The organism is Actinoallomurus soli, from assembly GCF_024055715.1.
In the GTDB taxonomy this organism is placed as follows: Bacteria; Actinomycetota; Actinomycetes; order Streptosporangiales; family Streptosporangiaceae; genus Actinoallomurus; species Actinoallomurus soli.
In genome coordinates this window covers 1-56,451 of the sequence record NZ_JAMXMV010000033.1, presented here as the reverse complement: position 1 = coordinate 56,451, position 56,451 = coordinate 1, and the positions used below count along the sequence as shown (strand labels likewise).

Below are 56,451 nucleotides of genomic sequence, written 5' to 3'. Positions count from 1 at the left end.
TCATGGTGCCCACGGGCAGCCGGGCGTCGATCCGGGCCGCGATGTCCCGTGCCTCCAGGTGGACGGGCAGACCGTTCAGCGTGTCGTCGATGGCGGTGAGCGCCTCGTCCGGTTCGAGGAAGAAGTCGCCGCTGACCCGGGTGTTCCGCAACCGCCCGTCCTCGACGTCGAAGTCGACGACCACGAGCTTGCCGCCCGGCACCTTGTACTCACCGTGCATCTTGGCCCACCCTGCCCATCCTGACCGGCGCCTCCGGACCGCGACTCGCGCGGTCTGTCGCAGATCGTCAACCGCGCCGGCCCGCCGCGGATTCCTCCGGCGGCTCCGTGCGTCCGGCGCGGAGGCCGTCGAGGACGATCCGGAGGTTGCGCCGCCACTGCTCGTCGCCGGCGGGCAGACCCAGGGTGCGGTCGGCGGTGGTCACCGAGGCGAGCAGGAAGGCGACGTCCTCCCAGGTGACGTCCTCGCGCAGCACCCCGGCCTCCTTGGCGTGCCCGACGAGCAGCCGGATGTGCTCGCGGACCCGCGCGAGTTGCGGGTCGAGGGCGAGCCCGCACTCGCCGCCGAGCGCGGCGTTCAGCCCGCAGCTCGCCGCGCGCAGCCGTGCGTACGCGGTGGCGAAGCCGGTGAAGCCACGCCAGGGGTCGGGGTCGTCGACGGCCCGGCGGGCGATGACGAGCATCTCGTCGAGGAGCTCCGCGAGCACGGCCGCCAGCAGCGCCTCGCGGGACGGCACCCGGCGGTAGAACGTGCCGATGCCGACCCCGGCCCGGCGCGCGATCTCGTGCGCCGTGACGTCGACCCCCACCTCCGCGACCGCACCGCGGGCGGCCGCCACCAGCCGCTCGACGTTGCGCCGCGCGTCGGCCCGCGGCGCGCGCCCCGTCTCACTCGTCAGCAACCGGTCCACCGCGTCCACCAGGCCATCCTAGCGATAAGTGGACGCCGATGGTCCGCTTATCGTACGCTCACGAGCCCTAAGCGGACGAGCGACGTCCGGTTATAACCGGAGGAGAGTGGACATGGACCGGATTCGCGTCGGCATCGTCGGAGCGAGCCCCGAGCGCGGCTGGGCCGCGGACGCGCACATTCCCGCGCTGCGCGCGCTACCGGAGTACGAGCTGACCGCGGTCGGGACGAGCCGCCCGGACAGCGCGCGCGAGGCCGCCCGCGCGTTCGGCGCCGCGCACGCGTTCACCGACGCCCGCCGGCTCGCCGAGCATCCCGAGGTCGACCTGGTGGCCGTCACCGTCAAGGTGGCCGCTCACGCCGAGCTGGTCGGCGCGGCGCTGGAGGCCGGCAAGCACGTCTACTGCGAGTGGCCGCTCGGCCTCACCACCGGCGAGGCGGAACGCCTGGCGGCGGCGGCGCGCGCGGCCGGGGTGCACGACGCGGTCGGCCTGCAGGCGCGGTACGCACCGGCGATCACCTACGCCCGCGAGCTCCTCGCGGGCGGGCGGCTCGGCCCCGTCACGGCGGTGAACGTGCACGTCGCGCGGAGCAAGGGCGCGGACGGGCGAATCCCCGCCTGGGCCGCCTACACCCTCGACGAGACCCAGCGCGCGGGTCTCCTGGAGGTCGTGGGCGGGCACACCCTGGACGTCCTGGAGTACCTGGCCGGCGACCTCACCGGGCTCTCGGCCGCCCTGTCGGTCTCCCGCCCGCGGTACACCGTCGCCGAGACCGGCGAGACGGTCACCGCCACCGCCCCGGACCAGGTCGCGCTGCACGGCGGGCTCGCCGGCGGGGCGATCGTCTCGGTCCACCTGCAGGACGCCAAGGTGGGCAAGAGCCGCACCGTCCTGGAGTTCACCGGCACCGAGGGGGACCTGGCCGTCGTCGTGGCGGGCGATTGGAAGACCGCGCAGGTCCAGATGGGCGAGCCCCGGCTGCGCGAGGCCCACGAGGCCGGCGGCCCCTGGCGGGACCTGCCCGTTCCGGCCCGGCACACGGGACCGGCCCGGCACGCCGGCGCTCCGGGCGAGATCCCGCTGTTCGCCCGGAACGTCGCCCGGCTGTACGCGCACCTGGCGGAGGACATCCGCGAGGGGACCCGGCGCGTACCGGGGTTCGAGCACGGGGTCCGCGTGCACCGGCTGCTCGACGCGGTCCGCCGGTCCGCCGAGACGGGCGCCTCCCGGCCCGTGGACCGATGAGGCCCGGCGGCCGGCCGCGCGAGAACGGCTTCAGGACGCCGGGCTCGGCGGCCGACCGCGCAGGGGTGGCGCGGGACCCCGCTGTCGGCGGCGCAGGGGGCACGGGTCCGGCGGTCAGCCGCGCAGGGAGGGCTCGGGGCTCGCCGGGTCGGGTGCCGGGGCGGGCCGGTCGGCGGGCTGGGCGATCTCGGTCCGGCGCAGGACGAGGACCGTCAGGAGGGCGGCGCCCACCATGATCACGGCGCCGGTCACGGCGGCGGCGTGCATGCCGTCGACGAACGCCTCACGCGCGGCCCGCCGGATCGCCTCGCCGGCCCCGCCCGGCATCCGGCCCGCCACCGCGAGCGCTCCGCCCAGCGTCTCCCGTACGGCGTGCACCGCGCCGTGCGGCAGTCCGGCGGGCAGCGCGTCCGTGACGTCACGGCGGTAGATCGCCGTCCCGACGCTGCCGAGGATCGCCATGCCGAGGGCGCCGCCGAACTCCGAGCCGCACTCCACCAGCGCCGACGCGGTCCCGGCGCGCTCGGGCGGCGCGGCGCCCAGCACCATGTCGGTGACGAGCGTCATCACCACGGCCAGGCCGATGGCGTACACGCCGGCCCCGACGAGGATCACCGCGACCGACGAGCCCGCCTGGACCCGCGTCAGCGCGACGAAGCCCAGCGCGGCGACCAGGAAGCCGGCGCCGATCACGTACGCCCGGTTGACCCTCCGGGCGAGCTGCGTGGCCGTGGGTGCGGCGACACCGACGCCCAGTGAGGGGACGAGGCTCCACAGGGCGGCGGTCAGGGGGCTCATGGCGAGCACCGACTGCAGGTACTGCGTCGAGAAGATCGCGAAGCCGACCATGGCGAACATCGCGATGAGGTTCGTGACGATCGAACCGCTGAACCCCCGGTTGCGGAACATCCGCAGGTCGATCATCGGATCGGGACGGCGGCCCTGGCGGCGGATGAAGAGCGCGCCGATGAGCAGCCCGGCGGTGATGCTCAGGGCGCGCGGGAGGTCGACGCCGTTCGCGGCGATCTCCTTTACACCGTAGATCACGGGCAGCACCGCGCCCAGCGAGAGGATCGAGCTCACCAGGTCGAATCGGCCCGCCGCCGGGTTGCGGAACTCCGGCACCAGGAACGGGGCGGTGATGAGGAGCAGCACCATCGCCGGGGTGTTGATGAGGAAGACCGACCCCCACCAGAAGTGGTTCAGCAGCAGCCCGCTCAGGACCGGGCCGAGCGCGATGCCGCTCGTGGTGGCGGCCGACCAGATCGCCACGGCGGTGCCGCGCTGCTTCTCGTCGTGGAACATGTTGCGGATCAGCGCCAGCGTCGACGGCATCAGCGTCGCGCCCCCGACCCCGAGCACGGCGCGGGCGGCGATGAGCATTCCGGCGCTCTGCGCGTACGCCGCGGCCACGGACGCGAGGCCGAAGCCGAGCGCGCCGATCAGCAGCAGCCGGCGCCGGCCGATCCGATCGCCGAGCGCGCCCATCGTGATGAGCAGGCCGGCCAGCACGAACCCGTAGATGTCGAAGATCCACAGCTGCTCGGTGCTCGTCGGCTGCAGGGTCCGGCTGATGAACGGGACGGCGAAGTACAGCACCGAGACGTCCATGGACACGAGGAGGAGGGGGAGCAGGAGCACGCAGAGCGCGATCCACTCCCTGCGGCCCGCCTTGGCCGCGGTTCCGGCGGAGGTGTCGTTCATGAGAGCAGGCTCGGCTCCGCCGCTGACCGTTCGCCTACCGGACGCTGACCGCCCGACTTCGTACGGTCATAGATAATCCGCTACTTGTTAGATTGGGGACATGACCACGAGCGCACCGTCGCGCACCATGCCGGACCTGTCGTACCTGCTCACCCACACCGGGCACGTGCTCGCGACCCGGATGACCGCCGCCTTCGCCGAGATCGGGATCACCCCACGGGCGTACTGCGTGCTCTTCCACGCTCTCGAGGAGGAGCGCACCCAGATCCAGCTGGCCGAGATCTCCGACCTGGACAAGACCACCATGGTCGTCACCGTCGACGAGCTGGAGAAGGCCGGGCTCGCCGAGCGCCGGCCGTCGAGCCGGGACCGCCGGGCGCGGATCATCTCGGTCACCGAGGCGGGCGAGCGGATCGTCGACGAGGGGACGCGCATCGCCGACCGCGTCCACCGCGAGGCCCTGGAGGCGCTGCCCGAGGACGAGCGCGAGGTGCTCGTCCGCGCGCTGACCCGGCTGGCCGAAGACCACCTGTCGACGCCCGTGGAGTCCGACCGGCCGATCCGGAGGGCGCGCCAGTCCCGAGGGTGAACCCAAGTTGGGTCCGATAGAGATTGTCTACAACAAAACCATTTGCTAGCGTCCTATCCCGGTTGCCCACCTCCGCACCGGGAGACGCTCATGACCTCACCCCTTGTCCGATCGCGTACGGCGGCGCTCGTCGCGCTGTGCGCCGGAAGCCTGATGATCATCCTGGACGGCAGCATCGTGACGGTCGCGCTGCCGGCCATCCAGCGGGATCTGCACTTCTCCCCCGCGAACCTCACCTGGACCGTCAACGCCTACATGATCGCTTTCGGCGGCCTGCTCCTGCTCGCCGGCCGGCTCGGTGACCTGATCGGCCGCAAGCGGGTGTTCGTCGCCGGCCTGGCGGTGTTCACCGCGGCCTCGCTGCTGTGCGGCCTCGCGACCGGCCAGGCGACACTGATCGCCGCGCGGTTCGCGCAGGGCGTCGGCGGCGCGCTGACCTCGGCCGTGAGCCTCGGGATGATCGTCACGCTCTTCCCCGAGCCGCGTGAACGCGGCACGGCGATCGGCGCGTTCGGCTTCGTCGGGGCCGCGGGCGCGTCGATCGGCCAGGTCCTCGGCGGAATCCTGACCGAGGCGATCAACTGGCACTGGATCTTCTTCATCAACCTGCCGATCGGCGTGGCGACGCTGGTCCTGGCGGTGCGCACGCTGCCGGCCGAGCGCGGTCCCGGCCTCGCGGCGGGCGCCGACGCCCTCGGCGCGCTGCTGGTCACCGGCGGGCTGATGCTCACCGTCTACACGATCGTGCGGACGGGCCGCCACGGCTGGGCCTCCCCCTCGACGCTCGGTCTCGGCGTGGTGTCCGTCACCCTGCTCGCCGCGTTCGTCCTGCGCCAGGCCAGGGCGGCCACTCCCCTGCTGCCCCTGCGGATGTTCCGGTCGCGCAACGTCTCGGGCGCCAACCTCATCCAGGTCCTGATGGTCTCGGCCCTGTTCGGGTTCCAGATCCTCATCGCGCTGTACGCCCAGAACGTGCTCGGCTACGGCGCGCTGGGCACCGGCCTGGCGATGCTGCCCGCGGCCGGCGCGATCGCGGCCGTGTCGCTCCTGCTGTCGGCCCGGCTGATCGCGCGGTTCGGCGAGCGGCTCGTGCTGCTGACCGGCCTGGCGTCCCTGGTCGCGGCCCTCCTGCTGCTGACCCGGCTGCCCGCGCGCGCCGACTACGTGGTGGACCTGCTGCCGACGATGCTGCTCGCGGGCGGCTTCGGCCTGGCGATCTCCGCGGTGACCGGCCTCGGCATGTCGGGGGCGCGGCCGGACGACGCGGGGGTGGCCTCCGGGCTGTTCAGCACGGCCCAGCAGGTCGGCGGCGCGCTCGGCGTCGCGGTGCTGTCGACGCTGGCGACCGCGCGGACCACCGGGCTGGCGGCGCACGGGCACGACCGGGCGTCCGCGCTCACCGGAGGGTTCCACCTGGCGTTCGGCGTCGGCGCGGGCCTGCTCGCCGTCGCCTTCGCGCTCGCCCTGACCGTACTGCGGCACCCGCGCGCCACGACGGCCGCACCGACCGACGGACAAGCGTCGGACGACACACCCGCCCCGGGCACCACGGACGACCCGTTCACCGCCACCCCCATTCTCTGAGAGCAGGATTCGATGAGCGACACCGAGAACACTCCGGGATCGGGCCCCGCCCCGGTCGCGCTGTCCGACGAGGCACTCGTACGGCTCCTGGCCGATCACCGGTTCGGAGCGCTGGCCACGAACAAGAGCAGCGGCCACCCGCATCTGTCAACCGTCCTGTACGCGTGGGACGAGCGGGAGCGCGTCGCCCGGATCAGCACGACGGCCGACCGGCTGAAGGTCCGCCACCTGCGCAAGGACCCGCGGAGCGCCCTGTACGTCGCCGGCGAGGATCACTGGTCGTTCGCCGTCGCCGAGGGGACCGCCGAACTCTCCCCGGTCACGACCACGCCCGGCGACCCGGCGGGGCTCGAACTGCTCGGCATGGTCCCGCCGTTCGAGAACGCCGGCGAGCGGGCGGCCTTCCTGGAGCAGATGGCGGCCGACCGGCGGCTGGTGATCCGGCTGCGCGTCGATCGCCTGTACGGCACCGCGCTGGACGTCTCCGCGGCCTGACCGGGGTTCGCGGCGGGGCACGGAGACCTTCCGGCGTCCCGCCGCTTACTGACCGGTATTCGTTATTTGACCGTTATTTGTTGCGCACTGGTCAGGAAGTTAACCCGCAGGTAACTTCCTCCATAAGTGCCTGGTTACGTGACGCGGTTCACAACGGCACTCCCCCGCCACCCCCTCCGGGAGGAACCGTGCCCCATCGCCCCCGCCTCCTTCGCACGCTCCGTCTCGCCGCCGCGGCGGCCCTGTCGTCCGTCCTGGTCACCGGCCTCGCCGCCCCCGCGCACGCCGCCGATCCGATCGAGGCGGCCAAGGCGCTCGCCGCCCCGGGCGTCCCCGGCGCGAACGACTGGTCGTGCCGCCCCTCCGCGGCCCACCCGCGGCCGGTCGTCCTCGTCCACGGCACCTTCGCCAACGGCAGCGTCAACTGGCTCACCGTCGCGCCGGCCCTCGCCGCACGCGGCTACTGCGTCTTCGCCCTCACCTACGGCGAGGTGCCGGGCGTCCCGGTCCTGCGCGCCGTCGCCCCGGTGGCGAGCTCGGCGGGCCAGCTCGCGACGTTCGTCACCGGTGTCCTCGCCGCGACGAACGCCGCCCAGGCCGACCTCGTCGGGCACTCACAGGGCGGCATGATGCCGCGCTACTACCTGAAGTTCCTCGGCGGCGCGGCCAAGGTCCACACGCTCGTCGGCCTGGCCCCCTCGAACCACGGGACGACCCTCGACGGCCTCGCCGCCCTCGCCGCGTCCTTCCCCGGCGCGCTCGACCTGCTGAACGCCGGCTGCCCGGCCTGCGTCGACCAGGTCGTGGGCTCCAGCCTGCTGACGAAGCTGAACGCCGGCGGCGACACGGTCCCCGGCGTCTCCTACACGGTGATCTCCAGCCGGTACGACGAGGTCGTCACGCCGTACGCCACGCAGTTCCTCAGCGGGTCCGGCGTCCACAACGTCCTCCTGGAGAATCTCTGCCCGACCGACGTCTCCGAGCACGTGGCGATCGCGTTCGACCCCGTCGCCCTGCACGAGGTCGAGAACGCCCTCGACCCCGCGCACGCCACTCCGAGCACCTGCCTGTCCCACGGCTGAGAACGCTCCGCCGGGCCGGGGGGCGGGTCACCCGCCCCCCGGCGGACCCACCTCGGACGCGCGGTTCGGAACGTACCGATCGGTTCGATCCCTGTTAGGCTCCCGCCGGCCCCTTCGACCTCACGGAGGCAGCGTGAGCGCTTTCGATCCCCTCGTCACCGACCCCGACCCGGAACTGACGCCGCCCGCGAGCACGCCCGCGGTGTCCTTCGAGAGCGGGGGCGAGACGCTGCTCGGCGTGCTGCACGTTCCCGCCGGGCCGGGGCCGCACCCGGTCGCCGTGCTGCTGCACGGTTTCCCCGGTTACGAGCGCAACTTCGACCTGGCGCAGGCGCTGCGCCGGGCCGGTCACGCCGCCCTGGTCTTCCACTACCGGGGCTCATGGGGAATGGGCGGTTCGTGGTCGTGGGCGCATGTGCTCGAGGACGCCGCGCGGGTCACCACGGCCGTACGCGATCCGGAGTTCGCGGCCGCCCACCGGCTCGACCGGGAACGTCTCGCGGTGGTCGGGCACAGCGCCGGCGGCTTCACCGCGCTGATGACCGCCGCGGCGGACCCGTCGATCGCCGCGGTGGCCTCGGTGGCCGGATTCGACTTCGGGCGGGCGGCCGCGGCCTGCCGGGCCGATCCGGCGCGGCGCGCGTCGTACCTGGAGCTGTTCGGCGACCTCGCCCCGCTCCGCGGCACCAGCGCCGAGGCCCTGCTCGCCGAGACGGAGGCGGCGGGCGACTCGTGGAGTCTCGCCGGGCTGGCCCCGCGGCTCGCGGACCGTGCCGTGCTGCTCATCGGTACCGGCCGCGACGACGTGACCCCCGCCCCGGTCCACCACGAGCCGGTCGCGCGCGCCTACCGGGATCACCCGGTCGCGCGTCTCGAAGAACACGTCCTCCCGACCGACCACGCCCTGTCGGACCACCGCGTACGGCTCACCCGCACCCTGGTGGACTTCCTCCACCGCCACCTGCCCCCGGCGTCCGGCGGGTGAGATCCCCCGGCTCGTGACATCCCCGGACGGGCCGGCGGGACGCGGCCGGCCCGTCCGGGGAAAGGCGGCGTCTCAGGCCGCGAGCGCGCGGCCGTCCGGGGCAGGGCGGTATCTCAGGCCGCGAGCGCCTGGCCGTCCGCCGCGGCCACGTCCTTGTGGAACCGCTTGTGGACGTACAGCCGCTCGCCGAGGGACTCCGAACGCCACCACAGACCGCTCGCCGGGCCGATCCGCGTGGCACGCGGCAGTTCCCGGATGATCTCCTTCACCGGGGTCATCCGGAACCGCCCCGACCGGCAGATCAGGATCCGCCGATCCGTGACCACCACCACTCGGTAGGCGTTCGTGAAGATGATGATCCATACCGAGATCAGGGCGAAGTACTGACTCGTCGTCTGGCCACAGAAGACCGCTTGGACGTTCTCCCCCGGCTGAAGGAGGGGAGCGGCGTTCGCCCGCAATTTGTCGCGGATAGCCACGATCTGACCTTTCTTTCGGGAAGCAGGTAGCGCAACAAGGTACTGATCGTGCACTGTGGCGTCCGTCAGGTCACTGAAACGTTACGACCGCGGGCGTTCCGCCGCCGGTGGACGGCGGAACGCCCGCGGTCAGGCCGTGGCGTCGGGCCGGGAGGATCTCCGGTCCGCGGACACGACGGCGTCGAGCAGGCCGGGGAAGACGTCGTCGAACTCGTCGCGCCTGAGGGCGTTCATCCGCGAGGTGCCGACGTAGTACTGCCGGATGAGCCCGGCCTCGCGCAGGATGCGGAAATGGTGCGTGGCCGTGGAATTGCTCACGGGGATGTCGAACCCTCCGCACTTGAGATCGGCGGCGGTGTCGCACAACTGCGTGACGATGCTCCGTCGCACCGGATCGGCCAGGGCCTCGAGGACCCGCTGCAGCGGTACCGCCCGCACGTCGGGGTGCGGCGGGATGCGGTCGGCGCTCATGACCCCCATCGTACGACGCCGATCAAATTACGATGCCCATCAAAGTTTGACAGCGATCGTACTTTCGCGCTTGAGTGTGATCACTGCGACTCCGCGAAGGGACGAAGCGATGGCCAGGATGGTGCGGTTTCACGAGCTGGGCGGGCCCGAGGTGCTGCGGCTGGAGGACGTGGAGGTCGGCGAGCCGGGCCCGGGCGAGGTACGGATCCGGGTGGACGCGATCGGCCTGAACCGGGCCGAGGCAATGTTCCGGTCCGGCCGCTACATCGAGGAGGTGAAGCGGTTCCCCGCCAGGCTGGGCACCGAGGCCGCCGGCGTGGTCGAGGCGATCGGCGCGGACGTCACCGGGCTCCGGGTGGGCCAGCCGGTCAGCACCGTGCCCGCCTTCTCGCAGAACGACCACGGCGTCTACGCCGAGCAGGCGATCGTGCCGGCGCGGGCGGTGGTGCGCCGTCCGGAGGGTCTCGGTGCCGTCGACGGCGCGGCGGTGTGGATGCCGTACGTCACGGCCTACGGCGCACTGGTGGAGGTCGGCGGGATGCGGCCCGGGGACACGGTCGTGCTGAACGCGGCGTCCAGCAGCGTGGGGCTGGCCACGATCCAGGTCGCCGACCGGGTCGGCGCCACGCCGATCGCCCTGACCCGCACCGCCGCCAAGAAGGAGGCGCTGCTGAAGCAGGGCGCGGCGGACGTGATCGTCACCGAGTCCGAGGACGTCGTCGAGCGGGTCCTGGCGGCGACCGGCGGCCGGGGCGCCGAGTTCGTGTTCGACGCCGTCGCCGGGCCCGGCGTGACGGACCTGGCCAAGGTGGTGGCCGACGACGGCACACTCCTGGTGTACGGCGCGCTGAGCGGTGAGCCGACGCCCTTCCCGGGGATCGAGCTGGGCATGCCCGCGCTCAGCATGCGCACCTACACCCTGTACGAGACGACGCGCCGACCCGAGCGGCTGCGCCGGGCGGAGGCCTTCGTGGCGTCGGGACTGCGCTCGGGCGCCTTCCGGCCCGTCGTGGACCGCACGTTCGACCTGAACGAGATCGTCGAGGCCCATCGTTACCTGGAGTCCAACGCCCAGTTCGGCAAGATCGTCGTCACCGTCGCGCGCTGATCCCCGCGCCCGCGCCCCTCTCAGGCGCCGCCGGGCCAGTTCGGGGAGCGACCGAGTGCCGTCAGGACCCGGTCGAGAGAGGACGGGTTCCCGGGCTCGGGCAGCTCCGGGCCGAAGGAGGCGCCCGGCCGGGTCCGGTACTCCCCGCCGGGCACGGCCGAGGCGACCCGCAGGGCGTCCTCGGCCAGGTCGTCGTCCAGTTCGTACGGCAGCCCGAGGGATCGGGCGACGTCCCAGGCGTGCACCACATAGTCGATGAAGTGGAACCCGATCGCCTGGGCGCCGGGGACCGTCACGCCGGGCCCGATCTCGGGGAGGGCGAACTCCCGGGCCGGCACGTCCCGCCCGGCGAAGGCGGACAGGACCTCCTCGGCCGCCTCGGCGTACGCGGCCGCCGGGTCCGCGCCGAGCGGCCGGGGCCGCCAGATCGCGGGGTCGCCGCCGCGCCCCCGCGCGGCGGCGGCGAAGCCGCGGTGCTGGGCGGTCATGTGGGCGAGCAGGTCGCCGAGCGTCCAGGCCGAGCACGGCGTGGGGCGGCCGAGGTCGTCGCGGCCCGCCTTCGCCACCACCTCGACGCTCTGGCGTACCGCCCGCTCGTCCGCCGGGCGAAGATCAATGATCTGCATGAGCAGATGATAAGCAGTCTGCCTATCATCTGTCCATGCTCATGTTTTGAGACGTCGTATTTTCATGGGATGGCACAGAGCAGGGCGCTGGACGACGGGACGGCCCATGACGGACGGCGCGACCTGGCGGCGATGATCGTGCCGCTGGGCCGGGCGCTGATGGCGGCCGAGTCGCCGGTGCTGCGCGCCCACGGCCTGTCCATGTGGGCGTACTCCGTGCTGCTGGCCCTGGGCGAGGAGCCCGTCCGTACGCAGAACGCGCTGGCGCAGGCCATCGGCGCCGACAAGACGCGCATCATCGGCGTGCTCGACGGCCTCCAGGAGCGGGGGCTCATCGAGCGCCGGCCCGACCCCGGCGACCGCCGGGTCCGGCTGCTCTCGCTCACCGCCGAGGGACGGCGGCTGCGGGACTCGGCCCAGGCCGGCATCAGGGAGCGGGAGACCCGCCTGCTCGCCCGGCTTCCGGCCGCCGACCGCACCGCCTTCCTCCGGGCCCTGCGGACCCTGTCCAGCCTGCCGGAGGACGAGATCATCGACCCCGAGTGACCTGAGTGCCGGTCACGCTCGGCTCGGGCCCCTACCGCGTGCCGAGACTGCGGGCGGTGCCGTCGGCGATGGCCTGGAGCTTGTCCGGGTTGGCCACGTTGTGGACGGTGATGATGCGGCCATCGGCGTCGAGTTCGACGGTGACGGTCGCGATCACGCGGCCCTGGCCGCTGAAGACCATGCCCGGCCCCCCGTTGATCTCGACGAGGTCGGCGCGCATGTCGGCGGGTTCGACGCCCTGGTAGGGGACGGTGCCGATGGCCGCGAACCAGGCCGCGACCGTCGCCGCGCCGACGACCGGGCGCAGGGCCTGACGGACCTTGCCGCCCCCGTCGGTCCACAGCGTGACGTCCGGGGACAGGAGCTCCATCAGGGCGTTGACGTCACCGCCGGTCGCGGCGGCCAGGAACCGCTCGGTGACCTCCCGCTGCCGCGCGCGGTCCGTGGCGAAGCGTGGCCGCCGGGCCCGCACGTGCTCGCGGGCACGGTGCGCGGCCTGCCGTACCGCGGCCTCGGAGCGTTCCACCGCCTCGGCGATCTCGGCGTGACCGAAGCCGAAGACCTCCTTGAGCACGAACACGGCGCGCTCCAGCGGGCTCAGCGTCTCCAGCACGACCAGCATCGCCATGGACACCGAGTCGGCGTCCGCGACGATGTCGGCGGTGTCGGCGTCGGTGAGGACGGGCTCCGGGAGCCACGGCCCCACATAGGTCTCCCGCTGGTACCGGGTGGAGCGCAGCCGTTCCAGCGCCAGATTCGCCACGATCCGCGCCAGGTACGCCTTGGGGTCGGCCACCAGCGAGCGATCGGCCGCCGACCACTTGATCCAGGCGTCCTGGACCGCGTCCTCGGCGTCGGCCGCGGTGCCGAGGATGCGGTAGGCCACCGAGAACAGCAGGGTGCGGTGCTGGTGGAACACCTGCTGGTCGAGGTCCGGGAAGGACTGGGTCACCGCGCCTCCCGTACGCGGGTGAAGCGGCCGCCGCGGGGCCAGAACGCCCCGGAGGCGGGCATCTTCTTCATACGGGTCCAAGTGGGCCAGGGGGAGGCGGTCACCGTCTCCTTATAGCGGGCCGCGAGGCGGCCGGTCAGGTAGAACCGCCGCGGGCTGTCGTCGGGACGGGTGAACTGCACGACCGCGTCCTTCCGGCCCAGGCTCACCGGCGTGTGGTAGTAGCCGAAGCGGAACGGCCTGGGCCGCCTGCCCTTCAGCACGCGGAGGATGGACACCGCGGCGTGCACACCGGTCGGCATGCCGCTCTGGCAGGTGCCGTGCATGACGCCGTAGCCCTGGCGGATCGCGGCGGCGTCGCCCACCGCGAACACCTCCGGGTGCGACACCGACCGCAGCGCGGCGTCGGTGACGACACGGCCGCGCTCATCGACGGTCAGCCCGGCCGCGGCCGCCAGCGGCGACACCCGCGTACCGCCCGTCCACAGGACCACGTCGGCCGGCACGGTCTCCCCGCCGGCCAGTTCGACCGCGTCGGGCAGCACCTTCGTCACCTCGACCCCGCCGCGCACCGTCACGCCCAGGCGGTCGAGCGCGGACCGCAGGTAGGCCCGGGCCTTCGGGTTCATGGACGCGCCGGGTTCCCGCCTGCCCAGCAGCACGACGTTCAGCTCCGGGTACCGCTCCGCGATCTCCGCGGCCGACTCGACGCCGGTCAGCCCACTGCCGGCGACCACCACCGTGCCGCCGCCCAGCCCTTCCAGCCGGCCCGCCAGGACCTCGGCGTTCTGCGCGCCGTCCAGGGTGTACGCGTGACCCTCCACCCCTGGAACCGCCGCCGTGTCGGCCACGCCGCCCAGGCCGTACACGAGCGTGTCGTAGGACAGGACGCGTTCGTCGTCGATCCGTACGATCCTCGCCTCCAGGTCGACCGCCGTCACCCAGCCTCGTACGAACCGCGCGCCCGTCCCCTCCAGCAGCTCCGGGATGCTCAGCTCCGCCGTCGGCCGCCCGGTCGCCGTCATGTGCAGCCGCAGGCGCTCGGTGAACCGCTCCTGCGCGTTCACCAGGGTCACCTCCACGTCCCCGCGCCGCCTGACGCGGGCCGCGAGCTGGATCGCCGCGGACAGGCCCGCGTACCCCGCTCCCAGGATCACCACGCGGTGTGCGGTCCCCGCGCCGGCTTCGTGGTGCTCGCTCATCGTTCCGCCTTCCTCCATCTACGTTGACGACCACGAGATGGAGGCTGCCCGCCCGTCCGTGACATGGAGCCGCTGTGACGCGCGACACAGATCCCCGAACCATCGGCCGGAACGCTGAGACGAGGCGACGTCGTCGTCACACGTGGATCACCACGACCCGCTGCCGCGCGTGGTGGAGATGGGAGGTGGTGAAGTGTTCGTCGAGGGCTCGGCGGTCGGCCCACTGCTCGACGACCACCATGCGCGCGGGGTCATTGGGATCGGTGTAGGGCTGGTAGGCCAGGCAGTAGGGTCCATCCAGGGATGGCTCGATCATGGCTTCCGGGTTCACGACGATCGTGGGGCCCGGCGCGGTGTCACTCGCTCCGTCAGCGCGGCCTGCTCGCATCGACGTACTCGGCTCCGAGGACGCTGAGGAGGGCGAGAGCCTCCGCGCTGCGGGATCCCGGCGGCGCGCTGTAGAGCACGAGGTGCTGGTCGCGGTCCGTGAGCGCCAGCGCGTCGCAGTCGACGGTGACCTCCCCGACGACCGGGTGCCGGAAGGTCTTCGTGAGCATCGACGCGGCCTGCACGTCGTGCCGCTCCCAGAGCCGGGCGAACTCCGGGCTGCCCTCGCGGAGCTCGTCGACGAGTCCGGTGACCGCCGGATCGGAGGGGTACCGGGCGACGGCGGACCGGAGCTCCATGACGACGTGGTGCCGGAACTCGGTGGCGTCGGAGACCCCGTACAGCGTCGTATCGGCGCCGGCCGATCCGAGGAATACCCGGCGCGCGAGATTGCGGTCCTCCGGGGCGAGCGGAGCGAAGTCCTCCATGAGCGCGGCCGCGAGGTCGTTCCAGGCGAGGACCTCGAACGTGGCGGAGATCACGAAGGCGGCCGTCTGCGGCAGCCGCTCGAGGAGCGCGAGGATGCTCGGGCGGACGTCGCGCCGGTGCAGTCCGGTACGGCTCGGCGCCGTGCCGGCGAGGAGGTGGAGGTGGTCGGACTCGGCGTCCGTGAGCCGCAGCGCGCCCGCGATCCCGGCGAGGACCTCCCCCGAGGGCCGCGGCGCCCTGCCCTGCTCCAGCCGGACGTAGTACTCGGTGGAGATGTGCGCGAGGACCGCCACCTCCTCGCGGCGAAGACCCGGCGTCCGGCGCCGCGGGCCCGAGGGGAGGCCGACGTCCTCCGGCCGGAGCCGCTCGCGACGGCTACGGAGGAACGCCCCGAGCTCTTGTCTGTCCATGGCTCAAGTCTGCACGCCGTCCGGCGGCGGATCCTGGTACTCCCTGTGCCTGCATCCGGTCCCGGGGCCGGTTCGACACTGGCGTCATGACGAACCACATCGACATCACCTCTATCGGCCTGCTCACCGGCAAGGTCCTGTTCATCACCGGCGCCAGCCGCGGCATCGGGGCGGCCGCGGCCCGGCTCTTCGCCGCCGAGGGCGCCGCCGTCGTGCTCGCCGCCCGCGGCACCGACGCCCTCCAGCGGATCGTCGCCGAGATCCGCGCCGACGGCGGCGTCGCGGACGCCGTGACCATGGACCTCGCCGACCGCGCGAGCATTCGCGCGGCGATCGACCGCGTCGAGGAGCTGCACGGACGGCTCGACGGCGCCTTCAACAACGGCGCGGCCGGCCAGCAGCCCGGTCCGCTCGACACGACGAGCGACGAGGAGGTCGAGCAGCAGTTCGCGGTGAACTTCCGCGCGCACTGGACCGCGATGACGGCCGAGGCCGCGCTGATGCGCCGGGGCGGTGGCGGGGCGATCGTCAACACCTCGAGCATCGGCAGCCGCCGCGCGAACCCGGCTCTCCCCGCGTACGGCGCGATGAAGCGCGCGCTCAACAGCCTCACCGAGACCGCCGCGGTGACCTGGGCCCCGCAGGGCATCCGGGTCAACGGCATCACCCCCGGCGGCACCGCCACGCAGATGATCGACGAGTGGGAGGCGGCGTCCCCGGGCGTCGTCGAGAGCATCAACGCGAGCGTCCCGCTCGGCCGGATGGCCGAGCCCCGCGAGGTCGCCGAGGTGGCCGCGTGGCTGCTCAGCGACCGGGCCTCGATGGTGACCGGCGCGATCGTGCCGGTGGACGGCGGCGCCGGCGCCTGACCCGCCGGCCCGCCGGCCGACGTGGGCTCAGGACGGTTCCGCTTCGCCGGGGAGATCATCGAGAGTGCGGCGGCCCGCGTGGCGCTCGATGAGCCTGCCATGACCGTCGAGGGCCACGGCATCGAACCGCCACGGCTGCGCCTCCGAGGACCTGGGCAGGAGATCCAGGAAGTAGCCGTTGGGTTGCACGGCGACCTCGTGGCTGTGGCCGTCCTCGAAGTCGAGACGAACCGCCACCGCTCCGGGCCTGAACAGGTGGCCGCCCACGAACCAGCGGCCGCGCCGTAGCGTCTCCTCGATCACGATGAGCATGGGGGCACGCCGGGCGGCAGGCCCTCGGCGCCGTCGCCCTGGGTGCTTCCCTCCTCGTCTCCGCCGTCGGCGGCGAGCCGGCGCAGGTAGATGGAGGTCCCGCCGGCCTCGTTGGGGGCCTCTCACCACTCGACGACCTCTCCGGCAGGTGTCCGGAGTCGTGCCATCATGGCGGCCTGGTCGATGATGACCCGGCACATCGGCGAGACGCGATCGAGCTCGTCGCGAACGAGCTCATCGCGGAATCCGCGGACGACGCCGGCCGGAATCCGGTCCGCGGGTTCTGACGTGGTCATGACGTCGAGCCTGGCCCCGACCCATCGCCGGCGGCATCGGGAAGATCCCTGATAGGCCCTGGTATCCACCGGACGCGACAGCCGGGGCGCCACGTCGAGGGGGATCCGGAGCAGCTCCGGATCCCCCTCGTCACCAGACACGACCGGCGTAGCCGATCAGCCCGGGTGTCGCATCGGCTGCGACGTGGCCTGTTCTCAGCTGCAGCCGCTGGTGGAGCCGCAGCCCTCGCAGACATAGCAGCTGCCGGCCGGGCGCATCTTCGTGCCGCAGGTCAGGCACAGCGGCGCGTCCGCCGTACGGCCCTGGTGGCTCTCGATCAGCTCGGTCGAGGAGTGCGCCGCCTCAAGTGGCTCCGCCTCCTTGGCCTTCGGCTGCTCGACCGGCACCGACTGGGCCAGCGACTCGCGCTCGACGTCCTCCTCGGCGTGCAGCGCGGCCGGGTCCTGGCCCGCCGCCTGCGCCGTGCGCTCCTCGGCGGAGAAGATCCCCAGCTCGGCGCGCGTCTCGTACGGCAGGTGGTCGAGGGCGAGACGGCGGAAGATGTAGTCCATCATCGAGGTCGCCATCCGGATGTCCGGGTCGTCGGTCATACCGGCCGGCTCGAACCGCATGTTGGTGAACTTCTCCACCCAGGTCTCCAGCGGCACGCCGTACTGGAGGCTGATGGAGATCGCCATCGAGAAGGCGTCCATGACCCCGGCGAGCGTGGAGCCCTGCTTGCCGAGCTTGAGGAACACCTCGCCGAGCCCGTTGTCCGGGTAGCAGGAGGCGGTCATGTAGCCCTCGGCACCGCCGACGGAGAACCGGGTGACGGTCGCGGTCCGCTGCTTGGGCAGGCGGGTCCGCACCGGGCCGCGCTCGACCACCGGTGCCGGGGCCGGCGCCTCCTCGACCTTCTCCTCGGTCTTCTTCTTGGCCGCCGACAGCGGCTGGCCGACCTTGCAGTTGTCGCGGTAGATCGCCAGGGCCTTGAGGCCGAGCTTCCAGCCCTCGAAGTAGATCTTCTCGACGTCCTCGACCGTGGCCTGCTCCGGCATGTTCACGGTCTTGGAGATCGCGCCGGACAGGAACGGCTGCACCGCGGCCATCATCCGCACGTGGCCCATCGGGCTGATCGCCCGCTCGCCCATCGCGCAGTCGAAGACCTCGTAGTGCTCCTGGCGCAGGCCGGGCGCGTCGACGACGTGGCCGTGCTCGGCGATGTACTCGACGACCGCCTCGATCTGCTCCTGCTGGTAGCCGAGCTTCTTCAGGGCGCGCGGGACGGTGTTGTTGACGATCTGCATCGAGCCGCCGCCGACCAGCTTCTTGTACTTGACCAGCGCCAGGTCGGGCTCGATGCCCGTCGTGTCGCAGTCCATCATGAGGCCGATCGTGCCGGTGGGCGCCAGCAGCGACGCCTGGGCGTTGCGGTAGCCGTTCTTCTCGCCGACCTTGAGGCACTGCCGCCACTGCCTGGTGGCCTCGCTGTGGATCGCCTTGTCCATCACGTCGAGCGTGCGGATCTCGTCGTTGGCGACCGCGTGCTTGCGCATGACGCGCTGGTGCGCCTCCGCGTTGCGGGCGTACCCGTCGTACGTGCCGACGGCGCCGGCCAGCTCGGCGGAGCGGCGGTAGGCCACGCCGGTCATCAGCGAGGTGATCGCCGCGGCGATGGAGCGCCCGCCCTCGGAGTCGTACGCGTGGCCGGTCGCCATCAGCAGCGCGCCGAGGTTGGCGTAGCCGATGCCGAGCTGGCGGTACGCGCGCGTCGTCTCGCCGATCTTCTCGGTCGGGAAGTCCGCGAACGTGATGGAGATGTCCATCGCGGTGATGATCAGCTCGCTGAGCTGCACGAACCGCTCGACGTCGAACGCGTTGTCGTCGGTCAGGAACTTCAGCAGGTTGATGCTGGCGAGGTTGCAGGACGAGTTGTCCAGGCTCATGTACTCCGAGCACGGGTTGCTCGCCGTGATGCGCCCGGTCTCGGGGTTGGTGTGCCAGTCGTTGATCGTGTCGTCGTACTGGATGCCCGGGTCCGCGCACTCCCAGGCCGCCTGGGCGAGCTTGCGGAACAGGCCCTTGGCGTCGACCTGGCCGATGACCTCGCCGGTGCGGCGGGCCCGCAGGCCGAAGGAGTCGCCGGACTCGACCGCGCGCATGAACTCGTCGGAGACGCGGACGGAGTTGTTGGCGTTCTGGTACTGGACGCTGACGATGTCCCTGCCGCCCAGGTCCATGTCGAAGCCGGCGTCGCGCAGGGCGCGGATCTTGTCCTCTTCGCGCGCCTTGGTCTCGATGAACTCCTCGACGTCCGGGTGGTCCACGTCGAGGACGACCATCTTCGCCGCCCGGCGGGTCGCGCCGCCGGACTTGATCGTCCCGGCGGAGGCGTCGGCGCCGCGCATGAACGACACCGGGCCGCTCGCGGTGCCGCCGGAGGACAGCAGCTCCTTGCTGGAGCGGATGCGGGACAGGTTGACCCCCGAGCCCGAGCCGCCCTTGAAGATCACGCCCTCTTCCTTGTACCAGTCCAGGATCGACTCCATCGTGTCGTCCACGGACAGGATGAAGCAGGCGCTGACCTGCTGCGGCGAGGCGGTGCCGACGTTGAACCAGACCGGCGAGTTGAAGCTGAAGATCTGGTTGACCAGAGCATGCTTCAGCTCGTGGTCGAAGATCTCGGCGTCCTCCTCGGAGGCGAAGTAGCCGTGCTTGCGGCCGGTCTCGGTGTAGACGCCGACGACCCGGTCGACCAGCTGCTTCAGGCTCGACTCCCGCTGCGGCGTGCCGACGGCGCCGCGGAAGTACTTCGAGGTGACGATGTTGACCGCGTTGACGGACCAGGTGGCGGGGAACTCGACGCCCTTCTGCTCGAAGTTCACCGACCCGTCGCGCCAGTTGGTCATGACGACGTCGCGCCGCTCCCACCGGACGTCGTCGTACGGGTGGACGCCCGGCCGCGTGAAGATGCGCTCCATCTTCAGGCCCTTGCGACCCGCCTTGCCCCGTCGGGCTGAGCCGCTCACCGTCTCCGTCATGACATTCCCCTTCTCGGGCACACCAGGCCCACTTCCAGGATTACCCGTACAGCCCGCGGTCCGGGCGCCGCCCTAGGAACGGGCGTCGCCGCCGGACGCCGCGCGCAGCGATTCGATTTCCTTGGCGAAGTCGTCGAGCGTCTCGAACCCCCGGTAGACGGAGGCGAATCGCAGGTACGCGACCTCGTCGAGTTCACGGAGCGGGCCGAGGATCGCCAGCCCGATCTGGTGCGAGGGGATCTCGGCGTTCCCGGTCGCCCGGATCGCCTCCTCGACCCGCTGGCCGAGCATGGCGAGGGCGTCCTCGTTGACGGGACGACCCTGACACGCCCGGCGCACTCCGGCAATGATCTTGTCCCGGGAGAACGGCTCGGTCACGCCACTGCGCTTGGCGACCATCATGAGCACCGTCTCCTGGGTGGTGAAGCGGCGGCCGCACTCCGGGCACGAACGTCGCCGCCGGATGGCGGCCCCGTCGTCGGTCGTCCGGCTGTCGATGACCCTGCTGTCGGTGTGTCGGCAGAACGGGCAGTGCACGGCTCCGGACTCCTCCCCCTGACAGCGGGTCACGCGCGAACCGCGCGAACCTCACCTCGTAACCACAACCTATGGTGAACTACATCTATGTAACTACTAGATGTTGGGGTTAACCGTAGAGCCCGGCCGAGTGCATCGCAACCTGCGTGAGGCGCCCGGCGAGAAGAGGCCGCTCACGTGGCGATCCGCCGTCCCCGTCGGCGTGTCGGCCCCGTCCAATGGAGGCGACGACCGGTCGCATCGACCCGGGACACCCTAATCACCTGCGAAAACGCCGCCGGCGGCCATCAGAGGTGAGGTCGGTCACATGCGGGAGACGGCCGCGTGGGCCTCGGATCCCGGGCCCCTTCAGCCTGCCACGGGCGTGTCGGCGCCGTGTCGGCGGGCACCCCCTTCGCGGCCGCCGCGCGAGAGCGCCGATCACGACGAGGCGACAAGGACGCGCGCACAATGGGGCCCGCCTTCCGCGAACCCGGCGCGGGAATTATCATCGAACGTGTGTGCGAACTAAACGCGACTTACCCCGGACCGCAAAATTCCACATTTTTCGAACACCTGTTTGATCATTTACCGCAGAAGCGATAACGTCCCACTACGGGACCGGAATACCGGCGGCGACGCGTCACCGGGAAGACATCCATCGGAGACACCATGAGCAAGGTTCGGGAAATGCCGGACGGCCCAGGCGACGAGAGCGGCCTGACAGTCCGCCAGCGCAAGGTGCTGGAAGTGATCAGGGACTCGGTGCAGCGGCGCGGATATCCCCCGTCGATGCGGGAGATCGGCGAGGCGGTCGGCCTGACCAGCACGTCGAGCGTGTCCCACCAGCTCCGGACCCTGCAGCGCAAGGGCTTCCTGCTGCGCGACCCGAACCGGCCGCGCGCGGTCGTCGTCCGCATGCCCGGATCTCCGGCGGTCGCCACCGAGACCGACGGCGAGTCCTACGAGGTCACCAACGGCCACGAGGCTCCCACGCGGCCGGCCCCCGCGTACGTCCCCCTCGTCGGGCGCATCGCCGCGGGTGGTCCGATCCTCGCCGAGGAGGCCGTGGAGGACGTCTTCGCGCTGCCGCGGCAGCTCGTCGGCGAAGGCACCCACTTCCTGCTCAACGTCACCGGTGACTCGATGATCGAGGCGGCCATCGCCGACGGCGACTGGGTCGTGGTGCGCCAGCAGCCCGTCGCGGAGAACGGCGACATCGTCGCGGCGATGATCGACGGTGAGGCCACCGTGAAGACGCTCAAGCGCCGCGACGACAAGGTCTGGCTGATGCCGCACAACCCGGCGTACGACCCGATCCCCGGCGACGACGCGACCATTCTCGGGCGCGTGGTGGCGGTCCTGCGCAAAATGTGATCCCCGCCGGCGGTCCCGGGCGACGACGCGATCATTCCGCGATCCCGCGGCATGGCTGATCCGCTCCGGGCCGGTGCCACGGCACCGGCCCGGAGCGGTCCGCCGTTCAGGCGGGCCCGATGCTCATGATCAGGCGGGCACGATGTTGACGATCTTCGGGGCGCGGACGACGACCTTACGGACGCCCCGGTCGCCCAGAGCCGCCCGGACCTTCTCGGAGTCCAGCGCCAGGCGCTCCAGGTCGCTCTCGGCGATGTCCGGGGACACCTCCAGGCGGTCGCGGACCTTACCCGCCACCTGGACCACGCAGGTCACCGACTCCTGCACCAGCAGTGCGGGCTCGGCGACCGGCCAGCCCGCCTTGACCACCGGAGCCGTACGGCCCAGCCGCTCCCACATCTCCTCGGCGGTGTAGGGCGCGACCAGCGACAGCATGACCGCCAGGGTCTCGGCGGCCTCGCGGACCGCCGGGTCGCCGGCGCCCGGGCCCGCGTCGATGGCCTTGCGCGCCGCGGAGGTCAGCTCCATCATCCGCGCGATCGCCACGTTGTAGCGGTGGGCCTCGACCAGCCGGGTGACCTCGTCGATCGTCCGGTGCGTCACCTTGCGCAGCTCGACGTCGCCGGTCGCCGGGTCCGTGCCCGCCGCGGACGTGACGTCGGCGGCCACGCGGAAGGCCCGCGCCAGGAACTTCACCGACCCCGACGGGGACACGTCGGCCCAGTCGATGTCGTCCTCCGGCGGCCCCGAGAAGATCATCGTCAGCCGTACGGCGTCGACACCGTACTCGGCGATCTGCTCGCCCAGGTCGACCAGGTTGCCGGTCGACTTCGACATCGCCGAGCCGTTCAGGATGACCTGACCCTGATTGACCAGCCGCTTGAAGGGCTCGGTGAAGTCCACCAGGCCCATGTCGTACAGCACCTTGGTGAAGAACCGGGCGTACAGCAGGTGCAGGATGGCGTGCTCGACACCGCCGGTGTACTGGTCGGCCGGCATCCACCGGCGCACCTTCTCCGCGTCGAACGGGCCGTCCTCGTACCCCGGCGAGCAGTACCGCAGGAAGTACCAGGAGGAGTCGACGAAGGTGTCCATCGTGTCGGTGTCGCGCTTGGCCGGACCACCGCACTTGGGGCACTGGACGTTCACCCAGTTGTCGGCGGCGGCCAGCGGCGACACGCCCTTCGGGGCCAGGTCGGCGCCGCGCAGGTCGTCCGGCAGGCGCACGGGCAGCTGGTCGTCGGGGACCGGGACCTCGCCGCACGCGTCGCAGTGGATGATCGGGATCGGCGTGCCCCAGAACCGCTGGCGGGAGATCAGCCAGTCGCGCAGCCGGTAGTTGACGGCGGCCTTGCCCAGGCCCCTCTCCTCCAGGATCTCCACGATCCGGGGAATGGCGGCGGACTTGGTCAGGCCGTCCAGCGGGCCGGAGTTGACCAGCTCGCCCTCGCCGGGCGTGGCGATCCCCGTCTCGCCCGGGTCCGCCTCGCCGGTGTGCACGACGACGCGGACCGGCAGGCCGAACTTGCGGGCGAAGTCCAGGTCGCGCTGGTCGTGGGCGGGCACCGCCATGATCGCGCCGTGGCCGTACTCCGCCAGGACGTAGTCGGAGGCCCACACGGGGATGCGCTCGCCGTTCACCGGGTTGATCGCGTAGCGGCCCAGGAAGACGCCGGTCTTCTCCTTGTCGGTGGCCAGCCGCTCGATCTCCGTCTCGCGGCGGACCGCGTCACGGTAGGCCTCGAACTCCGCGCGCTGCTCCGGAGCGCAGATCTCGTCGGCCAGCGGGGCGTCGGCGGCGACGACGAAGAACGTCGCGCCGTGCAGCGTGTCCGGGCGGGTGGTGTAGACGGTGATCGGCTCGTCGCGCCCCTCGATCTGGAAGGTGACGTCGGCGCCCTCGGAACGGCCGATCCAGTTGCGCTGCATCAGCAGCACCCGCTCGGGCCACTCCAGCTCCGCCATGTCGGCCAGCAGCCGGTCGGCGTACTCAGTGATCTTGAAGTACCACTGCGTCAGGACGCGCTTCTCGACCACCGCGCCGCACCGCTCGCACTGCCCGTTGACGACCTGCTCGTTGGCCAGCACGGTCTGGTCGTTCGGGCACCAGTTGACCTGACCGCCCTTGCGGTACGCCAGGCCGCGCTCGTAGAAGCGCAGGAACAGCCACTGGTTCCAGCGGTAGTACTCCGGGTCGGAGGTGTGCAGCCGGCGCGACCAGTCGAAGGAGGTCGCGTAGCGCTTGAAAGACTCCGCCTGGGTGTCGATGTTGGTGTACGTCCACTCGGCGGGGTGGGAGTTGCGCTTGATCGCGGCGTTCTCGGCCGGCAGGCCGAAGGAGTCCCAGCCGATGGGGTGCAGGACGTTGTAGCCCTTCTGGAACCAGTACCGCGCGACCACGTCGCCGATCGCGAACGCCTCGGCGTGACCCATGTGAAGGTCGCCGGAGGGGTACGGGAACATGTCCAGCGCGTACTTGCGGGGCCGCTCGTCGGCGGGGTCCTCGCTCGCCGCGAAGGGCTTCAGCTCCTCCCACCGGGCCTGCCACTTGTCCTGGATCGTCCGTGGGTCGTAGTTCTCGTCGGCGCCTGTCATGGTTCCTCGTCTGATTCGCACGGCTTCGGGTGGCGGTGAACCGTGCCCCTGGCATGAGAACGCCCCTCACGCAGGAGGGGCTGCCGCGCTGACGGCTCGGGTCAGCGCGGCCGGCTGAGGAGCAGCCGAGATCGCATACCTCAAGACTATCGCAGACGCAAGGACGCCGGAGGTACGGCGGACGGAGCCCGGCGTCCCAGCGCGTCGGCGATCGCCTCCTCCCAGGAGCGCAGGAACGCCGGATAGCCGGCGGCGAAGGCGCGCAGATCCTCCCGTGCCGCCTCGGTGAGCGCGGTCAGCTCGTAGGTGACGGTCGCCGCCGTCCCTCCTCCGTCCCCGCCGTCGGCGCCCTCCAGGACGACGGACACGGTCCCCGCGCGGTCGCCGGGGGTGACGCGGGCGTACGCGACGGCGCGTCCGGGCTCGCGGCCCGTGACCACCCAGGTGGTCGTACGGCCGTGGTCCGTCGTCTCGAAGACCGTGCCCGGCGCGGTGTCATCGCCGGCGGGAACCGGGAAGCGCGGGTCCCAGCCGTCCACCCAGTCGCGCTCGCCGACCGGCGTGAAGAGACGGAACGCCTCCGCGGGCGGAAGCCCGACGCGGACCGTGCCGGTGAGGACGCACCGGCCCGCCGTCCCGCCGGAGGCCGGGTCCGTCCCCGATGCGGCGCGGGCGCCGCCGGCCGTCATCGCTCCTCCAGCCGGTGGGCGTCGGCGGCGGTCAGCGTCAGGCCGTACACCGAGCGAAGCTGCTCGATCTTGTGCAGGGTCTCGGAGGAGAACGGCGCCCGGCCCTCGAAGGCGTGCAGCACCACGCCTTCGACGAGTTCGCCGAGGGGCATGTCGAGATATTCGGCGAGTCCCTTGAGGACCTTCAGGGTGGTGCGCTCGATCCGCAACCCGGTCTGCACGCGCTCAACTGTTACCATGCTACCAAGGTAACAGCCCCCATCGCACGACGCGGCCCCTTCCCGCGAGGCGGATCACGGGAAAGGGCCGCGGGCACCCTGGTGTCAGACGGTGTAGGGCAGGTGCTTGATGCCGTTGATGAAGTTGGACAGCAGGCGGTCGGGCCGCCCCGTGGCGCGGATGCCCGGGGCCTTGCGGAACAGCTCGCGGAACATCACGGTGATCTCCCGGCGGGCCAGGTGCGCGCCGAGGCAGAAGTGCGGGCCGGGGCCGCCGAAGCCGACGTGGGGGTTGGGATCGCGGGTGATGTCGAAGACCTCCGGGTCGGCGAAGACCGTCTCGTCCCGGTTCGCCGACCAGTAGTAGAGGATCAGCTTGTCGCCGGCCGCGAACGCGCGCCCGTTCAGCTCGGTGTCGCGGGTCGCCGTTCGCCGCATCCAGATGACCGGCGAGGCATACCGCACGATCTCCTCCACGGCGCCCGGAATGTACCGCTCGAAGTCCGACGCGAGCAGTTCCCGCTGCCCGGGGTTCTCGGTGAGCAGGTGCAGGCCGTGGGCGATGGCGTTGCGGGTGGTCTCGTTTCCGGCGACGACCAGGAGGATGAAGAACGAGCCGAGCTCCTGGTCGGTCAGCGACTCGCCGTCGATGTTGGCGTTCACCAGGGCGGAGGTGAGGTCGCCGGTCGGCTCCTCGCGCCGCTTGCGGCCGAGGTCCTCGACGAGGTCCTTCAGCGTCTGTCCCGCCTGCAGGAGCTGCAGCGCGACCTGGTCGGCCTCCTCGGCGACGAACTCGGTGTCGGCGCCGGCGAGGATGATGTTGGAATTGTCGAAGACGGTCTTGTAGTGCGCCTCGTCGATCCCCATCAGGTCACAAATGATCTTCAGCGGGAGCCGGGCGGCGACATCGGTGACGAAGTCGCCGCCGCCCTTGGCGATGACCTCCTCGACGACCTGCTCGGCGACGGCCTGCACCTGGTCCTCGAACCGCTGGATCATGCGCGGCGAGAAGGCACGCGAGACGATCCGGCGGATCTTGGCGTGCCGCGGGTCGTCCATGTTGATCATCGAGCCGAAGTACTCGTTGAGATCGGCCGGCATGTCGTTGATGTTGATCGCGCCCTGCCCCGAGCAGAAGTCGGCGGGCCGGCGCGAGGCCTCGACGACGTCCGCGTGGGTGACGAGCGCGTAGTAGCCGGGTCCCGGCGGCACGAAGGACAGCTCCGGCTCCCGGAAGAAGGCCGGCCGGGCCAGCCCGCGCAGCGTACGGAACGCCGCGTGACGCTCGTCGAGCGGGCGCGCCCAGAAGTCCCACTCGGTCAGATCGATCCCGTCGGGCCGGGTCTTCTCCACGCCGTTCCTCCTCGACTAGAACGCGATTCGGCCCCATTCTGCCAAAGTGGGCACTTACTTCGCATCGGCCGGTGCGGGCCGGTCCCCGGCGAGCCAGTCCAGGATGAGCCGGTTCACCTCCCCGGGCCGTTCCAGGTGCGCGAAGTGCCCGGCGCCGGCGACGATCCGCGACCTCGAACCGGGCGGCAGGTGCCCCTCGACGTCACGGGCGAGCCCGGCGTCCAGGCAGCCGTCGTCCGCACCGTGCAGATAGAGGACCGGCCGCTCGCCGACGCGCTCCGCCGCCTCCTGCTCCGCGGCGTACGCGGGAAGGTGCAGGGACGGGTCGAACATCGCCCGGTAGGAGCCGATGGCCGCCGTCAGGTTCTCCGGATCGCGCAGGCAGTCCTTGACGTGCGCGACGTCACGGGCGGCGTCGTAGCCCGGCGACCAGTCCGCCCACAGGCCGTCGAGGAACGCCATGTCCTCCGTCAGCACCGCCGCCTCCGCCAGCGGCGTCTGGAAGAGGAAGATGTAGAAGGACCGTTTGAGCTGCGCGTAGTCGAAGAACCCCGACAGGACGGCCCCGAACGGCGGGAGCGCCATCGTCACCGCCCGCCGCCACCGCTCCGGAGCGTGCGCGACGGCGGCGTACGTCGCGGCGGCGCCCCAGTCGTGCCCGATCAGCACCGCGTCGGCGTCCCCGCCGAACGCCTCGTGCAGGGCGTTCGCGTCGGCCGCCAGCGCGCCGACCTGGTAGGCGCCGTCCTTCGGCACGTCCGTGGGCGCGTAGCCGCGCAGGAACGGCGCGACCGCGTGGTAGCCGGCGCCGGCCAGCGCGGGAAGCAGATGCCGCCAGGTGTGCGCCGAGTCGGGGAAGCCGTGCAGGCACAGCGCCAGCGGCCCGCGGCCGGCCTCCAGGTAGCCGAACGTCAGGCCGTTCGCCTGAATGGTCGCGATCTCCGTCATAAGGCCGACGGTAAGCCGCCGCGCCGGCCGCGTCACGCCCTCCGGGGAGGCGGCCTGAGGTGGTCGCGGCGCCGACCGCGTCACCCCTCCGGCAAGGCGGCTTGAGGTGGTCGCGGCGCCGGCCGCGTCACGTCTCCGGCGCTTCGAGCCGGTGACCGTACGGGCCGCTCGCCCTCCGGCGTCCGCTCGCCGAGGCGGTCGCCGTACCGGCCGGGTCACGGCCTCCGGCGTGGCCTGCGGGTGGCCGCGGCGGAGGCCGCGACCACCCGCCGCCGTGGTCAGCCGGCCGCCGGAGGCTCGAACGACGGCCGCAGCGGCATGCCGGAGCCGCCGTCCTCCCGCAGCTTGACGCCGAGCACCTGGTGCAGCTGGATCCAGTTCAGGTCGAAGCCGAGCCGCGAGCCGGCCATGTACAGCCGCCACACGCGCGCGGTGCCCTCGCCGACCTCGGCGACCGCCTCGTCCCAGTGGTCGTCGAGGTTGCGGCACCAGCCGGTCAGGGTCTTGGCGTAGTGCTCGCGGAGGTTCTCCTCGTGCCGGATCTCGAAGCCGGCGTCGTTCATCCGCGAGATCAGCCAGCCCGGCCCCTCCAGCTCACCGTCCGGGAAGACGTACCGGTTGATGAAGCCCTCCTGGCGGATCGACGGCTCGTTGTCGTCCGGGCGTGTGATGCAGTGGTTCAGCATCCGGCCGCCCGGCTTGAGCTTGCCGTACAGGAAGGAGAAGTAACCGGGGACGTTCGCCTTGCCGATGTGCTCGGTCAGGCCGATCGAGCTGACGGCGTCGAAGCCTTCCTCCGTGACGTCGCGGTAGTCGAGGTGACGGACCTCGGCGAGCTCCGACAGCCCCGCCTCGGCGATCGCCTTCTGCGCCCACTCGGCCTGCTGCTTGGACAGCGTCACGCCGAGCGCCTTCACGCCGTACTCCCGTGCGGCGTGCATGACCATGCCGCCCCAGCCGCAGCCGACGTCGAGCAGCCGCATGCCCTTCCGCAGCCCGAGCTTGCGCGCCACGAGGTCGAACTTGTGGTACTGCGCCTGCTCCAGCGTCGCGTCCTCCGAGGGGAAGCACGCGCACGTGTAGGCCATCGACGGTCCGAGCACCCACTCGTAGAAGGTGTTGGACACGTCGTAGTGGTGGGAGATCGCCTTCGCGTCGCGGCGCTTGGAATGCCGCAGGCCCGACAGCAGCGGCATGCGGGCCGGCCGCACCTCCTGCGGCGGCGGGTCGAGCCGCGTCAGCGCGGCCGCGCGCAGCAGCGGGTCACTCAGGATGCCGCGCAGCAGGGTCCCCTTGTCGGCCCAGGTCAGCTCGCCCATGGCCGACTGCATCCGGAACAGCGCCGTGTACATGTCCCCGATCACGTCGAGGTGCCCGGCGACGTACGCCCGCGCCAGCCCGAGCGCGCCCGGCGCGTGGGCGAGATAGGAGACCGCGTACGGCGATCTGACCTCCACCCGGATGTCCGCGCCGAGAGCCCCGGCACGACTCTCGTCGTACGCCCGGAACTCGACCTGCGCGTCACGCCCGACGACGCGTTCGAATGCCTCCGCCAGCTTCATCTTCACCTGCCTCGTACGGTTTTGTCGTAAAGATCCAGCAGCCGCCGCTCCGGGTCGTACTCCTCCTTCAAGGTCCGATAGGTAGCGCCGTCGTAGTGCCGCCAGAAGTCCTCACGGGTGTAGAAGGCCGTCGAGTACAGCGATTTGTGGCCGTCGAGGCGGGCGACCTCGCGCTCGATCAGCCGGTTGTGGTGTTCGGGCAACCGTCCGGGCTTCTGCGGCACCGTCCCCCAGAACCCGACGTTGACGTACGTGCGTCCGGGATTGAGGGGGTACAGCGGCCACTTGTCCTGTGCCCGCAGCGGGCACAGCCACACCGGGCTCATCCCGATCTCACGGTGGAAGAACTCGAGGAACTCGGGGAGCCGCTCCACCGGCACCTCGATGTCCTGGATGACGTCCTCGCGGGGCGGGCGGCCGAGCCAGCGGTCCACCCGCGCCGACGTCTGCAGGCGCTTGTCGAGCGCGACCAGCCGGCGGTAGACGTCGGAACGCTTCTTCGACGCGGGCCAGGCCCGGCGGACCAGCGGGTTCTGCACGCCGAACGCCCGCGAGCACCAGAACCAGTCGGTGTCCCACCGCCAGAGGTAGTCGTGCGTCGTGAGCGCGTCGGTCGGGGGGCCGTCCGGCCGCAGCCACTGCGGCGTGACGAACCGGTCGCGGATCGACCGGTAGTAGATGCCCTGTCCGGTGTAGTCCGAGACGCGCCCGGCCGTGTCGGCGAACCGGCCCAGCGTGAGGTACAGCTCGTCCGGGCCGAAGACCGTGCCGTCGATGAAGTCCGCCTCGGCGCCGAGCTCGTCGATGGCCTGCGCGCACTCCTGGGCGGAGGAGAACCGCACGTGCCACAGCTCCACGTACGGCTTCACCGGCTGCAGCTTGATCTTGAGCCGCAGCGCGTATCCGAGCGTGCCGTAGGAGTTCGGGAAGCCGTAGAACAGCTCGCGGTGCTCGTTGTCCGGGGTCGCGGTGATGACCTCGCCCGCACCGGTGAGGATCTCCATCTCCAGGACGGACTCGTGCGGCAAGCCGTTCCGGAACGACGACGACTCGATGCCGAGCCCGGTCACCGCGCCGCCCAGCGTGATCGTCTTGAGCTGCGGTACGACGAACGGCATGAGACCGTGCGGCAGGGTCGCGTCGACCAGGTCCTCGTACGTCGTCATGCCCTGGACGTCGGCGACACGGGCCTCGGGGTCCACGCTCAGGACCTTGTCGAAGCCGCTGACGTCGAGGCCGGGCGCCTGGATCTCATCGCGGAACCGGAACAGGTTCGAGGTGCGTTTCGCCAGCCGGACCGGTGAGCCCTCGGGAATGGCCCGATAGGAGGCCAGGAGCCTCTCGACCGCGGTTTGGTGACCTGTCACCTGTCGATCTTCTCATCCCCGGGCCCGGCCTCACAGCACCGGGCACGCCTCACGGGCAACGGGGTACGGGGCACGCCTCCCCGCGACGAGGACCGGGACGCGTCAGCGCACCAGCCGGAGGGTGAACGGGTACCGGAACGACGTGCCGGCGAGCCCCAGCAGCGCGGCCACGCCGCAGACGATCCAGCTCACCGCGTACGCGACCGCCCCGATGCCGAACGTCACGACCGTCAGCATCAGCAGGGTGAGCTGGAAGTTGAGGGCCTCCACGATGTGACGCCGGACGTACGGCGACCGGCGCGCGCGGGTGCACAGCATGACGAGCGGCCCCAGGAAGAGCGTGGTGGCGCCGAGGACGTGCGCGAGCGCGGCCAGCACCCGCTGTTCGGCGGTCGGCTCACCGACCGGCGCCGGCACGGCGCGCGGCGCGGGCGCCAGGTCCGCGAGCACCGCGTCCAGGTCGGCCCGCGTCCTGGCCGTCATCGCGAGGTGCAGCCGCAGGTCGAGTTCTTCCTTGTCGAGACGGCCCTCGGCGAAGGCCTGCTGCAGCCGGTCGACGATCGGCTCGCGTTCGGCGGCGGAGACGCGCAACGCGCCGGGCGGTGTGGAGATGGTCATGCCCTCGATCGTGCGCCGCGCCCGGTTCCAGAGCCATCCGGGAAACCCCTGATACGTCCCTGGGGTGAGCCCCCGACCCGGCCGGGGCGGCGGCGAGCCCCCCGCCCGGGCCGGGCAGCGGGGCGAGCCCCCGAGCCGGACGGAGGGCGGGGGCGGCCCCCGACTCGGGCAGGGCAGCAGGGGTGGTGGCCACCGACCCGGCCGGGGCGGCGGGCGGGCCCCGCGCCGGGCAGCGGAGGGGTTGCCCCCGCGCCGGGCGTGGCGGGTCAGTGTCCGGTCGGCGCGGTTCCGGACGGTGCCGGGCCGGTCGGCTGCGGCGCGCCCTTCGGATGCGAGGCGGCCTTCGTTCGTGTGCTCTTCGGCCGGGGCACGGGCCCGTCGAAGTACGTCTGGCCCGGCTTGAGCGACCGATCCCCGAACAGCTCGGGCACGGTCACGAACGTGAATCCGCGCCGGGACAGACCGGCCAGGATCTTCGGCACGGCATTCACCGTCGTCGGGTGGATGTCGTGCATCAGGATGATGTCACCCGGATGGGCCCAGGACACGGCGCGGTGCGCGACGATCGCCGAGTTCCGGTCGAGCCAGTCGTTCGTGTCGACGCTCCAGAGGATCTGCGCCATGTGCATGCCGCGCGCGACCACCGCCACCCGCCGGTTCGTCGCGCCGTACGGCGGCCGCATCAGGACGGTCCCGTGACCGGAGGCCCGGCGGATCTCACCGAGCGTGCGCGTCAGCTGGGACTTGATGGCACCGTCGGACAGCGAATCGAGCGACGGATGCGACCAGGTGTGGTCACCGATCACGTGCCCCTCGGCCAGTTCGCGCCGGACCAGCGCCTCACGGCCGCGGATGTTGCCGCCGATGAGGAAGAACGTCACCTTGACGTGCCGGGCGGCGAGCATGTCGAGCAGCTTCGCGGTGTACGGGCCAGGGCCGTCGTCGAACGTCAGCGCGATGCACTTGACCTTCCTGCAGTCGACCCGCGGCCTGGGCGCCGCCGCCTTGGCCCCCGGCGGCGAGGCGAGGTACCACAGACGCGCGGTGAGGTCGTCCGCCGGGCGCGCGGCGGGCCCGGCCGGCCCACCGCCCGCGGGACGCGACCTCGGCGGGCCGGGCGGCACGGCGGATCGTCCGGCCCGGGCCATGAGCCGCGCGGCGGGCCGGCCGGGCGCCGCCTGTGGGGCCGTACCTCCCGCGGTCGCGGGCGGCCGGCCCGTGGGGGCGGCGGAGTGGGCTCCGAGGCCGCTGAGCCAGCCCAGCCCGAGCACGGCCGCGACGACCACCATCGTCCTTCGGAGGGTCCTCGACGGGACGGTGACGCTCATCGGACCCCCGTTCGCGGCCTTCTGCGCGACATCGCGCACCTTAGTTCCCTATTTCTGTTGAGGTTCCATTGTCGGCCAAGTGCCGAAAAAGCATGGTGCCATCTTCGGGAACCCTGCACGATGGGTCGGCGTTGAAGACGTGACTAATCGCGCGATCCACCCATAAGCCAGCCATCTGTGACGGAGGCGGGGATCGCGACGGGCTCTGGGGAGGGCGTCCGATGAGGTGGGGCGATCGCTTCGGGATTCGCCGGTGGCGGGGTAACCGGGTGACGATTCTGGACCGGGAGGCGACGAACGCCGACATCGAGTCGCTGAGGGCCTTCGCCCGCAGCCGCAAGGGTGTGGAGTTCTACGTCGAGCCCGAGACCTTCGCGACCGACACCACCGCCGTGGCGATCGCCGCCGACGGCGAGTGGACCCGCCGCCGCGTCGGTTCACCGCAGGTCATCCGCAAGGTCGCCCGCGACCTGCGCCTCCCGGTGTACGACGTCCAGATCACCGGCTATCCGCAGCGGATGCGCGACTACAACGAGCGCCGCAAACGCCAGGGCGGCACCGCCTCCCTGTGACCGAGAGGCGACCGCGCCGGGCTCCGTCACGGGTACGCGTCACCGGTCACGCCTGGCCGTTCACCAGTGACCCGCGACTCGTCACCGGCCGCTGCTCACTCCGCACCGGTCACCCGTCACCGGTCACCGGTCACCGGTCACCGGTCACCGGTCACCAGCTTCCGCCGCCGCCTCCGCCGCCGCCGTCGCCCACGGACATCCCGCCGCCGCTGAAACTCGAGTCGCCACCGTAGTCGCCGCGGAGGAAGCCGCCGCTCCCACGGCTGCGGCCACGGGAGCTACGGGAGGTGACGGGCTGGGGCCACACGGCCGACAGCCCCTGAAGCAGGCCGACGACCACCGGCCGGTGCTTCCGCGGCCGGAGCGGCCTGTCGACCTCGAACCACCTCAGGCCGCCTGCCTGCGCCGGAGACGCCATCGCGTCACTCCAGCGCGCCGTCTCCCCGAACGCGATGGCGTACGGGAACGTGCGCGTCAGTTCGCCGGGGTCCCCGCTCGGCGGCTCGGCCGAGACGGCCTGCCGCCAGGCGCTCGCCAGCGCCTCCGCTCGCGCGCCGGACGCCCGGCGCGGCACCGTGTGTCCCATCAGCACGACCGCCGGCGCGATCACGATCGGCGTCAGGCTCACCCATCCCCCGCCCGCGAAGGCCGGTGAGGTGGCGGCGAGGCAGAGCAGGATCAGGCCGGCGATCCCGGCCGACCATGCCAGCAGCTTCGACTGGAGCGCCTGCGCCGACGGGGTCCTGCGGTACAGGCCGAGGTCGACGGGCGCCCGCTCGAGCACCTCGTAGAGCGGACGCTGCGGCGCCAGCGTCCAGACCCTGTCGAGGGAGACGGCCTCATCCCTTCTGAAGATCTCGTTGAGGAGCCGGCGTTCGACGCCGACCAGACCCCGTTCTGCGGCGTCTCCCGGGGTCAACCTCACTTCGTTCTCGCCCCAGGTCTGCCGTTCCGCCTTCAGATGGATGTGGCCTCTGACGGCCAGGTCGACCAAGGTGGCGGCGAGGGCGTGCCGATCCGTGCGCCAGCCCTTCGCGAGTACCGCGGCGACGCCGGGACGCATTCGCGAGTCGTCCGGGGGAAATCCCGAGACGTGGCCGTCCCGGCGTCCCAAGCCGAACCGGCGCCTCACACGGTACCGGCGTCCGAAGCCGGACCGGCGGCGCGGCAGGAACCACCAGGCGGCGATGACCAACAGGCCACCCGCGGCGGCGAGCCCCCACGTGGTGAAGCGCGTCATGGCGAACGGCGCGCTGACCGCCACGAGCCGGGGAGGGGCGACGGGCATCGCGTCCTGGAGGCCGAGACGGATGGTGACGCCGCTGTGAGCCGGCAGGAAGGCGGCGGAGAAGTCGGCGATCGCCCCCGTACGCGTGCCCGGGGGACACGGCGTCGTGCTGCCCTCCCGACCGGCGACACAGGCCACGCTCGTTATCAGGACGGGAGAGACGACTTTCACGTTCACCCGTGAGACCGGGACCTTCCAGGATGAACCGAGAGCGTTCCACGTCAGCGAGATTCCGTGGCCGTCATGGGTGAGCGCCCGATCGACGTCGTAGTCGATCCCATAGGTCTGCGTGCCGGTGACGGTCCGGTGCGGATCACCGATGCGCAGCTTCACCGTGCCGTCGTCGTCGCGGACCGTGGCCTCGCCCGCAGGGCCCTTCGGGCTGCTGACGCGGAACCCGCTGATGGGCATGAGCCGGCGGTGCCGGGCGTCATACCGTGAGCGCTCCGGGATCCAGCGGTCGATGCCGTGGTGCTCCCCTGGTCCGAAGACATAACGGATCTGCTCGGTCACGTGCAGCCCTCCGCCGGGCATCGGCGTCAGGATGACGGAGTAAGAGTCGATGTGCTCGGCCGCCTGGCCGGGCGCCGCGGCGTGAGCCGGCGTGCCCGGCACGGCCAGGAGAAGTGCCACGGCGGCTGCCGCCGCTGTTGCGATCCGTCTGATCATCGATCTCCCTTGATCCGCACGCGGAAACGCTATCGGTGCCTTGACGGAAGGAATGTGCTAGTTGAGCTATTTCATCCGTCTCGCCCCATGAGTGCGGACTGTGCGGTGGCCTCCCCCGGTGCACTTTTGTCCTTTTTGTTCATCGGAGAGCATCCTTCTTCCTTCTTGGGAAATACGTGCGCCCCTGCTCTGGGCAGCACATCCGCTCCCTTCCTGGGAGATACGCCGCGCACTCCCTGAGCAGCACGTCCGCCCCCTCCCTGAGCAGTACGTCCGCCTCCACTTCCTGGGCGACGCATCCACTTCCTGGGCGACGCATCCACTTCCTGGGCGACGCATCCGCTTGCTTGTTGCGCGATACGCCCGCTCGCCCCTTGCGGACAGCTCCGCCTGGCGGGCGCTGCCGGGTGTGAGACAGCACCCGCCAGGTGCCGGGCGCCTCGTGACGCGCCCGCGCTCCTCAGCTCGCCTCGTCGAGCTGCTCCGGGGTGATGTCGAGCGGCACGGACCAGGGCGGCAGGCCGCTGACGAACAGCTCGTGCAGCAGCCGGGCCATGGAGTAGTGCGGGTCGGCGGCCAGCGCCCGGTCCAGCGCCAGGTTGGCCAGCGCGCCCTCGCCCGCCCGCCAGGCCGCGAACGCCAGGAGACAGGCCGGCCCCGGCAGGTAGGGCTCGGCCACGCGCCGTACGACGTCACGCCAGAGCCGGATGTGCGCGCCGATCTCGCCGTCGTCGATGCGCACCCACGCCTCGTCGCGGACGCGGAGGTTGACCAGGAGCACCCCGAGCCAGGCGACCTCCTCGTCGGTGGGCGGGTCGCCGCCCGCCCGCGCGCGCTCGATGAGGAGCCGGACCAGCCGCACTCCCTCCTCGGCCACCCGCCGCGGCATCCGGCCACGTGTCGCCTGAGCCCGCGCCACGCCGACGCCGGCCCGACCGGACCCTCGACCGGCCGCGTCGTCCGCATCGGCCCCCCGGGCCCCGCCCCTGTCGATCCCGCCGACGTCGGCCGCACCCGGCCCTCCGCCACCCGCCTCATCCGTGTCGACCCCGCTGACGCGGACGCCGCCGCGGTCGATGCCGCCGGCTCCGCCGACACCGGTCCCGCCGACACCGGTCCCGCTGATGCCGGTCCCGCCGACACCGGTCCCGCTGATGCCGGTCCCGCTGATGCCGGTCCCGCTGATGCCGGTCCCGCCGGGGTCGGTCGTACCGGTCTTGGGCTCCAGATTCGTAGGGGTGCCGTCGGGGATCCCGTCGCCCGAGGTGACGGCGGCCTCGCCGGTCATGCCGCCGCTTCCGGTCGCGATCGCGGCGGCCCAGGAGGTTAGGCGGCGCTCGGCCCGGTCGGTGGCCTGCCGCATCGCCTCGCCGCCCACCGGCGCGATCATCCGCGCCAGCTCCTCACGGTCCGGGAGCGCGACCAGGCCCCCGGCGATGGCGGCCGCGGCCACCGCGCTGCCGCGCACGTCGACGAACGTGCCCTCCGGCGGGCAGCAGGCCGGGTCGGTGCACAGGTAGGACCAGTAGCGGCCGTCCTCGACGCGCAGCACCTCGCGGAGCCGTACGCCATCGCGGGTGAGGCGGTCGCCGACCCGCTCGACGACGGGCGTCACCCGCGCGCCCGGGCCGTAGCCGGTCAGGATGACGTCGGCGGGCCGGCGCCGGGTGATGAGCTCGGTGACGTGGTCGAGGAGAGCGTCGGAGGCGGTTAAGTCGAGCCGGATCGCGTATGCGCCGTCCGAGCCGCCACAGCACAGCACGACGACACTGTCGGTGGGGTGGAACCCGACGAGATAGGGGATGGCGGCGACGACGTCGGCGGGCGACCGGAGCCGCAATGTGTTCGACCTCATGCCCCGAGCCTCCCGTCCCCGGCATCTCCCCCGACAGCCCCGCCCGAGGATCTGTGGACAACTTCGCCGATCCGCTGGTTCGGCGGCACGATCCACGCGTTCGTCATCCGGAACCGCGTCTTCGCGCCGCGGTCACGGCTGCAGGACGCGGTCCAGCCGGGCCGGTCCTGACCGCGCATTCGCTCCACATCACTAGAAGACTGGGCATTGTGCGGCAGATGATGCGAGGGTTACTGAAAGGTTTCGTCTGCTTACGGTGGTGATCGTCGGCGAATGCGCACTCCCTACGACGACAGGCCATGGCTTCGTTATTACGCGGAAGGGGTCCCCGCCGACGTCGACGTGCCGGACGTGCCGCTCACCCGGCTGCTCGACGCGTCCGCCGACCGGTTCCCGGGCCATCGGGCGCTGGAGTTCCTCGGCCGTTCGATGACGTACGCCCGGCTCCGGGACGCGGTCGACCGCTTCGCGATGGCGCTGGCCCGGCTGGGCGTCCGTAAGGGCGACCGGGTCGCGGTCATCCTGCCCAACTGCCCGCAGGAGGTCATCGCCTTCTACGCGGTGCTGCGGCTCGGCGCGGTCGTGGTCCCCACCAACCCGCTGTACACCGCCTCTGAGCTGCGGTACCAGCTCGCCGACTCGGGGGCGCGTGTGGTCGTCGTCTTCGACAAGGCGTACGCGACGGTCCACGAGGCGGCGCCCGGCACGGCGGTCCAGCACGTCATCGTCACCTCTCTGCCCGACTACCTGCCCTTCGTCAAACGGGAGCTGCTCAAGCTCCCGCTGGCCAGGGCGCGCCGGCTGGCCGCCGAACTGAGCACGGAGGTGCCGGCGGAGGCGCCGGTCCTCTGGTTCGACGACCTGCTCAAGGAGACGGGCGAACCGCACCCGCAGGCGATGGTGGACCCGTTCCGTGACCTGGCCGTCCTGCAGTACACCGGCGGTACGACGGGACGGCCGAAGGGCGCGATGCTCACCCACCGCAACCTCGTCGCGAACGCGCTGCAGACCACGGCGTGGGATCCGGGGATCCGGCAGGGGCAGGACGTCGCCCTCGCCGTCGTGCCGCTGTTCCACGTCTTCGGCCTGACGTTCTGCCTGACGTGCACGATCCTGATCGGCGGAACGGTCGTGCTCGTCCCCCGCTTCGACCTCGAGCTGGTGCTGGACGCCGTCCGCAAGCACAAGCCGACGCTGTTCCCCGGCGTCCCGCCGCTGTTCCAGCAGCTCGCCGCCGCACCCGAGGCGAAGAAGGCCGGCGTGGGCTCGATCCGCACCTGCGTCTCGGGGGCGATGCGACTCGCCCGTACGACGGTCGACGCGTTCAAGACGGGGACGGGCGGCCACGTCATCCAGGGGTACGGGATGACGGAGACGTCGCCGGTGGTGATGGCCAACCCGCTCGACGGGAACGCCCGGCACGTGTCCGTCGGCACTCCCCTGCCCAGCACCGAGGCGCGGATCGTCGACGAGAACGATCCATCCCGCATCCTCCCGATCGGCTATCCGGGCGAGCTGCTGATCCGCGGCCCGCAGGTCTTCGCCGGTTACTGGAACCAGCCCACCGAGACCGCGGAGAGCCTGTCCCCCGACGGCTGGTTCCGTACCGGGGACATCGCGGTGATGAGCCCGGACGGCTACTTCACCCTCATCGACCGCAAACGGGACGTCATCATCGTCGACGGCTTCAACGTCTACCCCTCCGAAGTCGAAGCCGTCCTCCAGGCGCATCCGGCCGTGGAGGAGGCGGCCGTCGTCGGAGTGCCGGAGCCGGGCCACGGCGAGGCGGTCGCGGCGTACGTCATCCCGCGACAGGCCCACCGGCCGAGCCAGGACGAGCTGCGGGCCTACTGCGCGCAGCAGCTCATCGGGTACAAGGTGCCCACCTTCGTCGAGTTCCGTCCAGACCTGCCGCGCAACATGCTCGGCAAGGTCCTGCGCCGCGTCCTCCGCGAGGAGAACTCCCTGTCGTGAACTCCTCCGCCCTTCCAGCCGAATCGGGCACTCATGCTCCCCGGACGCGGCCGGCCGTCGCGTCCGGAGCGTCGTGTAGGCAGGCGGCCTGGTGCCGCAGGGCTGCCACCATCGCCTGCGCCTGGGCGGACGGGCGCGGCCGGGTCACGGCGACCGTCGCACGGCCGGGCCGGTACTCGTCGGCGACGGTCACGGCTCGTAACCGTTAGGACGACGGCCCACCGGGATCCCGGCGGGCCGTCGCGTGAGTCGTACGGAGGTCAGCCGTCGGAGTCCGACCCCGGGATGTACGCGCCCGGGACCTGGTCCGGCGCGTAGATCTTGGTGTCACCCGGGTACGGCTTGGTGAACCCGTGCGCCTCGTACCACGAGAAGCGGTTCATCTGCTCGGGGGGAGCGGAGTCGACCTTTGCGTTGGGACCGTTGAACGGCTGCTTGGACTTCCAGGCCTCCCACTTCGCCGCCACTGCCTGGTCGGCCGCCGGGACCTTCCCCGTCGGCGCGGGTGCGGCGTTCGGGTTCTGCGCCGCCGGGATGTCCGCGCCACAGGTCGGCTGGGTCGACAGACCCTGGGTCAGGGAGGTCCGGTTGGGCAGAGCGGTGAACGGTGTGTCGTCGGGCTTGTTGGTGAACGCCGCACGCATCGGGGTGGCGGCGCTGTCCTTCTGGTTCATCGGGTGGATCCCGAGGATCTGCTCGATGGTGCGGATCACCGCGATCTGGGAGTAGTAGTGGCTGTCGACGGTGCCGTGCTGGGCCCAGGGGCTGATGATCTGGATCGGGGCACGGTGGCCGTCGACGTGGTCGATGCCGGCCTGGGAGTCGTCCTCGAGCACGAAGATCGCGGAGTCCTTCCAGTACTTGCTGTGCGAGATCGTGTCGACCACCTTGCCGACGGCGAGGTCGTTGTCCGCGACCTGAGCCGGCCCGGTCGGCCCCCCACCGGTGTGGTCGTTGGGGAACCAGAACATGTTCAGGTTCGCCGGGCCGTTCTTGGCGAAGTCACGCTTCCAGATCTCGTACCGGTAGATGTCGGGGATGCTGAGGTCGCCTCCCGGGTAGCCGTGCACGGAGATGTCATCGAGCGACGGGATGTCCACGTTCGAGTACATGGGGTAGGCGGTGTTCTGCGCGGGGTTCGCCGCCATGTTCCTGGTGTCGCAGTACAGGTTCTGCCAGCTCGCGCTGGACGGCTTGTTGTTGGACTGCATCTGGTACTCACCGAAGTCCCGCGCGGTCTTGCCCGCCGCCTCCGCACCGGTCCAGATGAAGCCGCTCTTCTGGTGGCCGAGAACGTCGTTGTAGCTGTCGTAGCTGCGCGTGTACTCACCGGCCGAGGACTCGGTGTACTCCGGGTCGTCGGCCTGCATGAGCCAGCTGTGACCCTCGGCGGAGTTCGTGCCGATGTCGTAGGTGTTGTCGTACAGCCCGAACTGCTTGGCCAGCGCGTGCTGGTTCGGCGTCACGTTCTCGCCGTACTCGGTCAGCGTCGGGTCGCCGTTGCCTTCGGGCATGTCGCCGTAGACCTGGTCGTAGGTCCGGTTCTCCTTGACGAGCAGGAAGACGTGCTTGATGACCGAGGGGTCACCGAGCTTCACCGGGACCGGGACCGGCTTGGCGCCCTTGCCCTTGGCGTACCGCACCGAGTCGGGGGTCCAGCCGTTCTGCTTGAAGACCTGCTCCGTGTAGGTCCTGATGGCGCCGTCGCTCGGCAGTGCGAACCGCGTCAGGCTCGACGTCGTGTCGTGGGTGCTGTGCCTGCTGGTGTTGCGCAGGGCGTCGATACCCCGGGTGTTGGAGATCACCACATCGTCGCCGGCGGTGGTGACCTCCGACGGGAAGTAGTCCGTCGGGAGCAGGCCGATGTAGCCGACCGGCTCCAGCGGCTTCGTGTAGCGGTAGACGGCGACCGCGTTGGCGCGGCCGAGCGTCACCAGCAGGTGGCCGTCGTCGGTGAGCGTCACCGCGGTGGGCTCGTAGCCGACCGACGCCTCCGGCCACGGCTGGGTGGCGATGGTCTGGACGACCTTGTCCTTGGCCGTGTCAATGACCGACACGTTGTCGGACGCGGTGTTGGTGACGAACACCGCACCGTTTCTGGCGTACACGGAGGTCGGGTGCAGACCCACGTCGATGCTCGCGGCGGCGGCCGTCGGGTTCGCCAGGTCGATGACGCTGACCGTGCCGGTGGTGGAGGAACCGGTGAACGGGTCGGCCGGCACCTGGGTGCCGTAGGAGTTCATCGTGGTCTCGGCCCGGGCGGTCGAGTCGCTGATGTCCCAGCCGCTGAGCTGAAGGAGCGAGTCACCGTAGTTCGCGGTGACGTTCAGCCGGTAGTAGCGGTACGCGGTGGTGTTGTCGAAGGTGTAGCTGTTGGTGAGGTACCGCGAGTCGAAGCGCTGCCCCGTCCGCTTGTCCAGGTCGGTCCAGGCACTGCCGTCGTTCGACCCCTGCAGGGTGAAGTCCTTGGGGTCGCGGCCCGGCGAGTCGTTCGCGGAGGTCAACGAGTACTGCACCACCGCCTCGGGCTTGGCCAGCTGATAGGTCACCCAGCCGGTCGGCTGGCGCGCCAGCCACTTGGTCGACGGATCGTGGTCCTTGAGGTTCACGGCGACTTCGTTCGGCGGGTTCTCGCCGCTCGCGGTGACCGTGCCGACCTGGTCGAGCAGGCTGCCGGGCATGGGCTTGGCCGGGCGGCCGCCCTCGTTGCCGACGTAGAGCCTGTTCCCGACCTTGACCATGCCACGCGGGGCGGTGCCCACGGTCCAGCTCTGCTGAATGGCCCCGGTGGCCGCGTCGAGGGCGACCACGCGGTTCTGGCCGTTGACGGCGACGTACACGGTCTTGCCGTCGGCAGAGAAGACCGGCTCGGCCGACAGCGCGTGCTTCGAGCCCTGCGCGGCGATGCTGATGTTCGTCGGGTCGGCGAGGCTGCCGTCCGAGTTCACGGTGAACTTGGTGTAGCCGTCGATCCGGCCCAGCCACAGCTGTGAACCGTCGGGCGAGTACGTCGGGCCTTCCTGGCCCACGTCGCCGCCGGAGATGCGCAGATCCGACTGTGCGTTGTCGCCGACGTACTGCTGCACCTTGTAGTTCTTCAGGTCCACGATGGCGAGCACCTGCCCACCGTCGGTGAGCGAGGCCGCGAGGTGGGTGCCGTCCGGGCTGACCGAGGATGACATGATCTTGCCATTTGGTATGACCAGACGTCGGCCGATCGGCTTGATGTACTGGTCGTCGGAAACGACCTGGCCCTGGTCGGTGGTCTGGCCGACCTGTTGGGTGCCGAACTGCGTTGTCGAGGCGTACGAGACCCCTGCGCTGGCGATGGCGAGAGCCGCGGCGCCGACCGCCACCAGGCGAATCCGGCCACCTGTGAAACGCCGGAAGAGCCCTTGAGGGGCCTTTACGACGCGCTGGCGCGTTACCTGCATGAATGATTCCTTTGTAGTACGTGAGCGCCGGTCGACGTTCTTGTCGAGCGGCCGCGAAAAAAGAGGTGGGGTGCGCCCCCGGTCCGAGCAGGTACTTGGCGTGCGTCACCGACGCCGGCGGTACGACCCGCGTCGTGCCCGCGCAGTGCGGCCAGGGCCGAGAGGTTCCCCGCGCGGTGGGCGCGGACAGAGCCCGGGTCCGTCCACGAAGCCGGCGACGCCGCCGGGGACGACGAGCGTCCTCCCGGCCGGCGTGCCCAGGATCTCGAGGCTGCCGTCGTCCTCGACCGCAAGCCCGGTAGCCGACCGAAGAGCGTCGTCCACTGCCCGTGCCGTTCGGGCCGACCAGGCAGTGGACCTACCCGCTCGCCACGTCGAGGTCGACGTCGTCGAGGGCGACCATCTCACCGTAGGACTCGCTGATCCCGCCGCCCCGGACTGCAGGGCTCCTGTGCATGCCGGTCTCCCTTGGCTCGATCTTCAGTAAGGAAAGCTAAAGATCGCGGTTTGCCTTAGGAAGGCGCACAGTCAAACATTGGACATCTGACGCTAAACCGGTCGATACGGTGCGGAACACGTAGACATGCCATGTAACACGACAACCCTGGATTGGTCTCCCGGCCACGCCTGCCGCTCCGGCCTGGGCCGCGGTCCGTGACGACACCCAGATCGCCGTTCAGGCCCCGCCCTCCTTCACCGTCCCTGAGGGCTCTCCGTTGGGAGTCTCCGCCGGCGCCCCACAGGGTCCGGCTCAGCCCGCGGAGTCGAGGCGGCGCAGGGCGGCCTTGACCGTGGCGGAGTCGAACGTCGTCCAGAACGGCGGCAGCGACGACCGCAGGAACGTGCCGTAGCGTGCCGTGGCCAGCCGCGGGTCCAGGATCGCGACGACCCCGCGGTCGGTCATCGACCGCAGCAGGCGTCCGGCGCCCTGCGCGAGCAGCAGTGCGGCATGCGTCGCGGCGACGGCCATGAAACCGTTCCCGCCGTGCGCGGCGACGGCCCGCTGCCGGGCCGAGGACAGCGGGTCGTCGGGGCGCGGGAAGGGAATGCGATCGATCACGACCAGCCGGAGCGACGGCCCCGGCACGTCGACGCCCTGCCAGAGGGACAGCGTGCCGAACAGGCAGGTCGGCTCGTGCTCGGTGAACTGCTTGATGAGCTGGGAGGTGGAGTCGTCCCCCTGACACAGCAGCGGATGGGTGAGGCGGCCGCGCAGCGCCTCGGCGGCCTGCTTGGCGGCCCGCATCGAGGAGAACAGGCCGAGAGTGCGGCCCCCGGCGGCCTCGATCAGCTCGGTCAGCTCGGTGAGGTACGCCTCGGGCAGCCCGTCGCGGCCCGGCTGCGGCAGGCTCCGCGCGATGTAGAGGATCCCGCTGCGGGCGTGGTCGAACGGCGACCCGACGTCCAGGCCCGACCACCGCAGCGGCCGCTCCCCGCCGTCCTTCTTCACCGGCTCCGCGCCGTCCTTCTTCACCGGCTCGTCGCCCTCGGGCGGCTCGGCCGCCTCCGCCGCTCCGTCCGCCGCCGTGCCGAGCGGCGGCAGGCCCCACTGCCGGGCGAGCGGCTCGAACGACCCGCCGAGCGAGAGGGTCGCCGACGTCAGCACGGTCGTACGGCGGCCGAACAGCCGCTCGCGCAGCAGGCCGCCGACGCCCAGCGGCGCGACGCGGAGCGCGGTGGGCCGCCGGGAGTCCTCGGTGAAGGGACGGTCCAGCCAGACGACGTCGTGCCGGGAGGCCAGGTCGGTCTCGAACGTCTCCAGGAGCCGCCCGGCCGTGTCGTGGATCTCCTCCAGCGCCGTCAGGGCGGCGCGGCCGGCGCCGAGCCGCTCGGCGTCGTCCTCGGCGGTCTTGAGGGTGGTGCGCAGGGCCGTCATGCAGCCGTACGAGGCGTCGCGGATGGACAGGAGGACCCCGCCGAGGGCCTGCGGCAGGACGTCCATGCGACCCGCCGCGGTGTCGGCGAGGATCGGCTGCAGCGCCTCGCCCGCCTCCTTGAGCCGGTCGGCGAGATCGTCCTCGATGAGCCGGCCGCAGCGGCGCGCGGCGAACTCCACGGCCGATGCGGACAGCTCCGCGGTGGCCACCGAGGTCACCCGGTCGACGAGCTCGTGCGCCTCATCGATGATCGCGACGTCGTGCTCGGGGAGGACCTGGAACTCCTCCAGCGCGTCGATGGCCAGCAGCGCGTGGTTGGTGACGACGACGTCGGCCTCTCCGGCCTTGTCGCGGGCGCGCTCGGCGTAGCACTCGGTGCCGAACGGGCAGCGCTGCGCTCCCAGGCACTCGCGGGCGCTCACGGCGACCTGGCGCCACGCCTGCTCGGAGACCCCGGGGACGAGCTCGTCCCGGTCGCCGGTCTCGGTCGTCTCGGCCCACTCGTGGATGCGCTGCACCTGCCGCCCCGTCGCGGACACCGACTGCGCGTCGAACAGGATCTCGTCGGGGTCGTCGGGCTCGTCCACCTGCATCCGGTGCAGGCAGAGGTAGTTGCGGCGGCCCTTGAGGATCGCGAACACCGGCTCGCGGCCGAGCAGCGGCGTCAGCGACTCGGCCAGGCGCGGCAGGTCCCGCTCGACGAGCTGGCGCTGCAGCGCGATCGTCGCCGTGGAGACCGCGACGCAGGCGTTCTCGGCCACCGCGTGGCGGACGGCGGGGACGAGGTAGGCCAGGGACTTCCCGGTGCCGGTGCCCGCCTGAACCGCCAGATGCTCGCCCGACGCGATGGCGTGGGCGACGGCCTCGGCCATCTTGACCTGTCCCGGCCGCTCGGCGCCGCCGACGCCGGCGACCGCGGCGGCGAGAAGGTGCCCGACGTCGGGAACGTCGGTCTTTTCCGGGGAGTCGAGGAGGTCTTCGGCCACCCGGTCAACGCTACCGGGCGCCCATGACCGCTCGCCCCCGACAGCCACGCTTTGCCCGGTGACCTCAGCCGCCTCCGAGCGGCCGCCGGCGATCCGGACAGCCCGGATCGCCGAGCCCGGCCGACCGGATGCGGTCAGACCCGCTCCGCCAGCACGAGCGCCAGGAGGCCGGGGAACGCCTGGTCGAACTCGGCCCGGCGGAGGCGGTTGAACCGGCGTGGCCCCTCGTCGCGCTGCTCGATCAGCCCGGCGGCGCGCAGCACGGCGAAGTGGTGGCTCCGGGTCGCCTTGGACACCGGCAGGTCGAAGGTGCCGCAGGCGCGGGTCCAGTCGGGCCGCCCGGCGAGTTCGCGGAGGATCGTCCGGCGGACGGGGTCGGCGACCGCGTCCAGGGCGTCCTGGAGCGGCACCTCGGACGGATGGCGATGCGTCAGCCCGCGGGCGCGCGCGGACGGCCCGCGTGCCTCAGTGTTCGATTCTCGTCGTACACTCATGTGGTCGACCTCCATCGAACACTTTAGGCGAGGAGTCATGGTGATCAGGCACACCGACCCGGCGTACGGCCCGGACGCGCGCAACCGTCTGCCCGAGACCGCCGACCCGTCTCCCACGGGGGCGTACGCGGCGCTGGAGTCCTTCTACTACGCGCTCAACAACCGCGACGCGCAGGCGCTTCGGGAGGACTGGAGCGACCACCCGCTCGCCCAGCTCAACAACCCGCTCGGCGGCGTCCTGCGCGGAGGCGACGCGGTCGCCGGGCTGTACGAGAAGATCTTCACCGGCCCGGTGCGCGTGGAGGTCACCTTCGGCGACGTGGTGGAGTACGTCGGCGCGGACCACGCGGTGTTCGCGGGGCGCGAGGTCGGGACGTACACCGGACCGGACGGCGTGCCGGTCCCCCTGCGGATCCGGACGACCCGTTACTTCCGCTACGAAGACGGCCGCTGGCGCCAGTTCCACCACCACGGCAGCATCGACGACGCGGAGGCCCTGGCGGCCTACCAGCGCGCCGTGACGGGCTGACCCGGCCGCCAGGGCGGGGTCGCCCGCCCTGGCGACGCCTCGGGCCGCCGGTGGCGAGGCCGCCGGCATCGGCCGCCCGCGCCAGGCCCGGTACCGGCCGTCCGCGGACGCGAGGGTCAGGCGCGGCGGGTGGCCAGGAACTCGCCGAGCCTGCCGATCGCCTCTTCGAGGTCGTCGGCGTGCTGCAAGGTGACGATCCGGAAGTGGTCGGTGGACGGCCAGTTGAAGCCGGTGCCCTGGACGACGAGGATCTGCCGGCTCTCCAGCAGGTCCAGCACGAAGCGCTGGTCGTCCTCGATGGGGTAGACCTCCGGATCCAGACGCGGGAAGACGTACAGCGCGCCCGAGGGCTTGGCGCAGCTGACGCCGGGGATCTCGTTGAGGAGCCGCCAGGCGCGGTCCCGCTGCTCGCGCAGCCGGCCGCCGGGCAGCACGAGGTCCCTGATGCTCTGGTGGCCGCCGAGCGCGGCCTGGATGGCGTGCTGGCCCGGAACGTTCGGGCACAGCCGCATGTTGGCGAGCATGTCCAGGCCCTCGATGTAGGACTCGGCGTGGTCCTTGGGCCCGGAGACGACCATCCAGCCGGAACGGAACCCGCAGACGCGGTACGCCTTGGACAGGCCGGAGAAGGTGAGGGACAGCACGTCCGGGGCGAGCGGCGCGATCGAGACGTGCTCGGCGCCGTCGTACAGGATCCGGTCGTAGATCTCGTCGGCGAGGATCAGCAGCCCCCGCCGCCGGGCCAGCTCGGCCACGCCCTGCAGCAGCTCGCGGGAGTAGACCGCGCCGGTCGGGTTGTTCGGGTTGATGATCACGATGGCCTTGGTGGCCGGTGTGATCTTCGCCTCGATGTCCGCGAGGTCGGGCATCCAGCCCTGGTCCTCGTCGCAGAGGTAGTGGACCGGCGTGCCGCCGCAGAGGGAGACCGCCGCCGTCCACAGCGGGTAGTCCGGGGCCGGGATCAGCACCTCGTCGCCGTTGTTCAGCAGCGCCTGCAGGGCCAGGACGATCAGCTCGGACACGCCGTTGCCGAGGTAGACGTCGTCGACGCCGACTCCCGGGAACCCCTGCTGCTCGTAGTGCTGCACGACCGCCCGGCGGGCGGACAGGATGCCCTTGGAGTCGCTGTAGCCGTGCGCCATCGGCAGGTTGCGGATGACGTCCTGGAGGATCTCGTCGGGGGCCTCGAATCCGAACGGCGCGGGGTTGCCGATGTGCAGCTTGAGGATCTGGTGGCCCTGGGCCTCCAGCTGCATGGCCCGCTTCAGGACCGGGCCCCGGATGTCGTACAGGACGTTGGCGAGCTTGTCCGACTGGCTGACCTGCATGGGGACACCTTAACGAAGCCTCCCCGGCCCCGTCGTCGGGATTATCGCCGTGCGGGCGCGCCGCCCGCCGGGCCGGGGACCGCGACCGGCCTCCCTTGGACGTCACGTCCAATAGTGTGACGGGCGCAACAAACAATCAGGCTTGATTGCATGTTTCTCCGCGCCTACCGTCGACAATGTGTCAGTGAGCAGCCGCCAACGTGACGGGCAGGTCGCCCGCCGCGCTCCCCGCACCCAGGAGGAGCGACGGGTGGAGACGCAGACCCGCCTGCTGGACGCCACCGTGGAGTGTCTCGCCGAGCTCGGCTGGTCCGGGACCTCGACGACCGAGGTCGCCCGCCGCGCCGGCGTCTCGCGGGGCGCGCAGCAGCATCACTACCCCACCAAGATGCTGCTGGTCGGAGCCGCGCTCGAGCACCTCCTGGAGCGACAGCGGCTGGCGTTCGAGCAGGCGTTCGCCGCCCTGCCGGCGGAGCGCCGCAACGTGGAGGGCGCGCTGGACCTGCTGTGGGAGACCTTCCGTCAGGCTCCCGCGCTGGCCCTCATGGAGCTCGCGATGGCCGCGCGCACCGACGTGACGCTGCGCGAGCTGAGCATCGACATCAACGAGCGGATCATCGCGGTCATCCTCGAGGTGTTCCAGCGGCTCTTCCCCGAGTCGGTGGACGAGGAGACCGCGGGCACGCTCATCCGAGCCGTGTTCGCCATGTTCGTCGGGCTCACGTTGCAGAACTCCCTGGACGACGACGCCCACGGCCGCCAGGCGGCGGTGCTCGGCCGAATCAAGGCGCTGGCCCGCCTGCTCATCCCGGATCCCGCGTGAGGGAGAGAGTCATGTCCAATCCCCCGAGCAAGACCCTGGACGAAGAGATCCACGCGAAGGTCGAGGACCGTGCGGCCTACACCGGTGTGATCAAGCGCCTGTCGAAGGCGTCGGTCGACAAGCACTGGGACGCCTACGCCGACATCCCCTGGGCCGACCCGGACTTCGCGGTCGACCCGGACGACCCCCGCTGGATCCTGCCGTCCATCGACCCCCTGGGCCGTACGGAGTGGTACCGCTCGCAGCCGCCGGAGGTGCAGTCCCGGATCGGCCTGTGGCGCGTGGCCACGATGATGAAGATCGGCCTGCAGTTCGAGAACCTGCTCAAGCGTGGCCTGCTGAACTACGCCTACCGGCTGCCGAACGGCTCCCCCGAGTTCCGCTACGTCCTGCACGAGACGAGCGAGGAATGTCAGCACGCGATGATGTTCCAGGAGTTCGTCAACCGGACGAAGATGCCGATCCGCGGCATGCCCAGGGCCCTGGACGCCCTGTCCCAGATCGCTCCGCACATCCCGCGGATCTCGACGGAGCTGTTCTTCATCTTCGTGCTGGGCGGCGAGGACCCCATCGACTACGTCCAGCGCAAGACGGTCAAGAACGGCGAGGCGAGGCATCCGCTGCAGGAGACGATCATGCGGATCCACATCGCCGAGGAGGCGCGGCACATCTCGTTCGCCCGCCACTACCTGCGGCACCGCGTGCCCACGATGCCCGCCCCGCGTCGCCGCGCGCTGTCCGTGGCCACCCCGCTGATCCTCGGCGTGATGGCGCGGATCATGCTCGCTCCTCCGGGCCCGATGGTCCGGTACTTCGACATTCCGAAGGACGTCGTCCGCGAGGCGTACGGCGCGGAGGACTGGACGGAGGAGTTCAAGAACTGCGTCGCGAAGATCCGCGACCTCGCGGCCGAGCTCGGCCTGCTCAACCCTGTCAGCAAGCGGGTGTGGAAGGCCGTGGGCCTCTGGGACACGCCGACCTCGCGCCGGGCCCGAGCCGCCCGCTGAGAACCCTGCAAGGAGTCCCACATGCCCTCCCGGATCGCCATCGTCACCGGCGGAGCCTCCGGCATCGGCCGGGCCATCGCGGCCGCCCTCGCGGCGCGCGGTGACATCGTGACCGTCGCCGACATCGACGTCGCCGGGGCCGAGAAGGTCGCGGCCCGGCTGTCGGAGCGCGCGCCGGCCACGGCCGCCGAACTGGACGTGACCGACGCCGGCGCGGTCGCCGCGCTCTACCGGTCGGTCCGGGAGGAGCACGGCCGCCTGGACCTGGTGTTCAACAACGCCGGCATCGCCGTCGGCGGCCTCACCGAGGAGATGACCCTCGACCACTGGAACCGCACGATCGACGTCAACCTGCGCGGCGTCGTCCACGGCGTGCACGCGGCGTACCCGATCATGCTGGAGCAGGGGCACGGCCACATCGTGAACACCGCGTCGCTGGCCGGCCTCGTGCCCGCCCCGCTGATGCTGCCCTACACCACCACCAAGCACGCGGTCGTCGGGATGAGCCTGGCGCTGCGCGCGGAGGCCGCGAGCCGCGGCGTCCGGGTCAGCGTGATCTGCCCGGGGTTCGTCGACACGCCCCTGCTCGACAACGCCAACCCGGATCTGCCGGCGACCGAGACCGGCAGGAACGCCCGGCGGGCCGCGCAGCAGGTGCAGCGCAGGCTCTACTCCGCCTCCGCCCTGGCCCGCGACGTGATGCGCGGGATCGACCGGAACGACGCGCTCATCGTCGCGCCGGCGTCCGGCCGGGCGGCCTGGCGGGGCGCGCGGCTGTCGCCCCGGGCGGCCGTCCGCATCGCGGGCCTGAGCGTACGGCGCATGCGCGCGTTCGGCGGCTGAGAACCGCCGGCCGCCGGGGCCGGGCCTACGGTGGCGCGGACCCGGCGGCTGAGGTCCGTCCGCTGGGACCTGGGCCTGCGGCGCGGCGTCCGCCTATGGCGCGACGCACCCCGATTGCGCGGCGCGGACCCACCGGATGGGGGCGGTCCGCGCCGGCGTACGGCGCGGGGCCGGGCGTGCCGGGGCCGTACGCGGGAGCCGCTCACTGTCTGCGCCCGGCCGGGAGCTCCTCGATCGGCGGCGTCGGCACGCGCGGATAGTGCAGGTCGAACGCCGGCCGCTCGGAGCGGATCCGCGGGATCGAGGTGAAGTTGTGCCGCGGCGGCGGGCACGAGGTGGCCCACTCGAGGGAGTTGCCGAAGCCCCAGGGGTCGTCGACTCCCACGTGCGGTGCCTTCCGCCAGGTCAGGTAGACGTTGTAGATGAACACGAGCGTGGACAGCCCCAGCAGGAACGCGCCGAGGCTGGAGACCAGGTTGAGCGCGGTGAAGATCCGCGAGTAGTCGGCGTAACGGCGCGGCATTCCCTCGGCGCCGAGCCAGTGCTGGATCAGGAACGTCGTGTGGAAGCCGATGAACAGCATCCAGAAGTGGATCTTCCCCAGCAGGTCGTTGAGCATCTTCCCCGTCATCTTCGGCCACCAGTAGTAGAACCCGGCGAACATCGCGAACACCACCGTGCCGAACAGCACGTAGTGGAAGTGCGCCACGACGAAGTAGGAGTCGTTGAGGTGGAAGTCCAGTGGCGGTGACGCGAGGATAACGCCGGTCAGGCCGCCGAACAGGAAGGTGACGAGGAAGCCGATCGACCACAGCATCGGCGACTCGAAGGACAGGTGCCCGCGCCACATCGAGCCGACCCAGTTGAAGAACTTCACCCCGGTCGGGATGGCGATCAGATACGTCATGAAGGAGAAGAACGGCAGCAGCACCTGCCCCGTCGGGAACATGTGATGCGCCCAGACCGTCGCCGACAGGCCGGTGATCGCCATCGTCGCGCTGACCATGCCGACGTACCCGAAGAGCGGCTTCCTGGCGAAGACCGGGATGATCTCGGTCACGATGCCGAAGAACGGCAACGCGACGATGTAGACCTCCGGATGACCGAACCACCAGAACAGGTGCTGCCAGAGCATGGCCCCGTTGACCTGCGGGTCGAACACGTGTGCGCCGAGTTTGCGGTCCGCCAGCAGCACGAGCAGCGCCGCCGCCAGGACGGGGAAGGCCAGCAGGACGAGGATGGCGGTGAACAGGATGTTCCACGTGAAGATCGGCATCCGGAACATCGTCATGCCCGGCGCCCGCATGCAAACGATCGTCGTGATGAAGTTGACCGAGGTCAGGATGGTTCCGAGCCCGGACAGGACGAGACCCATGATCCACAGATCGGGCCCGAAGCCGGGGGTGCGGATGACGCTGTTCAACGGCGCGTAGGCGTACCAGCCGAAGTCCGCGGGCCCGCTCGGGATGAACCCGGACGCCAGCACCATGAGCCCGCCGAAGAGGAACGCCCAGTAGCTGAACATGTTCAACCGCGGGAACGCGACGTCCGGCGCTCCGATCTGCAGCGGCATGATCACGTTGGCGAACCCGGCGAACAGCGGGGTGGCGAACAGCAGCAGCATGATCGTGCCGTGCAGCGTGAACAGCGTGTTGTACTGCTGATTGCTGACGAACTGCAGGCCGGGGTGCATGAGCTCGGCGCGGATGAGCATCGCCATCAACCCGGCGATCAGGAAGAAGATGAACGAGGTCGTCAGATACAGATAACCGATCACTTTGTGATCGGTTGATGACACCCAGTTAACAAGAGTGTGGCCCTTCGAACGGGGCCGGGACGGTTTAGCCGCGGTCGGTGGCGTACGCCCAAGTAGGACCATTGAAGGTCTCCCCTGCCCTCAGGCACCGCCGTCTTCCACTATCAGCCGTCGCTCCGCCATCCGCAAGACGCCGCCGGTCGCCTCCGCCATCCGCGAGAGCGGCGTTCGATGTCCGATTGTGGCCCTCAGTTCCCGAATTACGCATCTATTTCATAACGACTCTTGATTCACGCCGGTCCCACCGAAATCCTCGCGTCGCGGCGTTCCCCTACGCCGCTCACGAAAGGACTGGTGGATGTCCCGAGACGGACGACGCCGCGTGCTGACGGCCGCGGCCGTGGCCCTGCCGCTTCTCGCGGCGGGCCTGTCGGCCACGACCACCGCACAGGCGAACGACCGGAAAACGGTCGCCGGCACCCGCCCCACGTGGGCGCACGCCTCCGCCGACCGCGGCAAGACCAATGACGATCAGCGGCTGGACGCGAGGATCTGGCTGGCGGGCAAGGACCCGAAGGGCCTGGACGCGTACGCCGAGGCGGTCTCCACGCCCGGCGGCCCGCTGTACCGCAGATTCCTCAGTCCGGCCGACTTCGACAGCCGCTTCGGCCCCACGGACGCGCAGAAGAACGCCGTGAAGTCCTGGCTGACCTCCGCGGGCCTGACGGTCGACGCGGTCAACAGCCACTACGTTCACGTCACCGGGCGCGTGTCCCAGGCCAAGAAGGCGTTCGGCACCGACTTCCACAACTACGCCGCCCAGCACACGATCGTGCGGGCACCGGCCGGCGAGGCGACCGTCCCCGCCTCGGTCGCCTCGGCCGTGCGCACGATCACCGGCCTGGACAGCGCCAAGCACGTCCGGGTGGTCGGCGACACGCTGCCCCCGCCCGAGCCCAACTACTGGGTCGCCCAGCCGTGCGAGCAGTACTACGGCCAGAAGATCGCCACCAAGCAGCCCAAGGCGTACGGCAAGCACCAGCCGTACGCGATGTGCGGTCTGCTCCCCAAGCAGCTGCGCGGGGCGTACGGCGCCACGTCGAGCGGCCTGACCGGCAAAGGCGCGACGGTCGCGATCGTCGACGCCTACGCGGCGCCGAAGATGCTCGAGGTCTCGAACACCTTCTCCAAGAAGTACGGTGAGCGGCCGTTCGCCCAGGGCCAGTACCGCGAGGTCCTGCCCGCGACGTTCGACCAGGTCGACGAGTGCGGGGCGTCCGGCTGGTACGGCGAGGAGGCCCTCGACGTCACGGCCGTGCACGCGGTGGCGCCCAAGGCCAAGGTCGTCTACGTCGGCGCGCAGAACTGCCTCGACACCGGCCTCGACGACGCCATGCTGAACATCGTCGACCACCACCTGGCCGACATCGTCAGCAACTCCTGGGGCGACCTGTCGGAGCACTACGACGCCTCGATGATCCAGGCCGAGGAGTCGATCTACAAGCAGGCCGCCATCGAGGGCATCGGCTTCTACTTCTCGACCGGTGACTGCGGCTATGAGGTGCCGGGCACGCCCTGCCAGGCGCGCTACGGCAACGCCGGGTCCACGAAGCGCCAGACGGACATGCCGGCCTCCGACCCGTGGGTGACCGCGGTCGGCGGCACGACCCTCGCGGTCGGCAAGCGCAACGACTACAAGTTCGAGACCGGCTGGAACTTCACCACCGACAGCCTGTCCGCGGACGGCAAGACGTGGAGCCCGGCGCCTCCCGGCCACTACCCGGACAACTACGCGGGCGGTTCCGGCGGCGGCACCAGCGAGCTGTTCACCCAGCCCGGCTACCAGCGGGCGGTCGTGCCGTCGTCACTGAGCCGTACGCTGCCGGACGGGTCGAAGGCGGCCAAGCCGATGCGCGTCATCCCGGACATCTCGGCCGTGGCGGACTCCACGACCGGCATCCGGTACCCGGAGTGGGCGCAGCTGCCGGACGGGTCGTACGGCTACGCGGAGAGCCGCGTGGGCGGCACGAGCCTCGCCTGCCCGGTCATCGCGGGCCTGCAGGCGCTCGCCCAGCAGCGCCAGGGCGGCGCGCCGATCGGCTTCGCCAACCCGGCGATCTACCTGCGGGCGAACAAGGGCCTCCTGCACGACGTGACCGACACCCCGCTCGGCAAGAAGAACCCGGTGGCGTTCGTGCGGACGAACTACACCGACCCGTACGCCAAGCAGGGTCCGCTGGTCTACGTCCTGCGCACCACCGGCAACTACGGCATCCCCAAGGGTGACGCGCTGCCCGCGGTCCGCGGCTACGACAGCATCACCGGCGTCGGCACCCCGACGGCGAAGTACCTGCTGTCCTACCGGTTCTGACCGGTCACAGCCGGCCCTAGACGGCCGGCGAACCGGGGGCCGGGTGCGCACGCGCACCCGGCCCCTTCGCGTCGAGTGCGGAGCCCGCCGTCAGGCGAGGTGATCCCCGGCGGGCGCGGGGGCCAGGAAGGCGGAGATCTGGGCGGCGCCGGTGCGCTCCAGCCAGGTGGCGAAGTCCATCGCGGCCGGGTGGATCCGCCGGGTGGCCGCGATGTCGGCACGGTAGCCGCGTTCGTTGAGCCATTCGTTGGCGTAGGCGAAGTCCTCGCTCACGGCCCGGATCGTCTCGATCGGGATCTGGACGTAGGGCAGCGGTGTGCCGAGTGCCTCTCCGACGGCCGCGGCGACCTGAACCGGCGTGAGCTCGTCGGCGGCCAGGGACACCTCCCGGCCGATCCATTCCCCGGGGTGTGAGAACGCCAGCTCCGCGATGAAGCCGACGTCGTCGACGGCCATGAGCTGCTGCGCCGTGTCCGGTGCGAGCCCGGTGGCCAGGTTCCCGCTCTGCAGCGCGTATCCGCCGGTGAAGTTCTCCATGAACGAGACCGGACGCAGGATCGTCGCGGGCAGGCCGAGGTGGGCGATGTGCTGCTCGATCCGCCACTTGCTGACCAGGTTCACCGGCACCCTCTCGGTGAGGTGGCGGTCCGCGCCGGCGACCGACGTGAAGACCAGGTGCCCGACGCCGGCGGCGTGCGCGGCCTCGGCGACGTTCACGCCCCAGCGCACCTCGTCCTCGGTGGTGAAGTCCGGTGCGGTGCCGGGCGAGCCGACCGTGGGCTGGACGCTGAACAGCCCCCAGGCGCCCTCGGCCGCGATGGTCAGGGAATCGACGTCCTCCATCTGCGCCCGCACCACCTGCGCCCCGGCCCGCGCCAGCGCTCGTGCCCGTGTCCCGTTCGGGTCACGGGTGAGCGCACGCACCCGCCAGCCGCCGCGGAGCAGGTGGCGTGTCACGGCCCCGCCCTGCAGACCGGTCGCTCCCACCACCACGACGGTCCTGTTCGTCGGCGTCACTGTCTCTCCCTCGCGTCCAGAAGAGGACCGTTTCCGTTAACCGGGGTGGTCCTCCATTTATGGTTGGCTACGATATGGAGGACCACCCCGGTTATCAAGTCGCCAGGAGCCCCCGTGCCCAAGGACGCCGCCGCCGTGCCGCCCCGGCAACGGATGCGCGCCGACGCCCGCCGTAACGTCGACCGGATCATCGCCGCCGCCGGAGCCGTCATCGCCGAGCACGGCGCCGACGCCTCCCTGGAGGAGGTCGCCCGCCGCGCCGGGGTCGGCTCGGCCACCCTGCACCGGCACTTCCCCTCCCGCCAGGCGCTCCTGGAGGCGGTCTTCAGAGGCCGGGTGGAGGCTCTCTGCGCGAAGGCCGACGACCTGCTCTCCGACCCCGATCCGGGAGAGGCCCTGTTCGCCTGGCTCCGGGCGGTCGGCGCACACGCCGTGGCCAACCGGGGGCTGGGGGCATCATTGATGCGCGGCGACCCGGCGTTGGGCAGCGGCTGCCACGACATGGTCATCGACGCGGGCGACGCCCTGCTGGCCCGCGCCAGAGCGGCGGGCGTCGTGCGGCCCGGGATCGCCATCACCCATCTGCTGAAGCTCGTCAGCGCCATCGCCCTGGCCACCGAGCACGAACCCGACGGCCCGGCCGAAGCGGACCGCATGCTGGCGATCGCCATCGACGGCGTACGCGCGTCGTAAGCCCGGCAGCGGTGGGTTCGTCGCCGTGGTCTCGGACCTCGGCGCCGCCCCACTGGCGCCGGCACCGCGCGTCCGGACCCTCTCGGGCGGTTCGGGCGACGTTAGGCTGCGCGCATGGCCGACATCGATGATCTCCCCAGGTACCGCGTGCTCACCGGCCCGGACGACGATTCCTTCTGCCGGCGGGTCAGCGAGGCACTCGACCTGGGCTACGAGCTCCACGGCTCTCCCGCGGTGACGTTCAACGGCGACCAGGTGATCGTCGCTCAGGCCCTGGTACGCCCGGCGGACACCGGCGCTCGCTGAATCCTGATCACCGGCGTCCGCCGCCGTCCTGCAGGCGGCGGACGCCGATGATCACGGATCCGCTCAGGCTCGGATGACGGAGCGGAGGTGCTCGCGGGCGTCGTGCATCTCCGGCAGGCCGGCCCAGCGGCCGGACAGGCGGTAGACGTCGGCGATGTGGGCGCCCACCCGGGCGGAGGAGATGAGCGGCGCGATGCGGGCGAGCGCGGTCATGCGGTCCGCGGCCATGGGCGCGTCGCCGGCCCTCAGCGCCGCCTCGACCTCCCACGCCTGGTAGGCGACGAACAGGAGGGTGGAGCACTGCGCGCCGAGGCGGACGGCCTCGGTGATGGCGGCGCGGGCGCCGTCGTGCTC

52 protein-coding genes (1 of these 52 only partly in view) are annotated in these 56,451 nt (G+C 71.3%); 19 read left to right on the top strand and 33 right to left on the bottom strand.

The genetic code is table 11. The features are described 5' to 3' along the window. Together NDW01_RS39820 and NDW01_RS39815 are read right to left on the bottom strand one after the other, a co-directional pair. Positions 1–220, bottom strand: partial view of a lipoate--protein ligase family protein gene (locus NDW01_RS39820; RefSeq protein WP_252829720.1) — the start only. 830 nt of this gene lie to the left of the window's left edge; the window shows 220 of its 1,050 coding nt (coding positions 1–220); the start codon lies at positions 218–220; its stop codon lies off the left edge, out of view. Between the two features lie 67 nt (positions 221–287). Then, on the bottom strand, positions 288–920 hold the full coding sequence (locus tag NDW01_RS39815; protein WP_252829719.1) for a TetR/AcrR family transcriptional regulator: 633 nt from the start codon (positions 918–920) through the stop codon (positions 288–290). A gap of 103 nt (positions 921–1,023) precedes the next feature. Between NDW01_RS39815 and NDW01_RS39810 the strand changes: the two genes are divergently transcribed. Next, positions 1,024–2,157, top strand: a complete 1,134-nt coding sequence (locus NDW01_RS39810; RefSeq protein ID WP_252829718.1) for a Gfo/Idh/MocA family protein — start codon at positions 1,024–1,026, stop codon at positions 2,155–2,157. A 114-nt stretch (positions 2,158–2,271) separates the two neighbouring features. Here the strand turns inward: NDW01_RS39810 and NDW01_RS39805 are convergent, their stop codons facing one another. Then, entirely contained in the window at positions 2,272–3,861 is a 1,590-nt protein-coding gene (locus tag NDW01_RS39805) for an MFS transporter (protein ID WP_252829717.1), read from the bottom strand. Positions 3,862–3,961: 100 nt separating this feature from the next. On the opposite strand from NDW01_RS39805, the gene NDW01_RS39800 reads away from it, so the two are divergent. The 5 genes from NDW01_RS39800 (at position 3,962) to NDW01_RS39780 (ending at position 8,596) form a co-directional block, all read left to right on the top strand. Next, a complete protein-coding gene (locus NDW01_RS39800) occupies positions 3,962–4,450 on the top strand; it encodes a MarR family winged helix-turn-helix transcriptional regulator (RefSeq protein WP_252829716.1) in 489 nt (162 codons plus the stop codon). A 90-nt stretch (positions 4,451–4,540) separates the two neighbouring features. Continuing rightward, a complete protein-coding gene (locus tag NDW01_RS39795) occupies positions 4,541–6,034 on the top strand; it encodes a DHA2 family efflux MFS transporter permease subunit (protein WP_252829715.1) in 1,494 nt (497 codons plus the stop codon). A gap of 12 nt (positions 6,035–6,046) precedes the next feature. Continuing rightward, positions 6,047–6,529, top strand: a complete 483-nt coding sequence (locus NDW01_RS39790; RefSeq protein ID WP_252829714.1) for a TIGR03618 family F420-dependent PPOX class oxidoreductase — start codon at positions 6,047–6,049, stop codon at positions 6,527–6,529. 188 nt (positions 6,530–6,717) lie between these two features. After that, a complete protein-coding gene (locus tag NDW01_RS39785) occupies positions 6,718–7,611 on the top strand; it encodes an esterase/lipase family protein (protein WP_252829713.1) in 894 nt (297 codons plus the stop codon). A 133-nt stretch (positions 7,612–7,744) separates the two neighbouring features. Next, positions 7,745–8,596, top strand: coding sequence for an alpha/beta hydrolase family protein (locus NDW01_RS39780; RefSeq protein WP_252829712.1), 852 nt, complete (start codon positions 7,745–7,747; stop codon positions 8,594–8,596). 113 nt (positions 8,597–8,709) lie between these two features. Here the strand turns inward: NDW01_RS39780 and NDW01_RS39775 are convergent, their stop codons facing one another. Beyond that, positions 8,710–9,075 (bottom strand): PH domain-containing protein, encoded by a 366-nt coding sequence (locus tag NDW01_RS39775; protein WP_252778679.1) that lies wholly within the window; start codon positions 9,073–9,075, stop codon positions 8,710–8,712. Positions 9,076–9,204: 129 nt separating this feature from the next. Beyond that, on the bottom strand, positions 9,205–9,546 hold the full coding sequence (locus tag NDW01_RS39770) for an ArsR/SmtB family transcription factor (RefSeq protein WP_252829711.1): 342 nt from the start codon (positions 9,544–9,546) through the stop codon (positions 9,205–9,207). Between the two features lie 109 nt (positions 9,547–9,655). Between NDW01_RS39770 and NDW01_RS39765 the strand changes: the two genes are divergently transcribed. Continuing rightward, the gene (locus tag NDW01_RS39765) at positions 9,656–10,654 is read left to right on the top strand and encodes a zinc-dependent alcohol dehydrogenase family protein (protein ID WP_252829710.1); all 999 of its coding nucleotides are present in this window, start codon (positions 9,656–9,658) and stop codon (positions 10,652–10,654) included. A 20-nt stretch (positions 10,655–10,674) separates the two neighbouring features. Here NDW01_RS39765 and NDW01_RS39760 read toward each other — a convergent pair whose 3' ends face one another. Continuing rightward, the gene (locus tag NDW01_RS39760; RefSeq protein ID WP_252829709.1) at positions 10,675–11,280 is read right to left on the bottom strand and encodes a TIGR03086 family metal-binding protein; all 606 of its coding nucleotides are present in this window, start codon (positions 11,278–11,280) and stop codon (positions 10,675–10,677) included. 69 nt (positions 11,281–11,349) lie between these two features. Between NDW01_RS39760 and NDW01_RS39755 the strand changes: the two genes are divergently transcribed. Further along, a complete protein-coding gene (locus NDW01_RS39755) occupies positions 11,350–11,826 on the top strand; it encodes a MarR family winged helix-turn-helix transcriptional regulator (protein WP_252829708.1) in 477 nt (158 codons plus the stop codon). A gap of 31 nt (positions 11,827–11,857) precedes the next feature. Here NDW01_RS39755 and NDW01_RS39750 read toward each other — a convergent pair whose 3' ends face one another. From NDW01_RS39750 to NDW01_RS39735, 4 genes are all read right to left on the bottom strand, one after another. Beyond that, a complete protein-coding gene (locus NDW01_RS39750; protein WP_252829707.1) occupies positions 11,858–12,778 on the bottom strand; it encodes an RNA polymerase sigma-70 factor in 921 nt (306 codons plus the stop codon). Next, the gene (locus NDW01_RS39745) at positions 12,775–13,980 is read right to left on the bottom strand and encodes an NAD(P)/FAD-dependent oxidoreductase (RefSeq protein ID WP_252829706.1); all 1,206 of its coding nucleotides are present in this window, start codon (positions 13,978–13,980) and stop codon (positions 12,775–12,777) included. The genes NDW01_RS39750 and NDW01_RS39745 overlap by 4 nt, the downstream gene beginning before the upstream one ends. Before the next feature lie 136 nt (positions 13,981–14,116). Beyond that, complete coding sequence (locus NDW01_RS39740; RefSeq protein WP_252829705.1) at positions 14,117–14,296, bottom strand: putative quinol monooxygenase; 180 nt, start codon at positions 14,294–14,296, stop codon at positions 14,117–14,119. 52 nt (positions 14,297–14,348) lie between these two features. Beyond that, positions 14,349–15,206: a helix-turn-helix transcriptional regulator gene (locus NDW01_RS39735; RefSeq protein ID WP_252829704.1), complete on the bottom strand. Its 858-nt coding sequence runs from the start codon at positions 15,204–15,206 to the stop codon at positions 14,349–14,351. A gap of 86 nt (positions 15,207–15,292) precedes the next feature. On the opposite strand from NDW01_RS39735, the gene NDW01_RS39730 reads away from it, so the two are divergent. After that, entirely contained in the window at positions 15,293–16,075 is a 783-nt protein-coding gene (locus tag NDW01_RS39730) for an SDR family NAD(P)-dependent oxidoreductase (protein ID WP_252829703.1), read from the top strand. 27 nt (positions 16,076–16,102) lie between these two features. Here NDW01_RS39730 and NDW01_RS39725 read toward each other — a convergent pair whose 3' ends face one another. The 4 genes from NDW01_RS39725 to nrdR form a co-directional block, all read right to left on the bottom strand. Beyond that, on the bottom strand, positions 16,103–16,387 hold the full coding sequence (locus NDW01_RS39725; protein WP_252829702.1) for a hypothetical protein: 285 nt from the start codon (positions 16,385–16,387) through the stop codon (positions 16,103–16,105). Positions 16,388–16,509: 122 nt separating this feature from the next. Then, positions 16,510–16,683 (bottom strand): hypothetical protein, encoded by a 174-nt coding sequence (locus NDW01_RS39720; protein ID WP_252829701.1) that lies wholly within the window; start codon positions 16,681–16,683, stop codon positions 16,510–16,512. Between the two features lie 195 nt (positions 16,684–16,878). Continuing rightward, positions 16,879–19,704 carry a vitamin B12-dependent ribonucleotide reductase gene (locus NDW01_RS39715; RefSeq protein ID WP_252829700.1) on the bottom strand — a complete coding sequence of 942 codons (2,826 nt, stop codon included), beginning with the start codon at positions 19,702–19,704 and terminating at the stop codon, positions 16,879–16,881. A 72-nt stretch (positions 19,705–19,776) separates the two neighbouring features. Then, positions 19,777–20,241: a transcriptional regulator NrdR gene (gene nrdR / locus NDW01_RS39710; RefSeq protein ID WP_252778842.1), complete on the bottom strand. Its 465-nt coding sequence runs from the start codon at positions 20,239–20,241 to the stop codon at positions 19,777–19,779. Between the two features lie 651 nt (positions 20,242–20,892). Between nrdR and lexA the strand changes: the two genes are divergently transcribed. Continuing rightward, positions 20,893–21,597: a transcriptional repressor LexA gene (lexA, locus tag NDW01_RS39705; protein ID WP_252829699.1), complete on the top strand. Its 705-nt coding sequence runs from the start codon at positions 20,893–20,895 to the stop codon at positions 21,595–21,597. Positions 21,598–21,726: 129 nt separating this feature from the next. On the opposite strand, the gene leuS is transcribed toward lexA, so the two are convergent. From leuS to NDW01_RS39660, 9 genes are all read right to left on the bottom strand, one after another. Beyond that, positions 21,727–24,192 carry a leucine--tRNA ligase gene (gene leuS, locus NDW01_RS39700; protein WP_252829698.1) on the bottom strand — a complete coding sequence of 822 codons (2,466 nt, stop codon included), beginning with the start codon at positions 24,190–24,192 and terminating at the stop codon, positions 21,727–21,729. A 146-nt stretch (positions 24,193–24,338) separates the two neighbouring features. Then, complete coding sequence (locus NDW01_RS39695) at positions 24,339–24,881, bottom strand: hypothetical protein (protein ID WP_252829697.1); 543 nt, start codon at positions 24,879–24,881, stop codon at positions 24,339–24,341. Next, positions 24,878–25,120 (bottom strand): hypothetical protein, encoded by a 243-nt coding sequence (locus NDW01_RS39690; RefSeq protein WP_252778694.1) that lies wholly within the window; start codon positions 25,118–25,120, stop codon positions 24,878–24,880. The genes NDW01_RS39695 and NDW01_RS39690 overlap by 4 nt, the downstream gene beginning before the upstream one ends. Before the next feature lie 84 nt (positions 25,121–25,204). Beyond that, positions 25,205–26,452, bottom strand: a complete 1,248-nt coding sequence (locus NDW01_RS39685; RefSeq protein WP_252829696.1) for a cytochrome P450 — start codon at positions 26,450–26,452, stop codon at positions 25,205–25,207. 54 nt (positions 26,453–26,506) lie between these two features. Further along, the gene (locus tag NDW01_RS39680; protein ID WP_252829695.1) at positions 26,507–27,400 is read right to left on the bottom strand and encodes an alpha/beta fold hydrolase; all 894 of its coding nucleotides are present in this window, start codon (positions 27,398–27,400) and stop codon (positions 26,507–26,509) included. A gap of 278 nt (positions 27,401–27,678) precedes the next feature. Further along, the gene (locus tag NDW01_RS39675; protein WP_252778843.1) at positions 27,679–28,962 is read right to left on the bottom strand and encodes a class I SAM-dependent methyltransferase; all 1,284 of its coding nucleotides are present in this window, start codon (positions 28,960–28,962) and stop codon (positions 27,679–27,681) included. Positions 28,963–28,964: 2 nt separating this feature from the next. Continuing rightward, the gene (locus NDW01_RS39670) at positions 28,965–30,329 is read right to left on the bottom strand and encodes an FAD-binding oxidoreductase (protein WP_252829694.1); all 1,365 of its coding nucleotides are present in this window, start codon (positions 30,327–30,329) and stop codon (positions 28,965–28,967) included. Between the two features lie 102 nt (positions 30,330–30,431). Further along, complete coding sequence (locus tag NDW01_RS39665) at positions 30,432–30,947, bottom strand: DUF1707 and DUF4870 domain-containing protein (RefSeq protein ID WP_252829693.1); 516 nt, start codon at positions 30,945–30,947, stop codon at positions 30,432–30,434. 266 nt (positions 30,948–31,213) lie between these two features. After that, positions 31,214–32,314: a polysaccharide deacetylase family protein gene (locus NDW01_RS39660; RefSeq protein ID WP_252829692.1), complete on the bottom strand. Its 1,101-nt coding sequence runs from the start codon at positions 32,312–32,314 to the stop codon at positions 31,214–31,216. A 182-nt stretch (positions 32,315–32,496) separates the two neighbouring features. On the opposite strand from NDW01_RS39660, the gene NDW01_RS39655 reads away from it, so the two are divergent. Continuing rightward, positions 32,497–32,847 (top strand): hypothetical protein, encoded by a 351-nt coding sequence (locus NDW01_RS39655; RefSeq protein ID WP_252829691.1) that lies wholly within the window; start codon positions 32,497–32,499, stop codon positions 32,845–32,847. 151 nt (positions 32,848–32,998) lie between these two features. On the opposite strand, the gene NDW01_RS39650 is transcribed toward NDW01_RS39655, so the two are convergent. Together NDW01_RS39650 and NDW01_RS39645 are read right to left on the bottom strand one after the other, a co-directional pair. Further along, positions 32,999–34,804: a DUF2207 domain-containing protein gene (locus NDW01_RS39650; RefSeq protein ID WP_252829690.1), complete on the bottom strand. Its 1,806-nt coding sequence runs from the start codon at positions 34,802–34,804 to the stop codon at positions 32,999–33,001. 460 nt (positions 34,805–35,264) lie between these two features. After that, positions 35,265–36,659 carry a DUF4192 domain-containing protein gene (locus NDW01_RS39645; RefSeq protein WP_252829689.1) on the bottom strand — a complete coding sequence of 465 codons (1,395 nt, stop codon included), beginning with the start codon at positions 36,657–36,659 and terminating at the stop codon, positions 35,265–35,267. Positions 36,660–36,932: 273 nt separating this feature from the next. Here NDW01_RS39645 and NDW01_RS39640 point away from each other — a divergent pair, with 273 nt between their 5' ends. After that, positions 36,933–38,633: an AMP-binding protein gene (locus tag NDW01_RS39640; protein WP_252829688.1), complete on the top strand. Its 1,701-nt coding sequence runs from the start codon at positions 36,933–36,935 to the stop codon at positions 38,631–38,633. Positions 38,634–38,664: 31 nt separating this feature from the next. On the opposite strand, the gene NDW01_RS39635 is transcribed toward NDW01_RS39640, so the two are convergent. From NDW01_RS39635 to NDW01_RS39620, 4 genes are all read right to left on the bottom strand, one after another. Further along, the gene (locus tag NDW01_RS39635) at positions 38,665–38,826 is read right to left on the bottom strand and encodes a hypothetical protein (protein WP_252829687.1); all 162 of its coding nucleotides are present in this window, start codon (positions 38,824–38,826) and stop codon (positions 38,665–38,667) included. 67 nt (positions 38,827–38,893) lie between these two features. Continuing rightward, positions 38,894–42,067, bottom strand: coding sequence for an alkaline phosphatase family protein (locus NDW01_RS39630; RefSeq protein ID WP_252829686.1), 3,174 nt, complete (start codon positions 42,065–42,067; stop codon positions 38,894–38,896). A gap of 751 nt (positions 42,068–42,818) precedes the next feature. After that, positions 42,819–44,930, bottom strand: coding sequence for an ATP-dependent DNA helicase (locus NDW01_RS39625; protein ID WP_252829685.1), 2,112 nt, complete (start codon positions 44,928–44,930; stop codon positions 42,819–42,821). Between the two features lie 134 nt (positions 44,931–45,064). Continuing rightward, complete coding sequence (locus tag NDW01_RS39620; protein ID WP_252829684.1) at positions 45,065–45,424, bottom strand: ArsR/SmtB family transcription factor; 360 nt, start codon at positions 45,422–45,424, stop codon at positions 45,065–45,067. 37 nt (positions 45,425–45,461) lie between these two features. On the opposite strand from NDW01_RS39620, the gene NDW01_RS39615 reads away from it, so the two are divergent. After that, positions 45,462–45,953 carry a YybH family protein gene (locus NDW01_RS39615; RefSeq protein WP_252829683.1) on the top strand — a complete coding sequence of 164 codons (492 nt, stop codon included), beginning with the start codon at positions 45,462–45,464 and terminating at the stop codon, positions 45,951–45,953. A gap of 116 nt (positions 45,954–46,069) precedes the next feature. Here the strand turns inward: NDW01_RS39615 and NDW01_RS39610 are convergent, their stop codons facing one another. Beyond that, complete coding sequence (locus NDW01_RS39610) at positions 46,070–47,281, bottom strand: pyridoxal phosphate-dependent aminotransferase (protein WP_252829682.1); 1,212 nt, start codon at positions 47,279–47,281, stop codon at positions 46,070–46,072. A gap of 184 nt (positions 47,282–47,465) precedes the next feature. Here NDW01_RS39610 and NDW01_RS39605 point away from each other — a divergent pair, with 184 nt between their 5' ends. The 3 genes from NDW01_RS39605 to NDW01_RS39595 are packed head-to-tail and all read left to right on the top strand — an operon-like array spanning position 47,466 to position 49,954. After that, entirely contained in the window at positions 47,466–48,104 is a 639-nt protein-coding gene (locus tag NDW01_RS39605) for a TetR/AcrR family transcriptional regulator (RefSeq protein WP_252829681.1), read from the top strand. An 11-nt stretch (positions 48,105–48,115) separates the two neighbouring features. Further along, positions 48,116–49,111 carry an AurF N-oxygenase family protein gene (locus NDW01_RS39600; RefSeq protein ID WP_252829680.1) on the top strand — a complete coding sequence of 332 codons (996 nt, stop codon included), beginning with the start codon at positions 48,116–48,118 and terminating at the stop codon, positions 49,109–49,111. Between the two features lie 21 nt (positions 49,112–49,132). Then, positions 49,133–49,954, top strand: a complete 822-nt coding sequence (locus NDW01_RS39595) for an SDR family NAD(P)-dependent oxidoreductase (protein ID WP_252829679.1) — start codon at positions 49,133–49,135, stop codon at positions 49,952–49,954. Between the two features lie 202 nt (positions 49,955–50,156). Here NDW01_RS39595 and ctaD read toward each other — a convergent pair whose 3' ends face one another. Continuing rightward, positions 50,157–51,833 (bottom strand): aa3-type cytochrome oxidase subunit I, encoded by a 1,677-nt coding sequence (gene ctaD / locus NDW01_RS39590; RefSeq protein ID WP_252829678.1) that lies wholly within the window; start codon positions 51,831–51,833, stop codon positions 50,157–50,159. 235 nt (positions 51,834–52,068) lie between these two features. Here ctaD and NDW01_RS39585 point away from each other — a divergent pair, with 235 nt between their 5' ends. Next, positions 52,069–54,081, top strand: coding sequence for a S53 family peptidase (locus NDW01_RS39585; RefSeq protein ID WP_252829677.1), 2,013 nt, complete (start codon positions 52,069–52,071; stop codon positions 54,079–54,081). 90 nt (positions 54,082–54,171) lie between these two features. On the opposite strand, the gene NDW01_RS39580 is transcribed toward NDW01_RS39585, so the two are convergent. Continuing rightward, complete coding sequence (locus tag NDW01_RS39580; RefSeq protein ID WP_252829676.1) at positions 54,172–55,098, bottom strand: NmrA/HSCARG family protein; 927 nt, start codon at positions 55,096–55,098, stop codon at positions 54,172–54,174. 114 nt (positions 55,099–55,212) lie between these two features. Between NDW01_RS39580 and NDW01_RS39575 the strand changes: the two genes are divergently transcribed. Continuing rightward, complete coding sequence (locus NDW01_RS39575; protein ID WP_252829675.1) at positions 55,213–55,791, top strand: TetR/AcrR family transcriptional regulator; 579 nt, start codon at positions 55,213–55,215, stop codon at positions 55,789–55,791. A gap of 114 nt (positions 55,792–55,905) precedes the next feature. Continuing rightward, positions 55,906–56,097 carry a DUF1737 domain-containing protein gene (locus tag NDW01_RS39570; protein WP_252829674.1) on the top strand — a complete coding sequence of 64 codons (192 nt, stop codon included), beginning with the start codon at positions 55,906–55,908 and terminating at the stop codon, positions 56,095–56,097. Between the two features lie 63 nt (positions 56,098–56,160). Here the strand turns inward: NDW01_RS39570 and NDW01_RS39565 are convergent. Beyond that, positions 56,161–56,451 (bottom strand): hypothetical protein (locus NDW01_RS39565; RefSeq protein ID WP_252829673.1); only part of this gene is annotated, 291 nt, incomplete at its 5' end.

Coding starts and splice junctions, on each gene's coding strand:
- NDW01_RS39765 (WP_252829710.1), top strand. CDS start 9,656: ATGGCCAGGATGGTGCGGTTTCACGAGCTGGGCGGGCCCGAGGTGCTG.
- NDW01_RS39755 (WP_252829708.1), top strand. CDS start 11,350: ATGGCACAGAGCAGGGCGCTGGACGACGGGACGGCCCATGACGGACGG.
- NDW01_RS39805 (WP_252829717.1), bottom strand. CDS start 3,861: ATGAACGACACCTCCGCCGGAACCGCGGCCAAGGCGGGCCGCAGGGAG.
- NDW01_RS39770 (WP_252829711.1), bottom strand. CDS start 9,546: ATGAGCGCCGACCGCATCCCGCCGCACCCCGACGTGCGGGCGGTACCG.
- NDW01_RS39810 (WP_252829718.1), top strand. CDS start 1,024: ATGGACCGGATTCGCGTCGGCATCGTCGGAGCGAGCCCCGAGCGCGGC.
- NDW01_RS39720 (WP_252829701.1), bottom strand. CDS start 16,683: ATGACCACGTCAGAACCCGCGGACCGGATTCCGGCCGGCGTCGTCCGC.
- NDW01_RS39745 (WP_252829706.1), bottom strand. CDS start 13,980: ATGAGCGAGCACCACGAAGCCGGCGCGGGGACCGCACACCGCGTGGTG.
- NDW01_RS39760 (WP_252829709.1), bottom strand. CDS start 11,280: ATGCAGATCATTGATCTTCGCCCGGCGGACGAGCGGGCGGTACGCCAG.
- NDW01_RS39715 (WP_252829700.1), bottom strand. CDS start 19,704: ATGACGGAGACGGTGAGCGGCTCAGCCCGACGGGGCAAGGCGGGTCGC.
- NDW01_RS39615 (WP_252829683.1), top strand. CDS start 45,462: ATGGTGATCAGGCACACCGACCCGGCGTACGGCCCGGACGCGCGCAAC.
- lexA (WP_252829699.1), top strand. CDS start 20,893: ATGAGCAAGGTTCGGGAAATGCCGGACGGCCCAGGCGACGAGAGCGGC.
- NDW01_RS39640 (WP_252829688.1), top strand. CDS start 36,933: ATGCGCACTCCCTACGACGACAGGCCATGGCTTCGTTATTACGCGGAA.
- NDW01_RS39655 (WP_252829691.1), top strand. CDS start 32,497: ATGAGGTGGGGCGATCGCTTCGGGATTCGCCGGTGGCGGGGTAACCGG.
- leuS (WP_252829698.1), bottom strand. CDS start 24,192: ATGACAGGCGCCGACGAGAACTACGACCCACGGACGATCCAGGACAAG.
- NDW01_RS39665 (WP_252829693.1), bottom strand. CDS start 30,947: ATGACCATCTCCACACCGCCCGGCGCGTTGCGCGTCTCCGCCGCCGAA.
- NDW01_RS39730 (WP_252829703.1), top strand. CDS start 15,293: ATGACGAACCACATCGACATCACCTCTATCGGCCTGCTCACCGGCAAG.
- NDW01_RS39620 (WP_252829684.1), bottom strand. CDS start 45,424: ATGAGTGTACGACGAGAATCGAACACTGAGGCACGCGGGCCGTCCGCG.
- NDW01_RS39610 (WP_252829682.1), bottom strand. CDS start 47,281: ATGCAGGTCAGCCAGTCGGACAAGCTCGCCAACGTCCTGTACGACATC.
- NDW01_RS39675 (WP_252778843.1), bottom strand. CDS start 28,962: ATGAAGCTGGCGGAGGCATTCGAACGCGTCGTCGGGCGTGACGCGCAG.
- NDW01_RS39595 (WP_252829679.1), top strand. CDS start 49,133: ATGCCCTCCCGGATCGCCATCGTCACCGGCGGAGCCTCCGGCATCGGC.
- NDW01_RS39695 (WP_252829697.1), bottom strand. CDS start 24,881: ATGACGGCCGGCGGCGCCCGCGCCGCATCGGGGACGGACCCGGCCTCC.
- NDW01_RS39650 (WP_252829690.1), bottom strand. CDS start 34,804: ATGATCAGACGGATCGCAACAGCGGCGGCAGCCGCCGTGGCACTTCTC.
- NDW01_RS39795 (WP_252829715.1), top strand. CDS start 4,541: ATGACCTCACCCCTTGTCCGATCGCGTACGGCGGCGCTCGTCGCGCTG.
- NDW01_RS39630 (WP_252829686.1), bottom strand. CDS start 42,067: ATGCAGGTAACGCGCCAGCGCGTCGTAAAGGCCCCTCAAGGGCTCTTC.
- ctaD (WP_252829678.1), bottom strand. CDS start 51,833: ATGGTCCTACTTGGGCGTACGCCACCGACCGCGGCTAAACCGTCCCGG.
- NDW01_RS39800 (WP_252829716.1), top strand. CDS start 3,962: ATGACCACGAGCGCACCGTCGCGCACCATGCCGGACCTGTCGTACCTG.
- NDW01_RS39740 (WP_252829705.1), bottom strand. CDS start 14,296: ATGATCGAGCCATCCCTGGATGGACCCTACTGCCTGGCCTACCAGCCC.
- NDW01_RS39600 (WP_252829680.1), top strand. CDS start 48,116: ATGTCCAATCCCCCGAGCAAGACCCTGGACGAAGAGATCCACGCGAAG.
- NDW01_RS39645 (WP_252829689.1), bottom strand. CDS start 36,659: ATGAGGTCGAACACATTGCGGCTCCGGTCGCCCGCCGACGTCGTCGCC.
- NDW01_RS39735 (WP_252829704.1), bottom strand. CDS start 15,206: ATGGACAGACAAGAGCTCGGGGCGTTCCTCCGTAGCCGTCGCGAGCGG.
- NDW01_RS39680 (WP_252829695.1), bottom strand. CDS start 27,400: ATGACGGAGATCGCGACCATTCAGGCGAACGGCCTGACGTTCGGCTAC.
- NDW01_RS39690 (WP_252778694.1), bottom strand. CDS start 25,120: ATGGTAACAGTTGAGCGCGTGCAGACCGGGTTGCGGATCGAGCGCACC.
- NDW01_RS39725 (WP_252829702.1), bottom strand. CDS start 16,387: ATGCTCATCGTGATCGAGGAGACGCTACGGCGCGGCCGCTGGTTCGTG.
- NDW01_RS39790 (WP_252829714.1), top strand. CDS start 6,047: ATGAGCGACACCGAGAACACTCCGGGATCGGGCCCCGCCCCGGTCGCG.
- NDW01_RS39570 (WP_252829674.1), top strand. CDS start 55,906: ATGGCCGACATCGATGATCTCCCCAGGTACCGCGTGCTCACCGGCCCG.
- NDW01_RS39585 (WP_252829677.1), top strand. CDS start 52,069: ATGTCCCGAGACGGACGACGCCGCGTGCTGACGGCCGCGGCCGTGGCC.